Annotated in this window: 55 protein-coding genes and 4 tRNA genes; 47 read left to right on the forward strand and 12 right to left on the reverse strand. The window is 56.4% G+C overall.

From position 1 onward, the window contains the following. The first annotated feature begins 480 nt into the window (after positions 1-480). The 5 genes from FLZ89_RS07640 to FLZ89_RS07660 all read left to right on the forward strand — a co-directional run bounded on the left by FLZ89_RS07640 (position 481) and on the right by FLZ89_RS07660 (position 7,317). On the forward strand, positions 481-2,256 hold the full coding sequence (locus FLZ89_RS07640; protein ID WP_141263203.1) for an L-lactate permease: 1,776 nt from the start codon (positions 481-483) through the stop codon (positions 2,254-2,256). 213 nt (positions 2,257-2,469) lie between these two features. Further along, positions 2,470-3,825: a (Fe-S)-binding protein gene (locus FLZ89_RS07645; RefSeq protein ID WP_253256432.1), complete on the forward strand. Its 1,356-nt coding sequence runs from the start codon at positions 2,470-2,472 to the stop codon at positions 3,823-3,825. Between the two features lie 30 nt (positions 3,826-3,855). Beyond that, positions 3,856-4,419, forward strand: a complete 564-nt coding sequence (locus FLZ89_RS07650; protein WP_141304738.1) for a LutC/YkgG family protein — start codon at positions 3,856-3,858, stop codon at positions 4,417-4,419. Next, on the forward strand, positions 4,409-6,574 hold the full coding sequence (gene ldhH, locus FLZ89_RS07655; RefSeq protein WP_141304739.1) for an L-lactate dehydrogenase (quinone) large subunit LdhH: 2,166 nt from the start codon (positions 4,409-4,411) through the stop codon (positions 6,572-6,574). The genes FLZ89_RS07650 and ldhH overlap by 11 nt, the downstream gene beginning before the upstream one ends. Before the next feature lie 41 nt (positions 6,575-6,615). Beyond that, positions 6,616-7,317, forward strand: a complete 702-nt coding sequence (locus FLZ89_RS07660; protein ID WP_141263197.1) for a FadR/GntR family transcriptional regulator — start codon at positions 6,616-6,618, stop codon at positions 7,315-7,317. 70 nt (positions 7,318-7,387) lie between these two features. On the opposite strand, the gene FLZ89_RS07665 is transcribed toward FLZ89_RS07660, so the two are convergent. From FLZ89_RS07665 to FLZ89_RS07685, 5 genes are all read right to left on the reverse strand, one after another. Then, on the reverse strand, positions 7,388-7,672 hold the full coding sequence (locus tag FLZ89_RS07665; RefSeq protein ID WP_141263195.1) for a DUF2442 domain-containing protein: 285 nt from the start codon (positions 7,670-7,672) through the stop codon (positions 7,388-7,390). Positions 7,673-7,685: 13 nt separating this feature from the next. Next, positions 7,686-7,946: a DUF4160 domain-containing protein gene (locus FLZ89_RS07670; protein WP_141263193.1), complete on the reverse strand. Its 261-nt coding sequence runs from the start codon at positions 7,944-7,946 to the stop codon at positions 7,686-7,688. A 155-nt stretch (positions 7,947-8,101) separates the two neighbouring features. Then, positions 8,102-8,178 (reverse strand) — tRNA-Asp (locus tag FLZ89_RS07675). Positions 8,179-8,183: 5 nt separating this feature from the next. Beyond that, positions 8,184-8,258: transfer RNA gene (locus FLZ89_RS07680), tRNA-Glu, on the reverse strand. Between the two features lie 7 nt (positions 8,259-8,265). Next, positions 8,266-8,341 (reverse strand) — tRNA-Lys (locus FLZ89_RS07685). Positions 8,342-8,609: 268 nt separating this feature from the next. Here FLZ89_RS07685 and FLZ89_RS07690 point away from each other — a divergent pair. The 28 genes from FLZ89_RS07690 to FLZ89_RS07825 all read left to right on the forward strand — a co-directional run bounded on the left by FLZ89_RS07690 (position 8,610) and on the right by FLZ89_RS07825 (position 34,784). Further along, positions 8,610-9,425, forward strand: a complete 816-nt coding sequence (locus FLZ89_RS07690) for a DeoR/GlpR family DNA-binding transcription regulator (RefSeq protein ID WP_172613500.1) — start codon at positions 8,610-8,612, stop codon at positions 9,423-9,425. A gap of 57 nt (positions 9,426-9,482) precedes the next feature. Beyond that, on the forward strand, positions 9,483-10,997 hold the full coding sequence (locus FLZ89_RS07695) for a sugar ABC transporter ATP-binding protein (protein ID WP_141263189.1): 1,515 nt from the start codon (positions 9,483-9,485) through the stop codon (positions 10,995-10,997). Positions 10,998-11,032: 35 nt separating this feature from the next. Further along, positions 11,033-12,031, forward strand: coding sequence for an ABC transporter permease (locus FLZ89_RS07700; RefSeq protein ID WP_141263187.1), 999 nt, complete (start codon positions 11,033-11,035; stop codon positions 12,029-12,031). Between the two features lie 125 nt (positions 12,032-12,156). Beyond that, complete coding sequence (locus tag FLZ89_RS07705) at positions 12,157-13,056, forward strand: ABC transporter permease (RefSeq protein ID WP_256369503.1); 900 nt, start codon at positions 12,157-12,159, stop codon at positions 13,054-13,056. 122 nt (positions 13,057-13,178) lie between these two features. Beyond that, complete coding sequence (locus FLZ89_RS07710; RefSeq protein WP_141304740.1) at positions 13,179-14,216, forward strand: autoinducer 2 ABC transporter substrate-binding protein; 1,038 nt, start codon at positions 13,179-13,181, stop codon at positions 14,214-14,216. 76 nt (positions 14,217-14,292) lie between these two features. After that, positions 14,293-15,267, forward strand: a complete 975-nt coding sequence (locus FLZ89_RS07715; protein ID WP_141263185.1) for a sugar phosphate isomerase/epimerase family protein — start codon at positions 14,293-14,295, stop codon at positions 15,265-15,267. A 35-nt stretch (positions 15,268-15,302) separates the two neighbouring features. Further along, the gene (locus FLZ89_RS07720; RefSeq protein ID WP_141263184.1) at positions 15,303-16,097 is read left to right on the forward strand and encodes a class II aldolase/adducin family protein; all 795 of its coding nucleotides are present in this window, start codon (positions 15,303-15,305) and stop codon (positions 16,095-16,097) included. Between the two features lie 77 nt (positions 16,098-16,174). Continuing rightward, a complete protein-coding gene (locus FLZ89_RS07725) occupies positions 16,175-16,447 on the forward strand; it encodes a BMC domain-containing protein (protein WP_141263183.1) in 273 nt (90 codons plus the stop codon). A gap of 60 nt (positions 16,448-16,507) precedes the next feature. Then, a complete protein-coding gene (locus tag FLZ89_RS07730) occupies positions 16,508-16,804 on the forward strand; it encodes a BMC domain-containing protein (protein ID WP_141263182.1) in 297 nt (98 codons plus the stop codon). Position 16,805: 1 nt separating this feature from the next. Further along, positions 16,806-17,078 carry a BMC domain-containing protein gene (locus FLZ89_RS07735; protein ID WP_141263181.1) on the forward strand — a complete coding sequence of 91 codons (273 nt, stop codon included), beginning with the start codon at positions 16,806-16,808 and terminating at the stop codon, positions 17,076-17,078. Positions 17,079-17,091: 13 nt separating this feature from the next. After that, positions 17,092-18,564, forward strand: coding sequence for an aldehyde dehydrogenase family protein (locus FLZ89_RS07740; protein WP_141263180.1), 1,473 nt, complete (start codon positions 17,092-17,094; stop codon positions 18,562-18,564). Positions 18,565-18,607: 43 nt separating this feature from the next. Further along, positions 18,608-19,972, forward strand: coding sequence for a 4Fe-4S dicluster domain-containing protein (locus tag FLZ89_RS07745; protein ID WP_216363860.1), 1,365 nt, complete (start codon positions 18,608-18,610; stop codon positions 19,970-19,972). A 28-nt stretch (positions 19,973-20,000) separates the two neighbouring features. Continuing rightward, complete coding sequence (locus tag FLZ89_RS07750) at positions 20,001-20,546, forward strand: BMC domain-containing protein (RefSeq protein ID WP_141263177.1); 546 nt, start codon at positions 20,001-20,003, stop codon at positions 20,544-20,546. A gap of 27 nt (positions 20,547-20,573) precedes the next feature. Next, the gene (gene pduL, locus FLZ89_RS07755; protein WP_141263176.1) at positions 20,574-21,257 is read left to right on the forward strand and encodes a phosphate propanoyltransferase; all 684 of its coding nucleotides are present in this window, start codon (positions 20,574-20,576) and stop codon (positions 21,255-21,257) included. Positions 21,258-21,261: 4 nt separating this feature from the next. Beyond that, positions 21,262-21,540, forward strand: a complete 279-nt coding sequence (locus FLZ89_RS07760) for a EutN/CcmL family microcompartment protein (RefSeq protein ID WP_141263175.1) — start codon at positions 21,262-21,264, stop codon at positions 21,538-21,540. A gap of 97 nt (positions 21,541-21,637) precedes the next feature. Continuing rightward, the gene (locus FLZ89_RS07765) at positions 21,638-22,843 is read left to right on the forward strand and encodes an acetate/propionate family kinase (protein ID WP_141263174.1); all 1,206 of its coding nucleotides are present in this window, start codon (positions 21,638-21,640) and stop codon (positions 22,841-22,843) included. A gap of 42 nt (positions 22,844-22,885) precedes the next feature. Further along, complete coding sequence (locus tag FLZ89_RS07770) at positions 22,886-24,352, forward strand: rhamnulokinase (RefSeq protein WP_141263173.1); 1,467 nt, start codon at positions 22,886-22,888, stop codon at positions 24,350-24,352. Positions 24,353-24,464: 112 nt separating this feature from the next. Further along, positions 24,465-24,539, forward strand: a tRNA-Gly gene (locus tag FLZ89_RS07775). A 71-nt stretch (positions 24,540-24,610) separates the two neighbouring features. Continuing rightward, complete coding sequence (locus tag FLZ89_RS07780; protein ID WP_141263172.1) at positions 24,611-25,075, forward strand: hypothetical protein; 465 nt, start codon at positions 24,611-24,613, stop codon at positions 25,073-25,075. A gap of 327 nt (positions 25,076-25,402) precedes the next feature. Beyond that, the gene (locus FLZ89_RS07785) at positions 25,403-25,591 is read left to right on the forward strand and encodes a type II toxin-antitoxin system HicB family antitoxin (RefSeq protein WP_253256433.1); all 189 of its coding nucleotides are present in this window, start codon (positions 25,403-25,405) and stop codon (positions 25,589-25,591) included. A gap of 40 nt (positions 25,592-25,631) precedes the next feature. Next, entirely contained in the window at positions 25,632-25,862 is a 231-nt protein-coding gene (locus FLZ89_RS07790; protein ID WP_141263171.1) for a type II toxin-antitoxin system HicB family antitoxin, read from the forward strand. After that, positions 25,859-26,089, forward strand: coding sequence for a type II toxin-antitoxin system HicA family toxin (locus tag FLZ89_RS07795; protein WP_141263170.1), 231 nt, complete (start codon positions 25,859-25,861; stop codon positions 26,087-26,089). The genes FLZ89_RS07790 and FLZ89_RS07795 overlap by 4 nt, the downstream gene beginning before the upstream one ends. A gap of 542 nt (positions 26,090-26,631) precedes the next feature. Further along, positions 26,632-27,879 (forward strand): multidrug effflux MFS transporter, encoded by a 1,248-nt coding sequence (locus FLZ89_RS07800; protein ID WP_141264073.1) that lies wholly within the window; start codon positions 26,632-26,634, stop codon positions 27,877-27,879. A 67-nt stretch (positions 27,880-27,946) separates the two neighbouring features. After that, on the forward strand, positions 27,947-29,461 hold the full coding sequence (gene zwf, locus FLZ89_RS07805; RefSeq protein WP_141263169.1) for a glucose-6-phosphate dehydrogenase: 1,515 nt from the start codon (positions 27,947-27,949) through the stop codon (positions 29,459-29,461). A gap of 30 nt (positions 29,462-29,491) precedes the next feature. Continuing rightward, entirely contained in the window at positions 29,492-30,109 is a 618-nt protein-coding gene (locus tag FLZ89_RS07810; RefSeq protein ID WP_172613501.1) for a cyclase family protein, read from the forward strand. A gap of 200 nt (positions 30,110-30,309) precedes the next feature. Beyond that, on the forward strand, positions 30,310-32,406 hold the full coding sequence (locus FLZ89_RS07815) for a sigma-54-dependent Fis family transcriptional regulator (protein ID WP_141263168.1): 2,097 nt from the start codon (positions 30,310-30,312) through the stop codon (positions 32,404-32,406). 236 nt (positions 32,407-32,642) lie between these two features. Then, the gene (locus FLZ89_RS07820; RefSeq protein ID WP_141263166.1) at positions 32,643-33,101 is read left to right on the forward strand and encodes an OsmC family protein; all 459 of its coding nucleotides are present in this window, start codon (positions 32,643-32,645) and stop codon (positions 33,099-33,101) included. A gap of 39 nt (positions 33,102-33,140) precedes the next feature. Then, complete coding sequence (locus tag FLZ89_RS07825) at positions 33,141-34,784, forward strand: sodium:solute symporter family protein (protein WP_141263164.1); 1,644 nt, start codon at positions 33,141-33,143, stop codon at positions 34,782-34,784. Positions 34,785-34,884: 100 nt separating this feature from the next. On the opposite strand, the gene FLZ89_RS07830 is transcribed toward FLZ89_RS07825, so the two are convergent. Both FLZ89_RS07830 and FLZ89_RS07835 read right to left on the reverse strand, forming a co-directional pair. Further along, the gene (locus FLZ89_RS07830) at positions 34,885-35,679 is read right to left on the reverse strand and encodes an ABC transporter permease (RefSeq protein WP_141263162.1); all 795 of its coding nucleotides are present in this window, start codon (positions 35,677-35,679) and stop codon (positions 34,885-34,887) included. Between the two features lie 13 nt (positions 35,680-35,692). Beyond that, positions 35,693-36,670: an ATP-binding cassette domain-containing protein gene (locus FLZ89_RS07835; protein ID WP_141263160.1), complete on the reverse strand. Its 978-nt coding sequence runs from the start codon at positions 36,668-36,670 to the stop codon at positions 35,693-35,695. Positions 36,671-36,877: 207 nt separating this feature from the next. Between FLZ89_RS07835 and FLZ89_RS07840 the strand changes: the two genes are divergently transcribed. Beyond that, a complete protein-coding gene (locus tag FLZ89_RS07840; protein WP_141263158.1) occupies positions 36,878-37,624 on the forward strand; it encodes an N-acetylmuramoyl-L-alanine amidase in 747 nt (248 codons plus the stop codon). Positions 37,625-37,675: 51 nt separating this feature from the next. On the opposite strand, the gene FLZ89_RS07845 is transcribed toward FLZ89_RS07840, so the two are convergent. The 3 genes from FLZ89_RS07845 to FLZ89_RS07855 all read right to left on the reverse strand — a co-directional run bounded on the left by FLZ89_RS07845 (position 37,676) and on the right by FLZ89_RS07855 (position 41,688). Further along, on the reverse strand, positions 37,676-39,118 hold the full coding sequence (locus FLZ89_RS07845; protein WP_141263156.1) for a carbon starvation CstA family protein: 1,443 nt from the start codon (positions 39,116-39,118) through the stop codon (positions 37,676-37,678). Between the two features lie 117 nt (positions 39,119-39,235). Next, entirely contained in the window at positions 39,236-39,985 is a 750-nt protein-coding gene (locus FLZ89_RS07850; RefSeq protein WP_141263154.1) for a LytR/AlgR family response regulator transcription factor, read from the reverse strand. Then, positions 39,982-41,688 (reverse strand): sensor histidine kinase, encoded by a 1,707-nt coding sequence (locus FLZ89_RS07855; protein WP_141304741.1) that lies wholly within the window; start codon positions 41,686-41,688, stop codon positions 39,982-39,984. Before FLZ89_RS07855 ends, FLZ89_RS07850 begins: the two co-directional genes overlap by 4 nt. Before the next feature lie 257 nt (positions 41,689-41,945). On the opposite strand from FLZ89_RS07855, the gene amrA reads away from it, so the two are divergent. From amrA to FLZ89_RS07870, 3 genes are all read left to right on the forward strand, one after another. Further along, positions 41,946-43,322, forward strand: a complete 1,377-nt coding sequence (amrA, locus tag FLZ89_RS07860; protein ID WP_141263150.1) for an AmmeMemoRadiSam system protein A — start codon at positions 41,946-41,948, stop codon at positions 43,320-43,322. 61 nt (positions 43,323-43,383) lie between these two features. After that, positions 43,384-44,382 (forward strand): AmmeMemoRadiSam system radical SAM enzyme, encoded by a 999-nt coding sequence (gene amrS, locus FLZ89_RS07865; RefSeq protein WP_141304742.1) that lies wholly within the window; start codon positions 43,384-43,386, stop codon positions 44,380-44,382. A 14-nt stretch (positions 44,383-44,396) separates the two neighbouring features. Next, a complete protein-coding gene (locus FLZ89_RS07870) occupies positions 44,397-45,329 on the forward strand; it encodes an aminopeptidase (RefSeq protein WP_141263146.1) in 933 nt (310 codons plus the stop codon). Here the strand turns inward: FLZ89_RS07870 and FLZ89_RS07875 are convergent. Continuing rightward, the gene (locus FLZ89_RS07875) at positions 45,326-45,598 is read right to left on the reverse strand and encodes a hypothetical protein (RefSeq protein ID WP_141263144.1); all 273 of its coding nucleotides are present in this window, start codon (positions 45,596-45,598) and stop codon (positions 45,326-45,328) included. The two genes, FLZ89_RS07870 and FLZ89_RS07875, sit on opposite strands and share 4 nt — an antisense overlap. Before the next feature lie 121 nt (positions 45,599-45,719). Between FLZ89_RS07875 and FLZ89_RS07880 the strand changes: the two genes are divergently transcribed. The 10 genes from FLZ89_RS07880 (at position 45,720) to FLZ89_RS07925 (ending at position 56,586) form a co-directional block, all read left to right on the forward strand. After that, entirely contained in the window at positions 45,720-46,907 is a 1,188-nt protein-coding gene (locus tag FLZ89_RS07880) for a M20 family metallopeptidase (RefSeq protein WP_141263142.1), read from the forward strand. 27 nt (positions 46,908-46,934) lie between these two features. Then, complete coding sequence (locus FLZ89_RS07885) at positions 46,935-47,900, forward strand: hypothetical protein (protein ID WP_141304743.1); 966 nt, start codon at positions 46,935-46,937, stop codon at positions 47,898-47,900. 106 nt (positions 47,901-48,006) lie between these two features. Then, a complete protein-coding gene (gene argC / locus FLZ89_RS07890) occupies positions 48,007-49,047 on the forward strand; it encodes an N-acetyl-gamma-glutamyl-phosphate reductase (protein WP_141304744.1) in 1,041 nt (346 codons plus the stop codon). 60 nt (positions 49,048-49,107) lie between these two features. Continuing rightward, entirely contained in the window at positions 49,108-50,325 is a 1,218-nt protein-coding gene (argJ, locus tag FLZ89_RS07895) for a bifunctional ornithine acetyltransferase/N-acetylglutamate synthase (RefSeq protein ID WP_141304745.1), read from the forward strand. 68 nt (positions 50,326-50,393) lie between these two features. Further along, a complete protein-coding gene (gene argB / locus FLZ89_RS07900) occupies positions 50,394-51,284 on the forward strand; it encodes an acetylglutamate kinase (protein WP_141263134.1) in 891 nt (296 codons plus the stop codon). Between the two features lie 18 nt (positions 51,285-51,302). Continuing rightward, the gene (locus FLZ89_RS07905; protein ID WP_141304746.1) at positions 51,303-52,508 is read left to right on the forward strand and encodes an acetylornithine transaminase; all 1,206 of its coding nucleotides are present in this window, start codon (positions 51,303-51,305) and stop codon (positions 52,506-52,508) included. A 44-nt stretch (positions 52,509-52,552) separates the two neighbouring features. Next, positions 52,553-53,497: an ornithine carbamoyltransferase gene (argF, locus tag FLZ89_RS07910; protein WP_141304747.1), complete on the forward strand. Its 945-nt coding sequence runs from the start codon at positions 52,553-52,555 to the stop codon at positions 53,495-53,497. 136 nt (positions 53,498-53,633) lie between these two features. After that, positions 53,634-54,842: an argininosuccinate synthase gene (locus tag FLZ89_RS07915; protein WP_141263129.1), complete on the forward strand. Its 1,209-nt coding sequence runs from the start codon at positions 53,634-53,636 to the stop codon at positions 54,840-54,842. Positions 54,843-54,921: 79 nt separating this feature from the next. Continuing rightward, positions 54,922-56,298 carry an argininosuccinate lyase gene (gene argH / locus FLZ89_RS07920; protein ID WP_141263127.1) on the forward strand — a complete coding sequence of 459 codons (1,377 nt, stop codon included), beginning with the start codon at positions 54,922-54,924 and terminating at the stop codon, positions 56,296-56,298. A 93-nt stretch (positions 56,299-56,391) separates the two neighbouring features. Next, positions 56,392-56,586: a hypothetical protein gene (locus tag FLZ89_RS07925; RefSeq protein ID WP_141304748.1), complete on the forward strand. Its 195-nt coding sequence runs from the start codon at positions 56,392-56,394 to the stop codon at positions 56,584-56,586. An 8-nt stretch (positions 56,587-56,594) separates the two neighbouring features. Here FLZ89_RS07925 and FLZ89_RS15935 read toward each other — a convergent pair. Next, on the reverse strand, positions 56,595-56,969 hold a 375-nt coding region (locus FLZ89_RS15935), incomplete at its 5' end, for a zinc ribbon domain-containing protein (RefSeq protein WP_216363848.1).

Genomic DNA, 56,969 nt, shown 5'->3' on the forward strand with positions numbered 1-56,969 from the left:
CCAGGGCCTCATGAGCTTAACCGAACGCTATCTCAGTCTTCGTCAAGCTTGGTGAACCGCCGGATGCGGACCCGCATGTCCGGTGGTGTGAGGGGACGGGGGCTAGCCGCCCCCTCCTACTCGATTTTGCTTTAGGCAACCCGGAGAAGGTTTTTACATGGCGAAACCAGATTGAATGAAAAAATTAACGGATCTTTTTTAATTAAGGGTAATAGATGTTTGTGAAAAGGATGGCATGCATTAAATATATCAGGTATTGAAATTGCCGCAAAAATGGTTTAACATAAAAATTGCCTGACAGCCATGCCGGAGAGGGGAACGCCGCCGCGATGAAGCAGGACAGGCAGCGTGAGCCTTGCTCTGGCCTGGGATTTTAATTAGGGAAGGGGGGTATTCGCGCTTAGCAAGTAACTGGTCTGATCGCCTGAATGTCATAACAGTATATTCGGAATTTAATGATGGCAAGGAGGCGCTGAAATAATGCCCTGGACCCAAGTCTATGATCCGGCCAACAATCTTGCTGTATCAGCCTTGCTGGCTGCTATCCCCATTATTTTCCTTTTTTATGCCCTGGCCGTTCGAAAAATGAAAGGACATATTGCCGCTTTTCTGACGGTGGTGGCGGCTATTGCTGTCGCTGTTTTCGGCTACCGCATGCCGGCCGACCTGGCCATTCTTTCTTTTGTTAACGGTGGACTGTACGGTCTGTTTCCCATTGGCTGGATTGTAGTGGCCGCCGTCTTTTTGTACCAGATAACTGTAAAAACGGGGCAGTTTGAAATTATCAAGGATTCTATTGCCGGTATTACTGAAGACCGGCGCCTGCAGGCATTGCTGATTGCTTTTTCCTTTGGTGCTTTCCTTGAAGGTTCGGCTGGTTTTGGCGCTCCGGTGGCCATTACCGCTGCTATGCTGGCAGGCCTGGGCTTCAACCCCGTTTATGCCGCCAGTATTTGCCTGCTGGCCAACACGGCGCCGGTGGCCTTCGGTGCTATTGGCGTTCCTGTGCTCACCCTCGGCCAGGTGGCAGGGATTGATTCCATGCTCCTTAGCAAAATGATCGGCCGCCAGTTGCCTTTCCTCTCTGTCCTGTTGCCTTTCTGGCTGGTGGCAATCATGTCGGGCTGGAAAGGTGTCAAAGAGACGTGGCCGGCTTGTCTTGTAAGCGGCGGTTCTTTTGCCGTCAGTCAGTGGTTTTCCTCCAACTATTTAAGTCCCATGCTGCCCGATATTATCTCCGCTCTCTTTTCTCTAATCTGCCTGATATTGTTTCTGCGCGTCTGGCAACCCGGACATATCTGGCGTTTCCCCAACGAGACTGCCTCAAAGGGGCCCCGATCCCACCATGCGCCCGGCACTATTCTGAAGGCGTGGACGCCTTTTATCATCCTCACGTTGATGGTAGCTGACTGGGGTATCGGTCCGGTAAAGGCTGTACTAGATCTGGTTACTATCAAATTCGCCATACCTGGCCTGCATCAGGCCATTATCAAGGTCGGTACTTCCGAACCCATGAACGCTATCTTTACCTTTAACTGGCTTGCTGCCCCGGGTACAGGGATCCTGATTGCTGCTTTCATATCGATGCTGATTCTAGATATGCGCTTTAGCGACTGGCTGCGCCTCTTCGGCGAGACTTTACATGATCTGCGCTATGCTGTCCTTACGATATTTTTAGTTCTGGGCTTTGCTTATACAGCAAACTATTCCGGGATGAGTACCACTCTGGGACAGGCCCTGACAGTTACCGGCAAGGCTTTTCCTTTTGTAGCACCCTTTCTGGGTTGGCTGGGTGTCTTCATTACGGGTAGCGATACGTCCGCCAATGCCCTTTTCGGTAAATTGCAGTATATTACCGCCCAAAATATCGGCGTCGATCCGGTGCTGACGGTAGCTGCCAACTCCTCCGGCGGTGTCACTGGAAAAATGATCTCCCCTCAGAGCATCGCTGTTGCCACGGCGGCTACCGGTCAGGTGGGTCAGGAGGGTGAGCTCTTCCGTTTCGCTATCGTACCCAGCATCTTGATGACAGTTTTTATCAGCGTCATAACAACCCTTCAGGCCTATTTCTTTACATGGATGATCCCGGCCCACGGCGACCTGGCTCAGCCGGTTGTTAACACCGCCATGGTCAGCCTGTCCGACGGGTTATGGATCCTTGCCGGAACACTGATCGTTATTGCCATCTTAGCGGTTATTGTTACTGCCAGCAACCGCCGTGCCGGTCGGCGGGAAGTTTATACGCCGGGCAAATAGGCTGTAGGAGATGATAAAAGCCCCGCCGGCCGGGGCTTTTTTAATGAGCGCTGCAGTCCATTAAGTCCTCGTGAAATAGCGGGGGCTATTCTGCGAAATAATTATTGAATTGCCGTAAAAAAATGTTATAATAGAACCACCAGGTGGTCAGGCCGGACAAAATTGTCTGATCATTGAAGCGGTTATCCGGCGGCGCAAGCAGGCCGTGCCTCTGTGGAGGCGTTAATTCAGAGAAAGCTGGTAGGCCCCTTGCCGGCAAAGGAGCGAACTGCCGTGAGTCTTTTCGATGATTTAGCTCTGGTAGAAGAGGAAATGGCTAGATGCATGAAGTGCGGCAACTGCCAGGCGGTCTGCCCGCTATATAAAGAAACCCTGGAGGAAACGGCGGTAGCCCGGGGTAAGATCCAGCTGGCCTATGCCTACCTGAAGGGCGAGATCCCGGCCACCAACATCCTGGCGGAAAAGCTGCTTTTTTGTCTCACCTGCATGGCCTGCGTCGCCAATTGCCCCAGCGGTGTCCGGGTCGATAAGGTAGTCCTGGCTGCCCGGGCGGCCATGGTGCGGGAAAAAGGCCTGCCCTGGGTAAAAAAAATAATCTTCCAGGGCTTGAAGCGTCCTTGGCTCTTTGACACGGCCCTCAAAACCGGCCGCAGTCTCCAGCCCCTGGCCCTGCGTTACCGGCCGGAAATCCAGCGCTGTCACCCCCGCTTCCCCATCGGGCTGGAACTGCGGCGGGTACTGCCGCCCCTGGCTAAAAGGACTCTGAAAGAAGAGTTCCCCGAGGTAATCCGCCCGGTAAAACCCCGGGCCCGGGCGGCCTTTTTCACCGGTTGCCTGGAAAATTATATCTATACCGACATCGGCCGGGCGGTGGTCAACGTCCTGCTGGTCAATGATATCGAGGTTATAATCCCCCGGGACCAGCACTGCTGTGGTATCCCGGTCCTGGTACACGGCGACGTCCCGACGGTCAGGGAAATGGCCGCTTCCAACCTGCAGATTTTCCAGCGTTACAACTTTGACTACCTGGTGGTGGCCTGCGCCACCTGCGGCGAGGCCTGGAAGCATTTTTACCCGCAGCTTCTTGCGAACAGCTTCCAGGGAGCGGCGGCCCGGGTCACGGCCGCCAGGGCCCGGGATATCAACGAACTGCTGCTGGAGATTGATTACCGCCGGCCGGCCGCCGGCCTGCCCCTCAAGGTGACCTACCATGATCCCTGTCACCTGGTGCGCGGCCAGGGTATTAGCAATGAACCGCGGCAGGTTTTGCGCTCCATTCCCGGCCTGGAGTTCCAGGAAATGAAAAATGCCGGCCGCTGCTGCGGCGGCGCCGGTTCCTTCAGCCTGACCAACTACAACATATCCATGCAGGTCCAGGCCCACAAGGTGGCGGCCATTAAGGCCACCGGGGCTGATACGGTGGTTACCGGCTGCCCGGCCTGCCGTATGCAGCTGGAAGACGGCCTGGCCCAGGCGGGGTTTTCGCCGCGGGTCCTCCACGTCGTCCAGCTCCTGGAGCAGGCCTATGCCAGGAGTGAAGTGAGAAGTGAGAGGCGAGAGGTGGGATAAAGAATATCTAATCACGGGGAGGGTTTATTCTTGAACCAAGATGATTTAATTGCTTTCTTTACCCGCCAGGCTGAGGTCATGGGGGCGCAGGTCATACCCGTGGAAGGCGAGGGGGGGATCGGGCCGAAATTGGTCGAGGCTTTACAGCCCTTTGGGAACAGGGTAGCCCTGGTAGAGTCTTCTATGTGCAGGGAAGCGGGGCTGGAGGCGGCCCTGGCAGCAGCCGGCTTCGGCATTGAGAAGGAAGGCGCCGATTTTGCCCGCCAGGCCGATACTGGTATTGTTGAGTTTGATTATGGCATTGCCGAGACGGGAACCCTGGCCATGGACGCCACTGACCTGAAAACACGCCTGGCGACCATGCTGCCCCTGACCTGCGTGGCTTTGCTGCGGGCGGAGCGAATCCGGGCCGGTTTGACCGAGGTAATCGACGCCTATTTGGAGCGGGGGAACTGGCCGGGGTATTTCACCCTGGTCACGGGTCCCAGCCGTACGGCCGACATTGAACGCAGCCTGACCATTGGCGTTCACGGCCCGGAAAGGCTGCTGATTATCCTGGTGAGGAATAACGGAGGTGGCCGCCATGGCCGGTAAAGAATTCAGGGAGCGTATACGTCAGGCATTGAACAATGCCAGCCTGCGCGGGGCGCTGGGGCGTTTTGCCGACTCTTACATCGTTTCCCGGGAACAGGTCTATGCCGGCCGGGATTTTGAATCCTTAAGGCAGAGGATTGCCGCTATCAAGGCCGATGCCGCCGGACGTTACGAGGAACTGGCCGACCGGTTCACCCGGGCGGTGGAGGCCCGTGGCGGCAAGGTATTCCGCGCTAAGGACGCCGCGGCCGCCAGGGAATATATCTACCAGGTGGCTAGAGAACACGGCGTTACCGATATCGTCAAATCCAAGTCCTTTGCTTCGGAAGAGATCCACCTGAACGAATTCCTTCAGGAGCGGGGCATCAACCCCCATGAGACCGACCTGGCCGAGTGGATACTGCAGCTCATGCCGGGAGAAAGGCCTTCCCACATGGTCATGCCGGCCATTCACCTGCCCAAAGAAGAGGTGGCCCGGGTCTTCAGCCGTTACCTGGGTGAACCGGTGGAACCGGATATTAAAAACCTGGTCCGCATCGCCCGCCGGGAGCTGAGGAAAAAGTTTCTTACCGCCGGCATGGGCATCAGCGGCGCCAACATTGCTGTGGCTGAAACGGGGACCATTGTCATCTGCACCAATGAGGGCAACGCCCGCCTGGCTACGACTGTACCGCCGGTCCACGTGGCCATTGTCGGCTACGAGAAGCTGGTGCCGGAGCTCAAAGATATCGTTCCTATCCTTGAGGCCCTGCCCCGCAGCGGTACGGCCCAGCCCATTACCAGCTATGTGACCATGATTACCGGTCCGGTCCCGGCCTGGCAGGGCGAAGGTGAGGGGATTAAGGAGCTGCACGTCGTTCTCCTGGACAACGGCCGTACCCGGATGGCCGCCGACCCGGTCTTCAAGGAAGCCCTGCAGTGCATCCGCTGTGCCTCCTGCACCAACGTCTGCCCTGTCTTCCAGCTGGTCAGCGGCCAGGTCTACGGCTATATTTACAGCGGTGGCATCGGCAGCATCCTGACGGCCTTCTTTAACTCCCTGGAAGACGCCGCCGACCCCCAGAGCCTGTGCATCGGCTGCCGGCGTTGCGCCGAGGTCTGCCCGGCAAAGATTAATATCCCCGATCTGGTGTTGAAGCTGCGGGAGCGGGTCGTCACGAAGCAGGGCCTCTCCAGCGGGTACCGCATTGCCCTCCACGGGGTGGTGGCTAGGCCGAAGCTCATGCACACCCTGCTGCGGACCGCTGCTCGTCTTCAGGGCCCGGTGACCCATGGCCGGCCCCTCATCCGGCACCTGCCCCTCTTCTTCAGCAGTCTCACGGAAGGGCGCAGCCTGCCGGCCATTGCCCGGGTGCCCCTGCGTGACCGGGTGAAGGTTCTGGAACGGCCCTTGAGCCGGCCCCGCCTGCGAGCTGCCTTTTACAGCGGCTGCGTCATTGACTTCGTCTACCCGGAGATCGGTGAGGCCGTTTATAAGGTGCTGGGGCGGGAAGGGGTGCAGGTAGTGTTCCCCCAGGAGCAGGCCTGCTGCGGCGCCCCAGCAGCTTACGCCGGCGACCGGGAGACGGCAGTTAAACTGGCTAAACAGAATATCGCCGCCCTGGAAGGCGCCAGTGCCGGGGTTATCGTTACCGCCTGTCCCACCTGCGCCGTGGCCCTGAAAAAGGACTTCCCCGAGCTCCTGGCCGGAGACCCGGCCTGGGAAGCGCGGGCCCGGATTCTAGCTGCAAAGGTCAAGGATTTTACCGAACTCGTCCATGAACTGACACGGGATCGCCAGGGACCTTCCGGCCAGCCGCTTAAAGAAAGCGGGCGGGCCCTTAAAGTCACCTACCACGATTCCTGCCACTTCAAGCGGCACCTGGGCCTGGACCGGGTGGCGCGGGAGGTGTTAAAAGGCCGGCCAGAGGTAGAACTGGTTGAGATGCAGGAAAGCGACCGCTGCTGCGGCTTTGGCGGCTCCTACAGCATCAAATACCCGGAAATCAGCAGGCCAATCCTGGCGCGCAAGCTAAAAAATATTGCGGCGAGCGGGGCGGAATTGGTGGCGGTGGACTGCCCGGGATGCGTCCTCCAGCTCCGCGGCGGCCTGGACCAGATGGGTAGCGCTGTTCAAGTAAAGCATACGGCCGAGATACTTGCGAAAGAAGATTGAAAAACCGTAAAAAGGGCTGTGGTGATATTGTGAGGACAGAGGTGGACCTGAGGCCTATCCGCCCTAAAAAAATATATGAAGAAATTGTTCGGCAGATCAAGGACCTTATTGGTGAGGGCAACCTGAAACCCGGGGACCGCCTGCCTCCGGAGCGGGAACTGTCCGAGCGCCTGGGTGTCAGCCGCGCCTCCGTGCGGGAAGCCCTGAGCGCCCTGGCGGCCATGGGGGTTATCGACATCCGGCCGGGGGAGGGCACCTTTGTCCAGAATATCCGTCACGGGGCCATTGTAGAACCCCTGGCAATGGCCCTGCTTCTGGACCGCCAGGTAGCCATGGAACTTCTGGAGGCGCGCCAGGCCCTGGAAGGCGAGGCCGCGTATCTCGCGGCCCGCCGCGCCGGGCCGCAAGATTTAGAAAAAATGGCCGAGATTTTAAAGGAGATGGAGCGCGACCTGCAGAAGGGCACCCTGGGGGAAGAAGCCGACCTGCGCTTTCACCTGGCCATAGCCGAAGCGGCCCGCAATTCCGTCCTGGCCAGGCTCATGCATACGGTTTCCGACACCATGCGCCAGGCCCTGCGTACCAGCCGCCAGCGCCTCTATAACACCCCTGGCAACCAGGAACTTCTCTTTGAGCAGCACAAAGGCATTTACGAAGCCATCAAAGCCCACAACCCCCGTGCCGCCCGGAGGGCCATATGCCAGCACCTGCGTTTTGTCGAGCGAGAACTGCAAAAGGAATAGGAGAACTGCCGCCCGGACCTTCTTTAGCGGGATAATATGCATTAGACCCACCAGGGACATCCAGGTGGGTCTAATGAATCATATCGCCGGTTATATCTTCGGCATTATATAATGTCCAGGGATCAATGGTCAGGCAGTTTGTTTCATCCCTTTTTCCTGCTAAATCCCATGCCGCCGTATTATCCAGGATCGTTAAAGTGTTTTTAAAAACCTCTTTATCTCTTAAGGGTTCAAAAACTCCGTATAAAAGTTTTTTCATATCGTAACGGGTCACTTTGCCGTCCACGAACTGGCAGATAATGGCGTAATCCCTTTCTTTATCTGCATATACCTGGATCAACGCCGGTGGTATCATATTTATCACGCTCCTATCTGAGGGGATCGATTTTAAAGAGCTCTTTTTTATGATAAGCGTTATGCCAGTTATCCATTAACTCATCCTGGTGCAGTAGGGTCCAGGCTATGACCAAACTCGCCTGTTTTTTGGGCAGATGGCCTTTAATAATAACCGCCTTTTGAATATCGACAATAGCATGGTAATCCCCATATTCCACATGAAAATGAGGCGGTAAATGTTCGTCATAAAACATTGAAATCTTGATGCCATAGAACCAGCTAATTTGTACCATAGAAAACACCTTCCCGCATTGCCTGCAAACCCCGTCGGTGCATTCTCGAAAATTATTACAGTCTCATCATACCCTAAAAACTGCTTATACCTCTACATTTATTATACCATGCTATACGTAGCAAAAAAGCCCCTTCCCGGGGCTTCATTCTTTCCTGGCGGAGCCGACGGGAATTGAACCCGCGATCTCCGGCGTGACAGGCCGGCATGTTAGACCGCTACACTACGGCTCCTGGTTTGGTGACCCGTGGGGGAATCGAACCCCCGTTACGAGCGTGAAAGGCTCGTGTCTTAACCTCTTGACCAACGGGCCATATATCTGGTGAGCCATGGTGGACTCGAACCACCGACACCCTGATTAAAAGTCAGGTGCTCTACCGTCTGAGCTAATGGCCCACAGGTCAGTATATTACATGCTTATTTCAGTCCTGTCAAGAGGGAAATATTTGCTTGATTATTATTAATAGCCATGATTTTCACCTTAGTATTGTGAAGCAAGTATGGCGATAGAATTATTTTTTGGGAAAACACAGGATACAAATTTGTAAACCCAAATTTTAAACAAAAAAATTTGCGCAACCAGAAGGAATTTCTGGGTATATGGCGAATTAATTAAGCAAATCAAAGATAACGATATTTGTTTTCGGAAGGGAGGGTTGAGGGCTTGCGGGCTGAAGACCGGCGGCGAGAAATTATCAGGCATTTGGATGACCAGGGTATCGTCAAAGTTACCGAACTCAGCAGTATTTTTCAAGTCACGGAAGAAACCATCCGCCGCGATTTGGAACGCCTGGAAAACGAAGGCTATTTGAAGCGTACCCACGGGGGCGCCGTAAAAATAGCCTCTAACCAGGAAGAAACCGCCTTCCATATCCGCAATATGCGCAATCGCTACGAAAAGCAGCTGATAGGCAGGAGGGCGGCTGAACTGGTCCAGCCCGGTGATGTTATCGCCGTTGACGCCAGCACCACCGCTCTGCAGTTTGTTCATTATCTTAAAGATAAAAAGGACCTGGTGATAATTACCCATGCCCTGAAAGTTGTTATGGCCCTCATGGGCAATCCCGATATAACGGTCATCTGCACCGGCGGCACCTTGCATTCGCGGACGTTGTCCTTTGTCGGACCTCTGGTTGAAAGCGCCTTGGCCAATTACAATATTAAGAAGGCGTTCATTTCTTGCAAGGGGGTAACCCTGGAGGAAGGCATTACTGAATCCACGGAGGTGCAGGCCAGGGTGAAAGCGGAGTTGCTGCGGGGAGCCAAGGAGATAATTCTTCTGGCAGATCATGATAAATTTGGCACGGCGGCCCTGGCCACGGTGGCGCCAGTAACGGCTGTACACAAATTGATTACTGATATGAGAACTCCTGAGGAGGAATTAGAAAAATTTCGCCAGGCCGGGGTGGAAGTGATTGTGGCCGGAGGGGCGAGCGACTCATCAGGAGAGCGATTAGCAGACAAGTTGTTAACCACATAAAGGGCTATAAAAAATAACCAGAGTATCCTGGCCGATCGGGGAAGGACGGAATTTTATATGAGTCGAAAGCCTTTTCTGCAAATGAGAAATATAAGCAAAACTTTTCCGGGTGTTCGAGCCCTGAACTCAGTTCAATTGGAAATATTGCCGGGTGAAGTTCATGCCCTGGTGGGTGAAAATGGTGCCGGCAAATCAACCCTGATAAAGATATTGGCTGGTGTGGAGCAACCCGATCCGGGAGCGGAAATTTTAATCGACGGGCATCCGGCGAACATCCGGCAGCCCATTGATGCCAATCAGCAAGGTATAGCTGTTATTTACCAGGATTTCAGTCTTTTTCCCAACCTTACGGTGGCGGAAAATATAAGTTTTGGCAAGGAAATCGGCCAGGGCAAGCGCTTTGTTAACTGGTCCGAGATTAAAGAAACAGCTACAAATGCCCTGGCTGAGCTAGGGGTTGAATTGGACCTTAATCTACAATTAGAAAGATTACCTGTAGCCAAACAGCAACTTGTAGCTATAGCCCGTGCCCTTGCCTTTAAAGCGAGATTTATTATTATGGATGAGCCCACCTCTTCCCTATCTCGCGGTGAGGTTGAGAACTTATTTAAAATCATCGGTACTTTAAAAGAGAAGGGAATCGCCATTCTTTTCGTTAGCCATAGATTACAGGAATTATTTACTATTGCCGAACGCTTTACTGTTTTGCGTGATGGTAAATATATTGGTACTTATCTTAAAGAAGAACTGGATGAAGAAAAACTCATTTCATTAATGGTGGGACGAAAGATAGAATTTATCAAGCAATCCAGAAACGAAACGGGATCGGTCCTGTTAGAAGTAAGGTCGTTAACCAAGAAGGGTAATTTTAAAGACATTTCTTTTACCTTGCACAAAGGAGAAATATTGGGACTTACCGGGCTGGTAGGCGCGGGGCGGACCGAAGTCGCCCAGGCCTTATTTGGACTTAATATTCCCGATAGCGGCGAAATTTTCTTAGAAGGCATTAAGGTTAATATACGCTCTCCGGAAGAAGCCATGCGTCTGGGTATTGCTTATATTCCTGAAGGCAGGCAGCGTGAAGGACTGGTATTAAGGCAATCAGTAGCCAATAATATTTCCCTGGCCATGCTCAAAAAAATGCGGGGCAAATTTGGCCTTTTGAATACCGGCCAAGAGAGAGAACTTGTAGGAGAGTATATGGAGGCTCTGGACGTAAGGCCCCGGCTACCCAATATGCTGGCGATGCAGCTTTCAGGTGGCAATCAACAAAAGGTAGTACTGGCCAAATGGCTGGCAACACGTCCTAAAATCTTAATTATTGACGAACCAACAAATGGTATAGATGTTGGTGCTAAAGCAGAAATTCATAAACTCCTGCGCCAGCTGGCATCACAGGGGATGGGTATCCTTATGATTTCTTCGGAACTACCTGAAATTTTAGCAGTAAGTGATCGTATTCTGGTAATGCGCCGCGGCCGGCTGGTGGGTGAGTTTGATATCGAGGAAGCCACCCAGGAAAAAATTATGAACAGGGCTTTTATGGGAATGCCGGGTCGGGTAACGGCTTAAACCTGTCTTTGGCGATCAAGGAGAAGGTGTAAAAAATGAAACAACGTACCAAATCAAAGGAACTATGGATTTTTATAATGCTGGTAGTTTTATCAGTTTTGATAAGTGCTCGCAGCAATGTTTTCCTGCGTCCGGATAACTTAATTGATTTGTTAAAAAACAATGCTGTCCTGGGCATTATGGCTTTGGGAATGACGCTGGTCATTATTACAGGGGGCATTGATTTATCCGTCGGCGCGGTGGTGGCTGTGCTAACGGTTTTGATCGGCAAATTTATGGTGACTTTTGGCGGCAACCTGCTGCTGACTTTTTTAGTTGCTGTTGCAGGCGGGGTTATCATTGGAATAATAAATGGTACTTTAATTGCCCGGGCTAATATTCCCGCCATTGTAGTTACCCTGGGCTCAATGAGCATTATAAATGGTCTTATGCTTTATTACACCAACGGTACCTGGATTAATGATATTCCCTCTTGGTTTATAGATTTCGGTAAAATCACCTTTTTTAAGTTTCCTGATGCCAGCGGCAATATGGTGGGAATCCCTATTCAGATAATAATTTTCCTGATAATGGTTTTGCTGACCTGGGCGTTATTAAAATATACCCTGATTGGCAGGGCGGTATATGCCGTGGGGGGTAATCCTGTCTCGGCCAAACGAGTGGGTATTAATATAGAACGCACTTTGATATTTGTATATGCCTATATGGGCTTCCTGGCCGGCGTGGCGGCAGTTGTCCATACATCTATTATGCGTCAGGTCGATCCCAATGCCTTTTTAGGATTTGAATTACAGGTAGTCGCGGCAGTGGTGGTCGGAGGGGCCAGCCTTGCGGGTGGCAACGGTTCTATCATTGGCACAGTCCTTGGCGTCTTATTTATGGCCGTTCTTAATAACGGCCTTATCCTGACCCATATCCCTACCTTCTGGCAAAAGATTATCGTTGGCCTGATCATCATCTTGGCCGTCAGCTTTGATGTAATCCAGAGGAAACGGATGGAAAAGAGCCTGCCTAGAGTGGATGTAGAATATTAAAGAGGGTGGAAACTTTGTCGAAAACTAGCAAAGAAATGATACTCCTGTATGTTTTTGCGGGCCTCTTTCTGTTAATGTCAGTAATCTCTCCCTCAAAGTTTTTGAGCCTGGGAAACCTCCAGTCCATGGCGACCCAGATGCCCGAATTAGGCCTGATAGCCCTGGGCATGATGGTGGTTATTATTACGGGCGGAATAGATCTTTCGATTACCTTTACTGCCGCCCTATCGGGAATAGTTGGAGCCCTGGTCCTGTCTTCCGGCTATAGTGCCGGGGTTGAGGGAACAGCAGTTCTATTTTTAATCGTGAGGGCCCTGCTGGCAACCCTGATCACCGCCTTAATCTGCGGCTTTGTAAACGGCTTCCTCGTATCATATGTTGGTGTTTCGCCTATCCTTGTCACCCTTGGAACTATGACGCTTTTTGAAGGGCTGAGTGTCTGGCTGACCAAAGGCGGCGCCATATCAGGGTTCCCGGAACAGTACCAGTGGATTGGCAATGGCTATTTGGGATTTATTCCCGTTCCAATTTTAATATTTATCGTCTTTGCTGTCTTGACCGGGATTCTACTGGAGCGGACGGCCTGGGGGAGAAGCGTTTATATGTTTGGCTGTAACTCAGTGGCTACCTATTTTTCAGGCATTAATACCAAAAAGGTGGTAATGCTTGTTTATCTCTATGCAGCAGTGATGGCTGCCATGGCCGCCATCATTATGACCTCCCGCTATAATTCCGCCAAGGTGGATTATGGTTCATCATATTTATTACAGAGCGTGGCCATTGTGGTCCTGGGTGGGACCGATATCGCTGGGGGCTATGGCAAGGTCGTGGGAACGGTTGTGGCAGCAGGTATAGTCCAGGTGCTCTCCAGCGGGTTGAATTTAATTGGTATTAATAGGTTTATAGTCGACGTTACTATGGGGGTTCTGCTAATTGCTGTATTGTTATTAAACTACTTTATTAGTAAAAGAAGACAGGGGAAGGAGGTAAAAATAGAGCAAAAAAAGACGAGTATTGCCACGTGAGAAGACAGGTAGGGGGATAAATACGATACTAAGGAGGTGAGATGGAAAAGAAAAGATATTAAGAAAGAATTTAACCATATCTCCCAAATTCATACTTTAGCAAAGGAGGTTGTCAGTTTTAAATGAAAAAGCTCATAGCGCTTCTATTATCAATGCTGTTAATAATTTCTTTAGCCGGTTGCGGAAGTAAACCATCCGAGACCCAGCAGCAACAAGGACAGCAGCAGACCACTCCAGCCAAAGATAAAAAATATAAAATTGTTGTCATGCCCAAACTGGTAGGCATACCCTATTTTAACGCTTCTGAGCAGGGCGCCAAGAAGGCCGGCCAGGATCTGGGCGTAGAGGTGATTTATACCGGCCCCACCAAGGCCGACGCCGCTGAACAGGTAAAAATGATTGAAGACCTTATCACCCAGGGTGTTGATGCCATTGCCGTGGCTCCCAACGACCCGGCTGCTTTAACCCCTGTGCTCAAGAAAGCAAAGGATAAAGGCATCCTGGTTGTCGACTGGGATACGCCGGCTGATAAGTCGGTGGTCGACCTATCCGTGCACCAGATTGATGACAAACAGTATGGTGAACATATCTGGGACCTGCTGGTCAAAAGCATGGGTACTGATAGCGCCGAATACGCCATTATCACCGGCGGTCTCTCCGCGGCTAATCTAAATAGCTGGATTAACTATGGCCTCGAGTATGCCAAAACCAAATATCCCAACCTGAAACTGGTTACCGATAAGATCCCGTCCGATGAAAAGCAGCAAGTGGCTTACCAGAAGGCTCTGGAGCTGATCAAGGCTTATCCCAACCTGAAAGGCATCATTGGTATCAGCACACCGGCTCCCATCGGTGCTGCCCAGGCGGTTCAGGAAAAAGGCTTGCAGGAAAAAGTCAGTGTTGTCGGGACCGCCCTGCCCAATGACTCCAAGACCTATTTGAAGGACGGGTCCCTGGATGTTGCGACTTTATGGGAACCGGCCAAACTGGGTTATCTTACGGTAGCATTAATTAAAGACATGCTGGATGGCAAGAAGCCTACCGACGGGCAGGAAGTGCCCAATGTAGGCAAGATTCAGGTCAAATCAGACGGCAAGACGGTCATTATGGGACCGCCTACCGATTTTACCAAAGACAACGTCGATCAATTCAACTTCTAAACGTTTAATTGGGGAGGGACAGGGGCCTGCCCCTCCCCTTTTAACTTGAACTAACGTGCAGGCAGGTGGGATAAGCATGGAAACTAAATTTTCCGCCGGCGTCTGGGCCTTTGACGGCTGCGGTGACCGCTTCCTGTTAAGCGGCTATCGCGACGGCAAACCCGTGGTGGAGCGCATCAAAGAGGCTGCCAGCATTCCCGGTTTGAGTGGCGTAGAGTTAAACTACCCGGCCGACGTAACCGATGCCAATCTGGATGAAGTCGAAGAGGCCCTGAAAGCTAACAACCTGCAGGCTTCTATTATTGGCGTGGATCACAGCGGGCAGCGCAAGTGGCAGTTTGGCAGCCTGGCAGCGGCCGATGCCAGTATCCGCGGGGAAGCCGTAACCCTGGCCCAACGCGGTATGGATGTGGCCGCCCGGCTGGGGGCGAATCAGGTCAATATCTGGCTGGGACAGGATGGTTTTGATTATTGTTTCCAGGTGGATTATTTAAAGGCCTGGCGCTGGCTGGTGGAGAGTTTAAAGGAGATAGCCGGTTATCGTAGCGATGTCCGGGTTTGCGTTGAGTACAAGCCTAAGGAGCCGCGGACTCATGCTTTCATTAATAACGCCGCCAAGGCCCTCCTGCTGGTCCAGGAGGTAGGGCTGGACAATATCGGGGTTACCATTGATGTCGGCCATTCCCTCAATGCCGGGGAAAATGTGGCTGAAGCCCTGGCGTTACTGGCCGGCCACGGCAAGATGTTCCACTTCCACTTCAATGACAACTACCGCAGCTGGGACGACGACCTGCTGGTGGGCTCGGTCCACCTGGTCGAATACATTGAACTCCTGTACTGGCTGCAAAAGGTGGGCTATGACGGCTGGTACTCCCTGGACGTCTTCCCCTACCGGGAGGACCCGGTCCAGGTATGCCGGGAGAGCATTGCTACGTTGAAAGGTATCTTAAACCTTATAGAGCGGCTGGGAATCAACAAACTGGATGAGCTAATCGCTAAAGGTGATGCCATAGCTACCTTGAGCTTTATCCGGCAGCACATTCTGCCCTGAAGGCATAGGTAGCTGGTAAGAGAGGAGATTTCATAGTGGCTTCCGAGTATCAAATCAGGCAGGACATTTGTGAAGTAGGCCGGCGTATTTATGCCAAAGGATTTGTTGCCTCCAATGACGGTAATATTAGCGTCCGCATCGGGGAAAATGAGGTTTTAACCACCCCTACCGGCGTGAGCAAGGGCTTTATGACGCCCGACATGATCATCAAGGTGGACCTGGAAGGGCGAAAAATAGCCGGCAATCTTAAACCTTCTTCAGAAATTAAAATGCACCTGGATGTTTACCGGCACCGGCCCGATGTGCGGGCGGTAGTTCACGCCCATCCGCCTGTGGCCACCGCCTTTGCCGTGGCCGGTATCCCCCTGGACAAGCCGGTACTGCCGGAAATCATCATCACCCTGGGGGCTGTCCCCATCGCCAAATACGGCACCCCGTCTACCGAAGAGATACCCCTGGCGGTCAGGGAGTACCTGGATAAATACGACGCCGTCCTGTTGGAAAACCACGGCGCCCTTACCATGGGGACGGACGTCTACAACGCCTTTTACAAGATGGAATCCATCGAACACTTTGCCAAGATCAGCCTGGCGGCCCGGCAGCTGGGCGGGGAACGCGTACTGCCCTGTGAGGAAGTAGAGAAGCTGCTGCAGATCCGGGAAAAGCTCGGCGTCAGCGGCCGTCACCCGGGATGCACGGGGTGCGGTGCCTGCAGCATATCCGGCCAGGTGGATAATGGGACGAGCGGCATCCCGGCAGAAGAGCTCCAGGAAATCATCAGCGCCGTAACCCGGCGCGTCCTGGCCTCCCTTAGGGATAGGAAACAGTAAAGGAGGGGCAGGGTAGCTCCGTCTTCCCTTAAGTCAAGTTAATTACAACCATTGCAACTCAATTTCGGAGGCACACCATGAACAATCAAGCCCTGGGTATAATCGAAGTGCGCGGCCTGGCCGCCGCCGTCGCCGCCGCGGACACGGCCGCCAAAACGGCGGCAGTCACCATCCTCGGCTACGAACCGACCAAAGGCAGCGGCCTGGTAGTATTAAAAATCAGCGGTGAAGTCAGTGCCGTCACGGCAGCCATCGAAGCCGCCAGGGAACAGGTTGCGGCCATAAGTACTGTTTTTGCCAGCCGGATTATTGCCCGGCCCCATGAAGAACTGGCGCGGTATTTAAGCTAAGAAACCCTCCAGGTAAAAACCCAGGAGAACCTTAGAAATTAAAGGAGGAAGAGTGAACCCATGAGCGCTTTAGGCCTCATCGAAACCAAAGGACTGGTCGCGGCCATTGAAGCGGCAGATGCCATGCTCAAAGCCGCCAGCGTCGAGCTGGTGGGAATGGAGAAGATCGGCTCGGGTCTTGTCACCGTCATGGTCAGCGGCGAAGTAGGTGCCGTCAAGGCCGCCACCGAAGCCGGCGGTGCTGCTGCTACCAGGCTCGGGGAAGTCATCGCCGTCCACGTCATCCCGCGGCCCCATAGCGACGTCGCCCGCATCCTGCCCGCTAAAAAAGACGCCTCTGCCAAGGGGGTAGATTAACATGAAAGACGGCGCCCTGGGGCTCATCGAAACCAAAGGACTGGTCGCGGCCATTGAAGCGGCAGATGCCATGCTCAAAGCCGCCGGCGTCGAGCTGGCCGGTATGGAGAAGATCGGCTCGGGTCTCGTCACCGTCATGGTCAAAGGTGATGTCGGAGCCGTCAAGGCCGCCACCGAAGCCGGAGCCGCTGCCGCCGGGAGACTCGGCGAGATTGTCGCCGTCCACGTCATCCCGCGGCCCCACACTGACCTCAGCACGATATTACCAGCCTGAGCGGTGAGCAGAAATGATCGACGAAACCACTATCGCCAGCATTGTCGCCGAAGTATTAAAAAACATCCAGCAGCAGTCCCGCAATGGGACAACAGCTACTACGGCAACAACGTGTAGCGGTGCCTGCCAGGCGCGGGCCGGCCAGGCCGCGGCCACTACCTCCCGCGGTGACAAAGGCGTATACAGCGACTTGAAGGCAGCTATCCGCGTTGCCAAAAGAGCGCAGCAAGAACTGGTAAAGTTAAGCCTCAAAACCAGGGGCGAGATCGTCGCCGCCATCCGCCGGGCGGCTATTGAAAACGTAGAAACAATTGCCCGGCTGGCCCACGAAGAAACCGGCTACGGCCGGGTAGAAGACAAGATCCAGAAAAAGCTCTATGCCGCCCGTCTAACCCCGGGCCTCGAGGATATAAAGACGGAAGCCATCAGCGGCGACAACGGCCTCATCCTGATTGAGCGGGCGCCCTTCGGCCTCATCGCCTCCATCGAGCCGGCCACCCATCCAGGCTCCTGCGTCATCAACCACGCCATCAGCATGGTCGCCGCCGGCAACAGCATAATCTTCCTGCCCCATCCCAAAGGGCTCAAGACCACCCAGTACCTGGTGCGCCTTTTCAACGCCGCCATCCAGGAAGCCGGCGGGCCGGAGGATTTATTAGTCGTTGGCGATAAAGTCAGCCTGGAAAACCTGGACCTGGTCCTAAGCCATCCCGATGTAGATCTGGTCGTCGCCACCGGCGGGCCGGAAGTAGTCAACCGCGCCTTAAGAAGCGGCAAAAAAGCCATTGCCGCCGGGCCAGGCAATCCCCCCGTAGTCGTCGACGAAACCGTCAAGGACCTGGACTATGCCGCCAGATGTATTGTCGACGGCGCCGCCTTTGACAACACCGTCCTCTGCATAGCCGAAAAGGTCATCATCGCCGTGGAAGCAATAGCCGATGAGCTCCTCTTCCACCTCCAGAGCCACGGCGCCTATCTCGTGCGGGATGAAGGGGATAAAGAAAAACTCATGCGCACCATCCTGCCCGACGGCAAGCGCTTCCACCCCGACCTTATCGGCCGGGACGCCACTGTTATTCTAAAGCAAGCCGGCATCGACGCACCGGAAAACACCAGGATCGCCCTCATGGAATGTCCCCCGGAGCATCCCCTGGTACAGGAAGAACAGCTGCTGCCGGTCCTGCCCCTGGTACGAGTGCCGGACTTCGACGCCGCCCTGGAACTGGCCGTGCAGGTGGAGCACGGCTTCAAACATACAGCCATCATCCACAGCCAGGACGTTAGCCGCATCACCGCTTACGCCCGCAAGCTCCGCACCGACATCCTGGTGGCCAACGCTTCCTCGGCTGCCGGTTTAAACATCGGCGGCGAAGGGCACTTCAGCCACACCATCGCCAGCCCCACAGGCGAGGGCATCTGCACACCCCGGACCTACACCCGGGAACAGCGGACGGTCATTGTCGGGGCGCTGCGGACGGTAGATTAGTAATTAAATGCAGTTATATTGTGAAATAAGGAACGAGAGCGGAGTGGATACCGCGTTGAAGGAAATGCCTGGCAGCGAACTAAACGCCATCATAAGTAAAATAGCATCTGCCGGCGTGGTCGGCGCTGGCGGGGGCGGTTTCCCCACCGCCTTTAAACTGAAGACCGGAACACCTATCCAGACCATTATCATTAACGGGGCCGAGTGCGAACCCTTACTTAAAGTCGACCAGGAACTCATGGCCCGCTACCCGGCGGAACTCCTGGCCACTTTAGCCACCCTTGTTCAGGCCACCGGCGCCCGAACAGGGGTTATAGCCCTCAAAGAAAAATACCGGGAGGCCCATGCTGCCCTGGCAGGAGAAATAAGCAATTACCCGGGGCTAAAGCTCCACCTCCTGCCGGACGTCTACCCCATGGGGGACGAGCACTTATTGACCTATAGCGTCACCGGCAAAATAATTCCGCCGGGAGGGTTACCATTACAGGCGGGAGCGGTAGTTTTAAACGTCGAGACTTTATATAATATCCACCAGGCTCTGAAAGGAAACCCTGTAACCCATAAGTACATCACCGTCACCGGCGCCGTCCGGAAGCCCATCACTGCCAGGGTACCGGTCGGCACCCCGGTGCGGGAACTCCTGGCCCTGGCCGGCGGCCCGGCTGTAGACCAATACCTGCTTATCGCCGGCGGCCCCTGCATGGGTAAGGTTACAAGCATTAATGCGCCGGTTACCAAAACTACCAAGGGCATAATTGTCCTGCCCCTGGACCACCCATTGGCTTTCGGTTACCAGCGGGATCTGAACCGGGAGCTAAGACTCGCCCTCAAGGTCTGCTGCCAGTGCCAGCAGTGCACGGACTTCTGCCCGCGGCACCTTTTAGGACATCCCCTGGAACCCCACCGGGTCATGCGCGCCGTTACCTATGGCCTGGCTGATATAACCCTGCCCCAGGCCCTGCTTTGCAGCGAATGCGGCCTCTGCGACCTTTACGCCTGCCCCTTCAACCTCTCCCCGCGGCAGGTCAACAGGAAAATAAAGGCCGAACTGCAGCAGAAGGGTTTCCGGCCCGGCCCCTATCCAACGGGTATTCCTTCCCCTTTCCGGGAAGGACGGCAGGTACCAACTCAACGCCTTATCACCCGTCTGGGCTTAAGAGAGTATTACGAACGCCCGGTAACTTTTCGGGAAGGAAACCTCACGGTTAACCAGGTCCACCTGCCCTTAAAGCAGAGCGCCGGGATCGCACCGGAGCCGGTAGTAAAGATAGGTGACCGGGTTTCAGCGGGGGACCTTTTAGCACGTATCAAGGACGATACCCCGGGCGCTAACCTCCATGCCAGCATCAATGGTACCATTACCGCTATCAATAGCAACATTGTCATCCAGGGAGGCGCCAACCCATAATGGGGCTCAATAATGGAGGTGGTGACTGATGGGTATCGCCGTCGGACTTATCGAACTTAAGAGCCTGGCGCGGGGGTTAATGGTTGCCGACAGCTGTCTTAAGGCCGCGCCGGTAGACCTGAAAATACGCACCATCTGCCCTGGTAAAAGCTTGATTATCTTAAACGGCGAGATCAGCGCCGTAACGAGCGCCGTAGAACATGGCGTCGCTACCGGCGGGGTAACGGTCGTCAATAGTTTAATCCTGGGTAACCTCCATCCCGGGGTCCTGCCGGCCCTGAGCGGGGTGGCCGCAGCAACCCCTAAAGGTGCCCTGGGAGTCCTCGAGACTTTCAGCGTCACGGCCGCCATCAAAGCCGCCGACACCGCCGCCAAGGCGGCCGTTGTCGAACTCCTGGACATCCGTCCGGCCTACGGGCTGGGGGGTAAAGGGGTGGTCATCCTGACCGGCAGCGTCGGCGCTGTCCAGGCCGCCGTAAACGCCGCTACACTTCCCCTCAAAGAAGAAGGGGAACTAGTGGATGCTGTTGTTATTCCGTCGCCCCACCCTAAAGTCTGGGAGCAACTGGAGTAAAATCCCACAGAACAAGGTGAGCGCTAAATGTCCAATGCTGCCTTTATCGAATTAATTACCAGGGAAGTCCTGGCCGAGCTAAAGGAACGCCGGGATAAAACTGCCGGGACCAGTACTGCAGCCCCTGCCACCCCGGCAGCCAAACGTGTTCCCGTGGCCGTATCAAATCGCCATGTTCACCTGGCCCAAAAGGAGATCGATATTCTTTTCGGCCCCGGCTATCAGCTCACCAAAAGGAACGACCTCTACCAGCCGGGAGAATTTGCCGCCAACGAAGTCGTCACCCTGGTAGGCCCGAAACTGCGCCCCCTGACCAACGTCCGCGTCCTGGGGCCGGTGCGTGACCGCACCCAGGTAGAGATCTCCCGCACCGATGCCATAACCTTAGGCATTCCGGCGCCGGTGCGCCGTTCCGGGGACCTGGCCGGCTCCGCCCCCATTACCCTGGTAGGACCGAAGGGGTCAGTTACTTTGCCCGAAGGGGCCATTATCGCCAACCGTCACATCCACATGAGTCCGGTCGAAGCGGAAAAGTGGGGGCTAAAAGACAACGACGAAGTCACAGTGCGTACCATTAAATCCGACCGGCCCACCATCTTCGGCGGCGTCCAGGTGCGGGTCAGCCCCAAATTCAAGCTCGTCATGCACATCGACACCGACGACGCCAATGCCGCCGGGCTCCAGTGCAACGACGAAGTGGAAATAAGGTGAGAAGATGCTCATTGCCGAAGTTACCGGGACGGTGGTCGCTACCCGGAAAAATGAAAGCCTTACCGGCAGCAAGCTCCTTCTCGTCCGGCCCCTTTATGGTGGCCGCCGGGGAGAAACCCTGGTGGCCGTGGATACCGTGGGTGCCGGCAGGGGGGAACTGGTGCTGGTAGCCACCGGTAGTGCCGCCCGCCTGGGCCTGGGTGTCCCCCAGGCCCCGGTGGACCTGGCTATCGTGGGCATTATCGATCAGGCAGAGGGGGACATCAAGGGGCTGCCGCGCTAGGTTGGCGCCGCCCTTATAATCTCCTCATCCGGTTACCGGTTTGAGCATCCCCCGAGAATGCTGGCAGGAGAAGATATAGAGGTGGGAGGGAGAACCGGTGCAAATTCTGGCCCTAAACTGCGGGGGGTCTTCGATTAAATATAAAGTTTTTTCCATGCCTGAAGAAAAACTATTGGTCCAGGGCGGCGTTGAACGCATCGGCAGTCAGGGAACTACTCTACGGCATCAAGATTTAACAGGCGAGGCGGCTGAGTGCCGGAAGCATTTACCCCGGGGTGACTATGGCGAAGCCCTGGAAGAAATCCTCAAGTTATTGCAGCCTTACCGGATTGATGCCGTCGGTCACCGGGTGGTTCACGGCGGTGCGAGCCTCAGGAGGCCGGCCCGGATTGATGCCGCTGTCCTGGCCACTTTAAAGGCCTGCTGCCAGCTGGCCCCCCTGCACAACCCGGCCAACGTTGCCGGTATCGAGGCCGTGGCGCGAATCCTGCCGGAAATACCCCAGGTGGCCGTCTGCGACAATACCTTTCACCTGACCCTGCCGCCCCGGGCCTATCTCTACGGCCTGCCCTATGAATATTACGAGCGTTACGGCCTGCGCCGTTACGGTTTCCACGGTATAACTTTCACCTATATGGTCCACCGCGCCGCGGCAATGCTGGGACGGCGTCTGCAGGAGCTAAAAATTGTGTCCCTCATGCTCGGCAGCGGCACTACGGCCAACGCCTGCTGCGGTGGGGAATCTATCGATGTCTCTACCGGCTTTACGCCCACCGAGGGGTTACTCCAGTCAACCCGCTGCGGCGATGTCGACCCTGGCGTCCTTGTTTATCTCCTGCGGCAGGAAGGCCTTGGCCCCGATGCCCTGGAGGAAGTAATCAACAAAAAAGGCGGCTGGCTGGGTATCTCCGGCATCAGCAACGATTACCGGGCGGTGGAAGAAGCCGCCCGTCAGGGGCATGAACGGGCCCGCCTGGCCCTGGAGGTCCTGGCCTACCGGGCGAAAAAATATGTTGGCGCCTATGCGGCGGCCATGGGCGGGATTGACGTCCTGATTTTTTCCGGTGGCATCGGCGAAAAGAGCAGCAGCCTGCGCCGGGAAATCTGCCGCGGCCTGGAGTTCCTGGGTATCAAGCTGGATGCTGAACGCAATGAAAATGAGAGCGGTGACCGCTTAATCTCCAGCCCGGAGGCCAAAGTCCAGGTCCTGGTGGTGCATACCGATGAAGAAGTAATGATCGCCCGGGAAACTGTAAAGGTATTGACCGGGAAAGAGCCCTCCGGGGCGTTTTGCCAGGGGTAATCCCCCGTTTAGCGCAATTATTTTCAAAGGAGCTGGGCAAGCATGCGCTATCTTGCCTTTGACCTGGGGGCCGAGAGCGGCCGGGCCATAATCGGTACCCTGATCGATGCCCGCCTCGCCCTGGAAGAAATCTATCGTTTTCCCAACGAACCGGTACGGATTCCGGATGGCCTGCACTGGGATGTTTTACGCCTCTTTCACGAAATGAAAGAAGGCCTGCGCCGGGCTGCAGCCCGCTACGGGACGGGCCTTAAAAGCCTGGCCGTCGACACCTGGGGCGTAGATTTCGGCCTCCTGGGAGAAAAGGATGTCCTCCTGGGTAATCCGTACCACTACCGGGATGACCGCACCCGGGGCGTGATGGAAGAAGCTTTCAAGGTAGTACCCCGGGAAGAGATTTTTTCCCAGACGGGCATCCAGTTTATGCCTTTCAACTCCCTTTACCAGCTTCTGGCCTGGCGGCAGCAGCAGCCCGCCCTGTTAAGCCAGGCGCAGACCCTGTTGATGATGCCCGACCTCTTCAACTTCTTTTTTACCGGCATAAAAGCCGGGGAATTCACCAACGCCAGTACCACCCAGATGTACAACCCTCGTACCGGCACCTGGGCCATTGACATGCTGGAAAAATTGGGGTTACCGGTTACCCTCCTCCCGGCCATCAACCCGCCGGGGACGATTGTGGGCCAGATTTTACCCCGGGTGGCCCGGGAAACGGGAGCCGAGGAGATACCTGTCATTGCCCCCGGCAGCCACGATACGGCCAGCGCCGTAGCCGCCGTGCCGGCAGCAGGGCCGGACTACATGTACATTAGCTGCGGTACCTGGTCTTTGGTAGGGGTGGAGGTCAGGGAACCGGTAATCAACGAGCAAACCTTGAGCCTCAACTTTACCAACGAAGGCGGGGTTGGTGGTACCTTCCGGCTTCTTAAGAATGTCACCGGTCTGTGGCTGGTCCAGGAGTGCCGCCGCACCTGGGAGCGACAGGGGGAAGCTTTGAGCTATGGCGAACTTACGACTTTGGCCCGGGAGGCCAGTCCTTTGACTGCCGTTATCGACCCGGACCACCCGGCCTTCCTGAACCCGGAAGACATGCCGGCGGCCATCCAGGCCTACTGCCGGGAAACGGGCCAGCCGGTACCTCGGACTAAAGGCGAAATCGTCAGGTGCGCCCTGGAAAGCCTGGCCTTGAAATACCGCTGGGTGCTGGAAAAGCTGGAAGGTATACTGGGGAAGGAACTTCCGGTCATTCACATGGTTGGCGGCGGCACGCGGAACGAGCTTCTCTGCCGGTTTACCGCCAGCGCCACCGGGCGCCCGGTAGTGGCTGGCCCAGTGGAAGCCACGGCCGCCGGTAACCTCCTGGTCCAGGCCATGGCCATGGGAGAAGTGGGAAGCCTGAATGAAGCCCGGAAAATCGTTCGCCGTTCTTTTGCCCTGAAAACTTATGAAGCAGAAAAGACAGATGTGTGGGAGGAAAAGTATGAGGCATTTATTAGGCTGCTGGCGTAGTATTGTCCAGCCAGCATGGTAAAAAGTGGCCAGCCTGATAACTGGGCTGGCCATACTAGTGGTTTTAAACTTGACAGACAAACAGGAAGAGGGTAAAATAAAAAGTGCATAGGCGGAAGTAGCTCAGTGGTAGAGCATCGGCTTCCCAAGCCGAGGGTCGCGGGTTCGAATCCCGTTTTCCGCTCCAGTCTTGAAAAATCTAACCACCAACGGGCTGACCCTCCCAAAAAAGTCCGAGGTTCCAGGGAGGGTCTTATTATGCCTAAGTTAGCCAAACTCAACCCGAAGGTATGCGATTTAGCCCTGGCCCTGGAGGAGTTCCTTCTTGCCAGGCAAGCGGACGTTTTAGCCCAACGCACCCTAGACGACTACCGCTGGCATGTGGGAAAGTTCCTGGAGACCTGCCAAAACACCACCACCTATGAGGCCGTCCGGAAGGCCACCATACGCTACTTCAGCCAGCCAGCCTCGCCCGGCTACCGGAATATCAAACTGAAGTACCTCAAAGCCTTCTTCAACTGGTGTGTAGCCCAAGGGTATCTCCCGGCCAATCCAGCCCAAGGCATAAGGAAGGCCAAAGAAGACCTTCAAAGCCCGCCAATGCCGAAATCAAAGCTTCCTCACAGAAACCCGCCACACTCTTTCAAGCACAGAATCCTCAGAAGCCTTGATTTTCTTGGCTTTGAAACCAACTGGCCCTTTGGCTTTACAACCGACTGTTGAATATATATCCACCAGTCGGTTGACTAAACCGCTAGGAGTTCATTTTGACGCCGATGGGTATATACCCAGTTGGGAAAGCCTTGCGGACTTCTGGCGGGGAGTCGAAACTTTGGCGGATTTATGGGATAAGTTTCGGCAGGTCACACAGCGGGATTTGAACGGCATGAGAGAGTGGATAAGGTTTGTAAGTTTGAGTAAGGGAATTAAATATCTGCTTGGAGAAGTGGAACACTCCATTTGAGCAGGATTTTGCCCATAGAAAAGCTAAAACTTACTTAACCAAAGCATACTATGTAAGGGCTGGAATGCGTCTTAGGAGGGTAGAACATGGCCCGCTTTATTGTCTACCTCGAACCCGCCGAAGAAGGAGGCTACATTGCTTCTGCACCGGCACTACCGGGCTGCGTCACCCAGGGGGAAACTAAGGAAGAAGCCTTGGCAATGGCTGAGGACGCCATAAGAGGGTACATCGAGAGCCTGAAAAAACATGGAGAGCCGCTTACCCTTTGGCTTTGAGAAGAGTAGAAAGAACGTCTAGTCTAGGGGGTTCAAGGAAATGCTTTACCGCTACAAAGTTATCCTCGAATGGGATGAGGAAGGTAAGGGCTATGTCGTTTCGGTTCCTGCCTTACCGGGGTGTTTCACCCAGGGAGATACCGTTGAAGAAGCATTGGAGAGGGCCAAAGAGGCCATAGCAGGCCACCTTGCGGCTTTAGCCCAGGAAGGTCTGCCCCTGCCGTCTCGTGACGTTGAAATAGCCGAAGTGCAGGTAGAGATAGCCTCATGAGCAGGCTACCCAGGGTCACAGGTAAAGAAGTGGTTAGTGCGTTGAAGAGGGCTGGCTTTGTGGTGGTAAGAATACAGGGCAGCCACCACCACTTGCGAAAGCCGGGTGCTAAAAGCTTGGTGACTGTTCCCGTACATGCCGGTGAAATCCTGAAGCCAAAGCTTTTGAAAAGCATACTGGAGCAGGCCGGACTAACCGTTGACGAGTTCAAAAACCTTCTCGCTTGAGCAGGATTTTGCGAAAATGTGGCGAATACTATATCCCTGAAAGGGTCAGTCCGTTGTCGCTGGTGGAAACGCTAAAACCGTGTGCCGGGAGGCTTGCAAATCAAGGCTTCCGGCGGTCACGTCTCAGCACCCAGTCCATCGGCTTCCCAAGCCGATGGTCGCGGGTTCGAATCCCGTTTTCCGCTCCAGCTAGAAATATTAAGGGTTTGCGGGTTCGGCCTACTAGGTTTCTCTGGCAAGAAATGGGGTAGGCCGGTGCTGTTAAGATCCACCGTGAGGAGCAGTAGCCTGCTCCTTATTTTTTTAGTTACGCTGATATGCTTTTCCCAGTACTTTTATAAGCCTGTCCACCTTCCCGGCGGCTTTTTTGTCAGGAGCCGGTTGAGCGGGCTGGCCTGGGAGTGGGCCTCCTTCATCAAGGATACTTCCAGGAAGGCTGTTTTGATATAATACACAATTATAGTTACATCTGAACCAGACCAGCAATATCAGGTTTTGCGGTGGAGTGGAATGGTGAAATGAGGAAGGAGATTGTCGTTCGCATGATTTCACGGGAGATGGCTGGGACATATGCGGCGAGGCGCCCCCGCCGCCTTGTCCTGGCATTGATATTGGGTAGCTTAACGGGGCTAGGGCCGTTTTCGATAGATACGTATCTTCCTTCGTTGCCTTTACTGGCAAATAGTCTTCACCTCACCACGTCGACGGCACAGTTGAGCTTGACCGCTTGCCTGCTGGGTTTGGCGCTGGGCCAGCTGATAGCGGGCCCGATCAGCGATGCCCTCGGGAGACGCCGGCCGCTGCAGGTGGGATTATTGATCTATGCGGCTGCTTCCGCCATGTGCGTGTGGACCTCGTCGATTGGCCTGTTTATCGCCCTCCGGTTCTTCCAGGGATTGGCCGGTTCGGCCGGTATTGTCATCGCCCGCGCTGTTGCCCGCGATCACTTTGAGGGCAAGGAATTGACGCGTTTTTTTGCTCTCTTAATGCTGGTCAACGGGGTAGCACCGGTACTGGCACCAGTAATAGGCGCGCAACTTTTGCGCTTCACTTCATGGCGCGGTATATTTGCCGTGCTGGCACTACTAAGTATTGCCATGTGGATAGCAGTTTGGGTTGCCTTGCCGGAAAGCCTGCCGCCGCAACGGCGGGTACAAGGAGGGTTGCTGGCGACGGCGGGCGGCCTTGGCAGCCTGCTCAAAAACACCGAATTTATGGGCTACGTGCTGGCCCAGGGCTTTGCCTTTGCTGCGATGTTCGGCTACATATCCGGCTCTTCGTTTGTCCTGCAGGAGGAGTACAGGGTATCGCCACAAGTGTTTAGCCTCATTTTTGCCGTCAACGGGGCCGGGATCATTCTCGCCGGCCAGGTCGGTGCCCGGGCCTCATTGCGCTGGGACGAACGGCGGGCACTTGCCGCCTCGCTGGCCGTAGCAGCGGCGGGCAGCTTGGCGCTACTCGCTGCCGTGCTCGGCCGTGCGGGCCTGGCGGCGGTGCTGGTACCGTTGTTTGTAGTCGTCGCGATCGCCGGTGCAATCGGCACAACGTGCAACTCGTTGGCCTTGCAAAACCAGGGGCGCGCCGCTGGCAGCGCGTCGGCGTGGCTCGGTGTGGCAGGAATGTTGTTTGGGGCACTGGTCTCGCCCCTGGTGGGGCTCGGCTACCGCATTGCCGTGTCGATGGCCGTAGTGATTGTCGTTTGCCACCTCTCGGCCACACTCGCGTACTGGTTGTTGGCCGCGCGGAGGCGCGGTGCGGGGGCGGGGGAGACGATGTCGCAACGCGTGTGAGGCTCTATAAAAACCAGGTCCATGGAGCAAAATAGGGAAGAAGTTTAATTTAGGAAGGCGGTTAGTCATGGGCCTGGAAAAGCCGGATAATAGTTTGCTGGTGATTTTCGGTGGTACGGGGGACCTGGCTCGCCGTAAACTTTACCCAGCTTTATATAACCTCTTTGTCGATGGTTTTCTCCCGGCTGCCCTGCAGATAGTGGCCGTGGGGCGGCGCCTATTTACCCCGGAGAGTTTTCGTAACGGGATACTATTACCTTCCCTGCAGGCCTTTTCCCGCCGCGCCTCTAACCTGGACGCCTATTTTGAGCCCTTTGCTAGCCGCCTGCACTATTTCCCAACCGATATTTATGACCCGGAGGGCTATAAACGCCTCAGGCAGTTTCTGGCGGAGCTGGAGGAGGCGGCCGGCTGCCGGGGCAACCGCATTTTTTACCTGGCCGTGGCCCCGGAACATTTTGGCCCCGTGGTCCGGAGCTTAAAGGAAGCAGGCCTGGCGCCAGCCCGGGGCTGGCAGCGGGTTGTTATTGAGAAACCCTTCGGCCATGACCTGCCTTCGGCGGCAGAATTAAACCGCCAGCTCCGGGCAGCTTTCAGCGAGGAAGAGATTTACCGCATCGACCATTACCTGGGCAAAGAAATGATCCAGAACATCATGGTCATCCGCTTTGCCAATACCTTTTTTGAGCCGGTATGGAATAATAAATATATCGACCACGTTCAGATTACTTCGGCGGAAACGGTGGGCGTGGAGGACCGGGGCGGCTATTACGACAAAGCGGGGGCCCTGCGGGACATGGTCCAGAACCACCTCCTGCAGCTGGTGACCCTGGTGGCCATGGAACCGCCGGCCAGCCTGGCCACTGAAGCTATCCGCGACGAAAAGGTAAAGGTGCTGCGCTCATTACGCCCCCTGGACGCGGCGGCAGTCAGCAGGAACGTCATCCGCGGCCAGTACGGTGCCGGGGAGATAGATGGACAAACGGTACCGCCGTATCGCCGGGAAAAGGAAGTGGCCCCTGATTCCACGACGGAAACTTTTGTCGCTTTAAAGCTTTTCATCGAAAACTTCCGCTGGGCCGGCGTGCCCTTTTACCTGCGTACGGGCAAGCGCCTGCCGGTTAAAGTGACGGAAATTATCCTCCAGTTCAAATCCCTGCCGGATATCCTGTATTTCAAGGAATACGGCGAATTACGCCCCAATCTCCTGGTCATCCGCGTCCAGCCCCTGGAGGGTGTCTACGTCCAGCTCAATGCCAAACGACCGGGGAATAATAATTACATCGTACCCATCCGCCTGGACTTTTGCCAGAACTGCGAGGTGGGCGTCAACTCCCCCGAGGCCTACGAACGTCTGCTTTATGATGTAATGCGGGGGGACCCCACCCTTTTCACCCGCTGGGATGAGGTGGAGGCGGCCTGGCGGTTTGTGGACCCCATTGCCGCTACCTGGACGGCGAGGCCGCCCCTTTTTCCCAATTACGCCGCCGGCCAGTGGGGACCACCGGCGGCACAGGAGCTTTTAATCCGGGACGGCCGCCACTGGTGGCAGGAAGATGAATTGCTGCCGGAACGTGGGTAGCTAGGAATAAATGAATGGACTGATGAAAGCTTGCGTATCTATGACATATCCATGCCCATATACCACGGGATGCCGGTCTACAAAAACAGGGCGGAGAAGCAGCCGCAAACGGAAATCACCCGCGACTATGAAAACGGCGTGCGGGAAACGCGCTGGCTTCTGAACAGCCACACCGGGACCCATATCGACGCCCCCGCCCATGTGATCCCCGGCGGGGCCACCACCGCCGACCTGGACCTGTCGGTTTTAATCGGCTCCTGCCGGGTGCTGGACCTGACGGCAGTCAACGACCGCATTACGGCCGGGGACCTGGCGGGCCAGCCCGTCCGGCCCGACGACTTTATCCTGTTGAAAACTAAAAACTCCTGGGCTGCCGGAAATGAAGCCGATTTTATCTACCTGGATGCCGGGGCCGCCTCCTATCTGGTTCAAAAAGGGGTGCGCGGCGTCGGCCTGGATGCCCTGGGGGTGGAGCGGGACCAGCCCGGTTATCCGACCCACCGGACTTTGCTGGAAAACGGGGTTGTTATCATTGAAGGCTTACGGCTAAAGGGGGTTCCCCCGGGGGTTTACCACATACTGGCTCTTCCCCTCCCCCTCCTGGGGGCTGAAGCGGCACCGGCCCGGGTAGTGCTGCTGGAAAGGTAGTATGCCATTAAGAGTACCTACTCTTAATGGATTATGGCGGGAAATGGTGATATGATGTTCACCGTTAAACATAGTGGTGAGACGTCCGGCTGCTTTTATATCTGGTGCAAAAGTGCACCAGTTGTTATAATAGGGATAGTCCCTTGACGTAGAAGGTAGTCCGGGGCCTACCCCTAAATTTTTACGGGCGGGTGTATCCTATGCAGGTCAAAGAGGTCATGCTCAACAACCCGGAGACGTTATACTACTGGCAGACCCTGGCCGATGCCGTGGCCGTCTACCAGCGGCAGCAGGTCAACTGCGCCCCGGTACTGGATGCCGACGGCGAAGTGGTAGGCATTATTACCGTCTTTCGCCTCCTGGAAGCCCTGCAGCAGGGGGCTACTATGGCTACGCCTATTGAAGAGGTCATGGATAGAAAACTGGTCTGCATCGATGAGGATACAGGTTTTGAGCAGGTGGCCAATTTACCTATTGACCGCTTGATTGTTTTAAACAAAGAGCGGCGCTTGAGCGGCGTCCTGACCAGGATTGGCTTGATCAATAAGGTGCACCGGGCCCTGGAGAAGGCGGAACGCGAGCTGGCGGCAGTCCTGGAGGCGGTACCAAACGGTATCATTGCCGTTGACCGGGAAGGGAAAATATGCCACATCAACCCGGCGGCAGCCCGGCTCCTCGACCTGCCGGCGGCAGCAGCCCTGGAGCAGCCGGCGGCCACCGTCCTGGCGGCGTCTGGTTTAAGCCAGTTTCTTACCAAAGCAGCCGGTGACCAGTTTCATAAGGCGCGTGCAGGAGATAGAACCCTGGCCATCCGGCGCAGCCCTATTACCAGGGATGGCCGGGAACAGGGGGTTGTCCTGGTCCTGCAGGATATTTCCGAACTGGAGGCCATCTCCAGTGAATTAAAGGCGGTCAAGTCTTTGAACCGGCAGCTTAAGAGTGTTATCGAGGCCTGCTATGACGGTATGGTTATTGTTGACAGCCAGGGCATTGTCCTGGGGGTTAATGAGGCTTTTGGACGTATTATGGCGCCGGAGGAAGGGCGGCTTGTTGTTGGTGAAAAGTTGCAGCCCGGTGCCGGCCAGGCAGAAGAGCAGCTATACCAGCTCTGGCACCTTGTCCGTGAGAGCCGCAAGGCTGTAACTGTCATGTACCAGACTCCGGCCGACCGGGAGGCCATTCTTACCGGCAGCCCTGTTTTCAGTGAGGAGGGGGCTGTCTCACAAGTCGTTATCAACATCCGCGATATGACGGAACTGCGCCATCTCAAAGAAGAGGCCCAGCGAGCGGCAGCGGAAATCCAGGCCCTGCGGGCCCGGCACCTGGCGGCTCCCGAGGTGATCCGCCAGAGCCCGGCCATGCAACGGGTGGTGGACCAGGCCTTAAGGGTGGCTGCCGTCGATTCTACCGTCCTTATAACGGGGGAATCCGGTGTTGGTAAGGAAATCATTGCCAGGGTGATTCACCAGCATAGCCCGCGCTGCAAGGGGCCTTTTATAGAAATTAACTGTGGTGCCATCCCGGAAAACTTGCTGGAATCAGAGCTCTTCGGTTATGAGAAGGGAGCCTTTACCGGGGCCAGTAAAGAGGGAAAAATAGGTCTCCTCGAGGTAGCCAATAACGGCACCCTCTTCCTTGATGAAATAGGTGACCTCCCCCTGGGGTTACAGGTCAAACTGTTGCGTTTTCTCCAGGAGCAGGAGATTTATCGCCTCGGCGGTCGCCATGCCATTAAGCTCAATGTTCGCGTCCTGGCTGCGACCAATAAGGACCTGGCCCGGATGGTCCGGGAAAAGACTTTCCGTGAAGACCTCTATTACCGTTTAAATGTAGTGCCTATAAGGATCCCGCCTTTGCGGGAGCGGCGGGAAGATATCCTGCCCCTGGCCAGGCATTTTTTGGAAAGATTTAACCATAAATACGGTACGGCCAAACGCCTGTCCTTCGCGGCCTGTAAGGTGCTGGAGGCTTATTCCTGGCCTGGGAATGTTAGGGAACTTCAGAATGCCATGGAGCGGGTAGTCATTATGGGCGAAGGAGATTTAATCCAGCCGGAACACCTGCCCCTTGAATTTCAGGAAGAGCCCGGGGATACCGGTAAAGCGCTGCATCTGAGGCGGCTTTTACCCCTTCATGAAGCAAGGGAACAGGTTGAGCGGCAATTAATAACCCTGGCCCTCGAGCAGCACGGCAGCCTGCGTCGGGCCGCCCGGGCCTTGGGTATATCCCATTCAACGTTGCTCCGCAAGGCCCAAGCGTATGGCCTGATGGTGCAAAATCGAACCGATATGGTTTAATACTGTACCACCATGAATTATTTTACGTCAGCTATAATGCGGCTGAAGAAAGAGATAAATTAAATGAATATCTGGTGCGTATATAGACCGGGTAAAGAAATTTATTTATCCTTTCCCCTTAGATTCCTCCCCCTCGGAGCCAGAGGAGGCACGGCGGGATTTTTTATATCCTGGCATGAGTTTTGCAAATAAGAAGTGATTGTGGTAACAAGAATAACTGCAAGGAGGAAAAACGTATGGGAAAAGTGACTGTCAGCTGGGTGGGAAAGATGCAGTTTGTGGGGGACGACGGTGCCGGCCACCGGGTGGCCATGGACGCCAGCCCTGTTTATGGTGGCGAAAACCAGGGGACCCGGCCTATGGACCTGATGCTTATGGCCCTGGGCGGTTGCACCGGTATCGAGGTAACCCACATCCTGCGAAAAATGCGGGTCAGCTTTGATAACCTGACTATTGCGGTAGAAGGTGAGAGGGCCGCCGACCACCCCAAGATTTTTACCCGGATGCGGGTAGTTTACGATTTCCAGGGTGCCAATATCCCGCCGGAAAAGGTGGCCCAGGCCATCAAGCTGGCCGACGAGGTGTACTGCTCGGCAGCCAACATGATGAAGGCGGCCGGTTCCATCGAGTATGCCTTTAAAATTAACGGAGAAGAGTATCCTTACCCTTTCCTGAAAGAGGCCAGTGGTAATTAAAGTGTAAATTTTTAACAGGGCTACAGGGGGGAACTGTGAATGAATACCTACGCTTTATGGATTTTATTTATGGCTGTTATCTATACAGTCGTTCTTATTATTGCCGGCAACATTGCCAGGAGCCGTGCCGCCCGTGGTGAGGACTTCTGGGTGGGCGGCCGTAAGTTTAAGCCCTGGATGGTAGCCGTCTGTATCACCGGGCTTTTTTCCGGTTCCTCGTATATCGCTATCCTGGAGCTGGCGTACACGACGGGTATTTCTGCCGGCTGGTACGGCGTGGCGGAATTAATCCACGTGATAATTATCGCCTTGTTTTTTGTGATACCCTTTCGCAAGCGTCTGGTAGTGACCGTATCGGGTTTAATAGGTGATCGCTATGGCCGGACGGCCAAGGCCATCGCCGGCGCTGTCACGGCCTTTACCTTTCCTATGTACGCCACCGCCAATGCCCTGGCCTTTGCCGCCGCCATGAGCGCCTTTACAGGAATGTCCTTGTCCACCTGGGTAATTTTCAGCGCTTTACTCCTTCTTATCTACCTGCAGGCGGGCGGCATGTGGTCGGTGGTCTTTACGCAAACAGCCAATAGTATTGCTTTTACTATGATGTTTATTATCGGCCTTATCGCCTTCTTTATTAAACCTGGTTTTACCGGCCTGGCCCAGCTGGCAGCGGCCAAACCGGCCATGTTCGGCCTGACTACCGTTGGCCTGCAGACAATACTAGCCTGGTTCGGCACCTTCCTGGTCAACGTTTTCCTGGCTCAGGCGGCCTTCCAGATGGCCCTCTCCTGCCGTACGCCGGAAGAGGGGCAAAAGGGTCTCCTCTGGGCGGCAGGTTTTAATATCGTCTTTATTGTCATGGGCGTTCTCTTTGGCATGGCCGCAGCAGTAGTGGCCCCTGGCGTCGGCCGCGGCCTGGTGGCAGTACCCAAATACCTGGCCCAGGTTTTACCGCCACCCCTGGTGGGCATCTTCTTCATGGGTATCTGGGCCTGCGCCCTGGGGTGGGGAGCTCCCTGCCAGTTCTCCGGGGCTACCAGCCTGGGCCGGGATGTGGTTTCGTCCTTGAATCCTAAAGTTAGCGACAAGCAGATGGTTCTCTACACCAAGTGGTCACTGGTGGTATTGACCGTATTGATGATTATCTTTGGTTTCCTGCGGACAGAACAGGCCGCGTGGTGGAATGTCCTGGCCTGGACGGCCCGCAACGGGGCTACCTTTGCTCCCATTATTGGCGTACTCTTCTGGCCTCTGGCCAGCCGCAAGGCGGCTGTCAGCGCCCTGGTCGCGGGCTTTGTTTCAGGTATAACCTGGTATCACCTGGGTGGCTGGCACCCCGCCAAATTTTACTTAAATATTCACCCGGTGTGGATCGGGATGATTTTTAACGTTTCTGCTTTAACCCTGGTTACCTTGATTGAAAGGACTGGCAGCTATCGCTGGGCGATACCCGGGAAAGGAGCAGCCAGGAGTGTTGGTTTCGGGGCCATGATTGCCGGGCTGGCTTTAATCATCCTGGCTGTTAACCAGTTTACCTGGCTTTATGCTAAAGGCGTTTTTGGCATGGTCCTTTTCCTGATCTTTATTGCTGCCTTCTGCATGGTAATTACCTTTACTAAAGAAAAGGAAGAAAGTGCAGTTGTGCCGGAGGTCAGCCCCCAGGCAGGACCGGCGGGCAAGTAGTTTACCCGGAATTGCTGACGGGGGATAAAAAGTATTGGAGCAGTAAGTTTATTGTAAGGCGGCTGGAGAAGAGGCTTGTTTCCAGACGCCTTTTTGTTATTTACTCCTGCCGGCTGAAGGACAAGGAGCCTAAGAATCCCAGGAACAGGGCCACGCCGGTAACTACGACCAGGTCAAACTCCAGGCTGTAATGAACAAGATATTGCAACGCCCGGGGGTCGGTGCCACTGTACACCAGTCGCCTGAGGGCATCAACACCGTAGGTGAGGGGGTCTATTTTCATCAAAACACTCATCCATCCTGGCAGGTTGGTCATGGGGAACATGGCGCCGCTCAGGAAAAAGAGGGGCATGACCAGGAAATTCATGAACATCTGGAAGCCTTCCATGGTTTGCATACGGCTGGCCACAGCGATGCCCAGAAAGGTCAGGCCCAGGGAAATAAGGAACAAGATGCCCAGGAGCTGGAGGATTAGGAGCGGGGTTAGGGATATCTTGATTAAGGGCGCCAGGAGGAGCATGATGGCGGCCTGGATGAGGGCTACCGTGCTGCCTCCCAGGGCTTTACCCAGGGCGGTGGCCCAGCGGGGCACCGGCGCCACCAGGACCTCTTTCAAAAAGCCGAACTCCCGGTCCCAGATGATGGAGACACCGGAAAAAATGGAGGTGAAAAGAACGGACATCCCCAGGATGCCGGGGTACATGAACTGGACGTAGTTAACGGGTACACCGGCTGGTACGCCGCGAAAGCCCATGGCGGCCGCAATGCCCTGGCCGACGATGAGGAGGTAGAGCAGCGGCTGGCCGATCATACCTATGATGCGGCTGCGTTCCCGGATGAAGCGGATAAATTCCCGGTACCAGATGGTGTAGATAGCCCGCAGGGCAGGTTGCATGGGATGTTCCTCCTTAGTGCCGCCGGCGGCCGTGGCGGCGGTTCAGGCGCATGAGCTCGGCGGAAGAGACTTTATCTTCCCTTATGGCCCGGCCGGTGAGGCTTAAGAAAACGTCATCCAGGGTAGGGCGCCGTAAATGTATGCTGTTAATCTGCCCCCGGAAATCGGCGGCCACCCGGGGTATGAAGGCAGCCCCGTCATCCACCTGCAGGCGCAGGCCCTCTTCGTCTTTAATGACCTTCACGCCGTAGCGGGCGGCAATCTCCTGCTGCAGGCGGGCGTCATCAACAGTCATCATGGTGACCACATCGCCTCCCAGCCGGCGTTTCAGGTTGTCCGGTGTATCCAGGGCCTGGATGCGGCCGTGGTCAATGATGGCGATACGGTCGCAGTTTTCCGCTTCGTCCATGTAATGGGTGGTCATAAAGATGGTGATGTTTTTCTCCCGGCGCAGGCGGTGAATGTGCTGCCAGATGGCGCTGCGGGTCTGGGGGTCCAGGCCGACCGTCGGTTCATCCAGGAAAAGGACTTTGGGGTGGTGCAGGAAGCCGCGGGCGATTTCCAGCCGTCGCCGCATGCCGCCGGAAAAGGTGCGGACGATATCCCGCCGGCGCCCGGCCAGATCCACCATGGCCAGTACTTCGTCCATGCGCTCTTTGATGGTAGCCCGGGAGAGCCCGTAGAGGAGGCCGTGGAAACGCAGGTTTTCTTCGGCTGTCAGGCGGTCGTCCAGGGAGTTGTCCTGGAAAACCAGGCCGATGGCGCGGCGCACAGCATCCGGCTGGCGGGCAACATCAAAGCCGGCCAGGGTGACCCGGCCGCTGGTGGGCTTGAGCAGGGTACAGAGCATTTTGATGGTGGTCGATTTACCGGCTCCATTTGGCCCCAGGAAGCCGAAGATCTCCCCCTCTTCGACGTTAAAGGTCACCCCGGCGACGGCGGTGAGGTCATTAAAGCGCTTGACCAGGTCCTGGACTACGATTACGGACACAGGTTTTCTTCCCTTCTTATTCCCATAGTTTTCACTTCTTAGGTGGCTTATGTAACTTTTTGAAAGCCCCTTTGCTTTTGCTTGAAATTTAATTTTAACAATATAAGGAAGGAGGATCAAGGATTATTTTTTTGCCCGGGCAGGAAATAGTTCCCTGGTTTAACGAACTAATTTAGGGCATATTTTTTACCGGGGGAGGCGGGGTTCATGGCGCGGGTGGTATTTGTTCCCCGGCGGCGCAGCCTTAAGTTTATGGCAGCCGTACTGGTAGTTACGGCTGTACTTTTGGCCTGGAGTCGCTACCAGGGCCTGAAAGAGGAGCAGGCCATCCAGGCCCTTTCCTGGGCGGTGGCCAACCAGGTGGTGGTGGTCGACCCCGGCCACGGCGGGATTGATTCCGGAGCCACAGGCCCGGCTGGAACCCCGGAAGACCGGATTAACCTGGCTATCAGCCAGCGCCTGGCAGAATTTTTAAGCCAGGGCGGCGCTCACGTTTTCCTCACCCGCCAGGATGAAAACGTCCAGGAAGGAGAATCCGGCGATGATCTGGTGGAACGGGTTAAGCTCGCCCGGAAGGTCAAGGCTGACCTCTTTATCTCCGTCCACTGCAACGCCTTTGACGGCCGGGAAAGGGGCGCCCAGCTCTTTTACGACCCCAAATCGCCGGAAGGGAAAAAACTGGCTGAGGCCATCCAGGCGGAAATCAGGCGCCGCCTGGCCAATACCGACCGGGTGCCTTTAAGTATTGATGCCTTTGTCCTGCGTACCCAGAAGATCCCGGCAGTCATTGTGGAAGTCGGCTTTATCTCCAACCCCCGGGAAGAAAAGCTCCTGGCGGATCCCCACTACCAGCGCCAGATGGCCTTTGCCATCTATGCCGGCGTTGTTAATTACCTGGCGGGAAAAGGCCCCGGGGCTGGGGAGTACGGCCAGGCAAAAAGAAAAGCCCCCTGATGCAGATATAAAAATCCCCGGGTTAGGAGTTTAACCCGGGGATTAATTTCTTTACCTGGTCTCCGGTTTGGGTTTGGCGCCGCTTAAGACAGCTTCCCGGCTGTAAACCTGCCACAGGAAGGCCAGCAGAGCCAGGGCGGCTGCGGCTATACCTACCGGGTAGGAAATGCTGGTGGCCAGGTGCAGGCCTTCCGGCGCCTGGAGGATATAGGTGATGCTGACGGCCGTCATGAAGGTAGCCGGAAGTGTAGCCACCCAGTGGAAGCTGCGCTGCCGGGCCAGGTAGACGGCGGCGGCCCAGAGGGCAATCATGGCCAGGGTCTGGTTGGACCAGGCGAAGTAACGCCACACGATGGTGAAGTCAATCTGGCTCAAAATAAAACCTATGGCAAAGATGGGAATGGCAATTTTATAGCGGTTAATTATGGGCCCCTGCTTTAACCCCAGGAATTCGGCAATGGTGAGCCTTGCTGCCCGGAAGGCGGTATCACCGGAGGTGACGGGCAGGACGATAACCCCCAGGACGGCCAGGACGCCGCCAATGGTACCCAGGAGGGTAAAGGAGGCCTGGTTGACGATGCCGGCCGGACCGCCCAGGCTCTTTAAACCGTTAGCCAGGCCGTTGGTGCCGCCAAAGAAAGTCATGGCAGCAGCGGCCCAGATAAGGGCGATAATCGATTCAACAATCATGGCCCCATAAAAGACCCGGCGGCCATAACGCTCATTTTCCAGGCAGCGAGCGATTATAGGCGACTGGGTGGCGTGGAAACCGCTGATGGCGCCGCAGGCAATGGTGATAAAGAGAAGGGGCCACAGGGGCGCTCCCTGGGGATGCAGGTTGGCCAGGGTTAATTCAGGAATATGATACCCTTTAACCATAATCCCGCCGATAATCCCTATGGCCATAATAATTAGCACGGCGCCGAAGAGGGGATAAACCCTACCAATAATTTTATCAACAGGCAAAATTGTCGCCAGGAAGTAATAGGCTAAAATGACGGCCAGCCAGAAAGTATAGGTTAAGTGCGCAGGAGTTAGCTTGGCCAGGAGCTGGGCCGGGCCGGTCATGAAGACGGTACCTACCAGGATGAGGACGACGACGGTAAAAATATTAACGAATTGTTTCATCTTGGAACCAAGGTAATTGCCGACAATGGCCGGCAGGTTGGCGCCGTCGTGGCGCACGGAGAGCATGCCGACGAGGTAATCATGGACGGCGCCGGCAAAGATACCGCCCAGGACGATCCAGATAAAGGCCACCGGCCCCCACAGGGCCCCCTGGATGGCGCCGAAAATGGGCCCCAGGCCGGCAATGTTTAAGAGCTGGATCAGGAAGTCCCGTTTCCAGTTCATGGGCACATAGTCAACGCCGTCGTTGAGCCTCAGTGCCGGGGTGGAGCGCTGTTCCTGGGGGGCAAAGACCCTCTCGACAAAAGTTCCGTAAAGGAAATAGCCCACCAGGAGGATTATGATGGATACCCAGAAAGTTACCATAAGTGCTGCGACCTCCTCTGCCTGATTATCTATTTAAAATTTTAAGGCCAGAGGGAGGGAGCGACCATTTATATTGCCCCAACGACGCTATTGATGCCTGAACGGCGCCGGGAGAACTTAAAAGCCGAGGACTGCCCGCACGTCCTTGAGATAGGTGCGGCCGACGGGTATTTCGGTCTTTTCCTGGTCCTTGAGCATCAGGCGGTAGGTGCCGTGGAAATAGGGGACTACTTCCCGTACCAGGTCAAGGTTGACAATAAAGCTGCGGTGGACCCTTAAGAAACCACTGTCCAGCTTGTCTTCCAGTTCCTGCAGGGTGCCGGGAAATCGCAAAGTGCCCTGGTTAGTTTTCAGGAGCACCTGGTGGCCCTGGGCTTCGGCATAAATAATATCCCCCGGGTCGATAACCAGCAGCCGGTCTTCCTTCCAGGCGGCCACCTTGGTAGTCTTGCGAGTAGTCGCCAGCTGGCGCAGGAGGTTGGCCAGCGGTGGGGTTTCATGTTGCTGGAGCAACTGGCGCACCCGGGCCAGGGTGGTGGCCACCCTTTCGGCCGTGAAGGGCTTTAACAGGTAATCGACGGCATTGAGTTCAAAGGCCTCGATGGCGTAGTCGTCATAGGCAGTGGCAAAGATGATTAAGGGGGTACGGGGCTGCTTTAAAAGCAGCCGCGCCACTTCTACCCCGTCCAGGTCCCAGAGTTCAATATCCAGAAAAACAACCTCCGGCTGCAGGGAAGAGGCCAGTTCCAGGGCCTCGCTGCCCCCGGAAGCCTCACCGCAGACCGTAAAGTTGGCATCCTGTTCAATATAATAACGTAGTTCTTGGCGGGCCGGTTCTTCGTCGTCGACGATAAGGGCCTTGATCAACTGGCAACCCCTTCCTTCAGTACCGCCTGCCCCTGCCGGGGCAGGGAGAATTCCACTCGCGTACCGCCTTCCGGATTCAGGCTAAAGCGGAGGCCGTATTCCGGGCCGTAGAGCAGGCGCAGGCGCTCATGGACGTTAAGTAGGCCGACATTGTTACTATTGCCCGGTTTACCCGTTAATAACCCGTTTACTTTGTTTAAATCTATACCTATACCATTGTCACTAACTGTTATCAGGGCCTCGCCGTTTACCTCCCGGGCGGTGATGGTTACCTGTCCTCCCTCCCGGCGGGGTAAAAGGCCGTGCTTGACGGCGTTTTCCACCAGGGGCTGGAGGGTCAGGGCCGGCAAAAGGTAATGGGCCACTCCGGGCTCGACATCAATGGTTACCTCCAGGCGGGAGCCGAAGCGGGCCTTCTCAATGGCCAGGTAAGAACGTACATGCTCAATTTCCGTAGCCAGGGTGACCGGCCGCTCCGGGTGCTGCAGGTTGCGGCGGAAAAAGTCCCCCAGGTAGCCCAGGAGCTGCCGCGCCTTTTCCGGGTCCAGGCGGCAGACGGACATGATGGTATTCAGGGCATTAAACAAAAAGTGGGGGTTGATCTGGGACTGCAGGGCCCGGATTTCGGCTTTGGCAACCAGTTGTTCCTGCCGGTCAATTTCCGCCAGTTCCAGCTGGGTGGAGAAGAGGTGGCCCAGGCCGGCGGCCAGCTCCAGGTCCAGGGGGCCAACGGCATTGGCCCGGGTATGGTAGAGCTTTAAGGTGCCGATTACCTTGCCCCGCGAGTGCAAAGGGACGACTACGGCTGCCTTTAAGGGACAACCATGGTGGTGGCAGCCGATTTCTGCTGCTACCTGGGCCACCTGAATTTTGCCGGTGTCGAGGGCCTGGCGGGTGGCGTTGGTCAGGACCTTCTGGCCCTGGCGGTGATGGTCGCTCCCGGCACCGACGTGGGCCAGGATCTCATCGCCGCTGGTAATGGCTACAGCCTCCAGGCCCGTAATCTCCATAATAATAGCGGCTGCCTGGCGGGCGGAATCCGCATTGAGGCCCTGGCGTAAGTACGGCAGGGTCTTGTTGGCAATCTTTAAGGCCTTCTGGGCCTGGACGGCACCGGCCAGCTCCTGCTCCCGAAGCACACTCTGGATAATGATTACGGCCAGGGCAATGCCGCTGGCATTAACCAGCATCATGGGCCAGGCGATGATCTTGACCAGGCTCCAGGCGGCGGCAAAAGGCCGCGCCAGGGCCAGGATAATCAGCATCTGCAATGCTTCAGCAACAAAACCGGCGGCAAAGGCCACCGGCCAGGGCAAAGGGCGCCGGCGGTAGGCCCGCGCCACCAGGCCCCCCAGCAGGCCTTCGACAGTGGTGGAAACGCCACAGGCCAGGGCGGTAAAGCCCCCCATAAAAAACCGGTGGCCGCCGGCAATAAGCCCGGCGAGGAAACCAACCAGGGGACCACCAAACAGCCCGCCGACCATGGGGGCAATGACCCGGGAGTTGGCCAGGGCATCCTGGATGGGGATGCCGGTGTAGCTGCCGAAGATCCCAAGCAGGCCAAAAAGCAGGATTAGTAGGAGTTTTTGGTAGGAACTGGCCTGCTCTTGGAGCAGTTTCCGGAATATCCGGGAACGGCTCAGGATAAAGGCCAGGGTTATAACTACACTCATCCGTTCAACCAGGGATATGAAAAGGGGCATTTCCTGTCACCTCCGGGTAGGTAAATTGGCATTAAACCTGCCACCGGATAGCCGGAAACAGCAGCGTGCGCATAGCCAGCTTATTCCCTTTTATTGTAACGTAATTACCACCGCCGGCACAATAGCAAATGGCACCAGGATCTTACCCCCTGTCAAAGTGGTGGTAGATGTGGTAAAGTAAACCTGAAGGGAAACCCTGGGCTGGAAGCAGTTACATGAAAAGATGGGCGCCGAGACATATTAAAAGGGGTGATTATATGGGACGCATACTGGATGTGGCCTTTATGCCCCACCCGCCGCTTATGGTCCCGGAGGTCGGGCGCGGCGAGGTGGCAAGGATTAAGGCTACGGTGGCAGCGGCCAGGAAACTGGCAGCCAGGGTGGCTGCCCACCAGCCGGAGGTAATAATTATCATTTCCCCCCACGGCCCGGTTTTCCGCGACGCCGTGGGAATCTGGGCCACCGGGGAGCTAAAGGGTGATCTGGCGGCCTTTAGAGCCGGGGAAGTCAAGTTTACTTATCCTTTGGACCTGAAGCTCAGCCGGGCCATAGCTGAGGCGGCCCGGGAAAGCGGGCTGCCGGTGGCCTGGCTGGACGATGCCGCCTGCCGCCGTTACGGGTTAACCCCGGAACTGGACCACGGTATGATGGTGCCCCTCTATTACCTGCGCCAGGCAGGTATTGCTACCCCCCTGGTAGCCATGGGCATGGCCTTCCTGGAAAGGCAACAGCTCTATGCCTTTGGCGCTGCCCTGGCCCGGGCCATTGAAACCGGCCCCCATCGTGTTCTGCTGGTGGCTAGCGGCGATCTTTCCCACCGGCTCCTGCCCGGGGCACCGGCCGGGTACGACCCGCGGGGCAGGGAGTTTGATGCCAGGGTAAAGGAGCTTTTGGCTCGCCTGGACGTGGAGGGCATCCTGGCCATACCGGAAGATCTGGCGGAAAAAGCCGGCGAGTGCGGCCTGCGTTCCTTTATAATGGGTCTGGGGGCCCTGGACGGCTATGAAGTGCGGGGTGAGGTTTTGTCCTACGAAGGCCCCTTTGGCGTCGGTTACCTGGTCGCCCACCTGGAGCCTGCAGGGAAAGATCCGGGGCGGAGCCTGCTGGCTGAAGCAAAAGAACCGGAAGCAGAGTCGCTGCCGGTGCGCCTGGCCCGCCAGAGCCTGGAGCATTACCTGCGCACCGGCAAGGTGCTACCCGTTCCCGAACCCCTGCCCCAGGAACTGGCCGGCCGGGCCGGTGTCTTTGTATCTATCAAGAAACACGGCAGTTTAAGGGGATGTATCGGTACCATCGGCCCAACCAGGGCCAACCTGGCCGAGGAGATTATTTACAACGCCCTGGCAGCCGGTCTGGAAGATCCCCGTTTTCCCCCGGTAACAGTAGAAGAACTGCCGGAACTCCAGTATTCGGTAGACGTCTTGAGCGAACCCGAACCGGCTACCCTGGCTGACCTGGACCCCAAGGTATACGGCGTCATCGTCAGCTGCGGCCGGCGGCGGGGACTGCTCCTCCCGGATCTGGAGGGCATTGATACCGTTGAAGAACAGGTGGCTATTGCCCGCCAGAAGGGCGGCATCGGTCCCGATGAACCATACCAGCTGGAAAGGTTTAAGGTTACACGCTACCATTAATTAATTAAACCAGTGTTGGGAAAACATCCGACAAGCCAGGCAAATGACGGAGGATTAACCAATGGCCGGAAGGGAAGCTATGTATTATGTAAAGTTATCCGGAGAGAAGGTGGAATGCCGTCTCTGCCCCCATACCTGTGTTATTGCCCCCGGTGGCCGGGGCATCTGCCGGGTACGGGAAAACCGGGAGGGGTGTCTATATACCCGCAACTACGGCCGCTGTTCCTCCCTCGCCCTGGATCCCATTGAAAAAAAGCCCCTCTATCATTTTTATCCCGGGAGCCTCATACTCTCGGCCGGTACAGTGGGCTGCAATTTTCGCTGTGAGTTCTGCCAGAATTGGGAGATAGCCCAGGAAGAGCCGGAGACGGTAGCCATCACCCCGGAGGACCTGGTCCGGAAGGCCCGGGAAGCAGGCAGCCTGGGGATAGCATATACCTATTCCGAGCCCCTGGTGTGGTTTGAGTTTGTCCTAGCTACAGCCCGGCTGGCCCGGGAAGCGGGACTGAAGAATGTTATGGTGACCAACGGCTTTATCCGGCCGGACCCCCTGGCCGAGCTCCTGCCCTGGATTGATGCCTGGAATATTGATGTCAAGGGTTTTAACCTGGAATTTTACCGTAAAGTCGTCCATGGCGACTACCGGCCCGTCCTTGAGACGGCGGCGGCAGCATTAAAAGCTGGCAGCCACGTAGAGATCACGACGCTCTTAGTGACCGGCTTAAACGACGACCCGGAGGAACTGGCCGGGCTGGTAAAATGGGTGGCGGATAATTTAAGCGTAGATACACCCCTGCACTTTTCCCGCTACTTTCCCCGGTACCGCCTGAAGGCGCCGCCGACGCCCCTGGCGACCATGCGCCGCGCCCGGGAAGTGGCCCGGCAGTACTTACATTATGTTTACCTGGGTAATGTGGCCGACCCGGAGGCGAACAACACCTACTGCCCGGTTTGCGGCGAACTGGTCATCCGGCGGACAGGTTATCATGTTTCCCTGCCGGGCCTGGCAGGGCGTACCTGCCGCGCCTGCGGAAGCGAGCTGGCCATTGTAAGGGATTGAAAGGAGTTGTTAACATGCCTGATCTGGCTTCAGCCTGCCGCCTGGCCCTTATGGAATGCCTGGCGGTCAGGGCCGGAGAAACAGTTCTCGTCGTTACCGATACTGAACTGCAGCCTATCGGCGAGGCTTTTTTTGAGGCCGCCAGGGAGCTAAAAGCCGAGGCGGCCATCATCGCTATGCTGCCCCGGGACAACCACGGCCAGGAACCCCCGGCTGTGGTAGCGGCAGCCATGCGGCAAAGCCGGGTCGCCGTCCTGGCTACCTCCAGATCCCTATCCCACACCCGTGCCCGCCGGGAGGCTAACGCAGCCGGCGCCCGTATCGCCTCCTTGCCCGGCGCCACAGCCGATATGTTGGAACGCACCCTGGCCGTCGACTATAAGGCCCTGGCTGCCGATTGTGAGCATTATGCAGCCGTTTTGACCCGGGGGCAGGAGGTCCACCTGACGACCCCGGCGGGAACGGAACTTACCTTTAGTATTGCCGGCCGCCAGGGGCACCCCGATACCGGCCTTTACACCCGGCCGGGCAGCTTTGGTAACCTGCCGGCGGGGGAGGCTTATATTGCCCCGGTGGAAGGAACGGCGAAGGGGCTCCTGGTTATTGACGGGGCCCTGGCCGGCATCGGCGTTTTAGAAAAACCCTTGCGGATTAAAGTTGAAGCAGGGCAGGCCGTTGCGGTCAGTGGTGGCCGGGAAGCCCGCCTGTTAGAGGATATTTTCACCCGTTACGGACCGGCCAGCCGCAACATTGCTGAACTGGGTATAGGGCTAAATCCCCTGGCCAGGCTGACAGGCAACGTCCTGGAGGATGAGAAGGTACGGGGTACAGTTCATATTGCCCTGGGGGACAATAGAAATTTTGGCGGCCAGGTGGAAGCTCCCAGCCACCTGGACGGCATTCTCCTCCAGCCCCGGCTCAGGGTTGACGGGCAGCAGGTCCTTTAGCTCACACCCGGCCCCGGCGGGGCGCTGATCGCCTGGGCAGAGGGGTTGCCGCTGCGTACTGGATTAGTTCCGGGGTAGCGGTAGTGAGGGGGAGTTGCCAAGTTGCGGGGCAGCCCGGCTGGCGGGAAGTATACTTTGCCGGTAAGGGTGTCCATTTTCTGGTGCCGGTAAGGGCAAAGGATGGGCTGGCCCTGTTCCAGGATCCCGGCCAATTCGCAGGCACCGTCGTTTAAATAGGAGCAATGCCGGTTGCAGGTAGCCAGGGTCATGGGAGTACCTCCTTTTACGTAATTGAAGTTCGCCGGTGGCGGAGGTAACCCATTGAGGGCTCCTCAAGGGTATTATTTCCCCTGGTGGGTAATCTAATCTATCGGCTGCAAGGAGGCGCATATGCTTGCCGTCAAAGAAAGAATTGCCCGGGACATTGATACCTTAAAAGAACAAATTATCAATGTGGCCGAGGCTATTTATGATCACCCGGAACTGGGCAACCAGGAGTATTTTGCCGTAGATCTACTGACAGGCATCCTGGCGGAGCGGGGTTTTAAGATTACCCGGCCCCTGTGCCAGCTGCCGACAGCCTTTAAGGCCGAGCTTGTCGGCGGTCCCGGTCCGCGGGTGGCCCTGCTGGCCGAATACGACGCCCTGCCAGGGCTGGGGCATGCCTGCGGTCACAACCTGATAGCTGCTGCCAGCCTCGGGGCGGCATTGGCGTTAGCAACTATAATTAATGAACTTCGGGGGACCATTGTCGTTTTAGGTACGCCGGCCGAAGAGACCCGAGGGGCCAAGGTTGTGCTGGTTCGCCATGGCGTCCTGGACGACCTGGACGCGGTGATGATGTTTCACCCTGGCGATACCACTACAGTAGAAGTAAATTCCCTCGCCTTGGAAGCCCTGGAATTCGTTTTTGAGGGGCGGGCAGCCCATGCCGCCTCCAGCCCGGAGGAAGGTATTAATGCCCTGGAAGCAGTCATCCAGTTATTCAACAATATCAACAGCCTGCGTCCCTACCTGAAAGACGGGACCAGCATCCAGGGTATTATTACCGAAGGGGGTACTTCGCCCAACGTCATTCCCGAACGTGCCGTGGCCCGCTTTTACGTACGGGCCCGTACCCGGGGTGCTTTAAATAAAGTGGTCAAACGGGTGGAGAATTGCGCTACGGCGGCAGCCCTGGCAACGGGTTGCCGTTACTGGTACCACAACTACGAACCTTCCTATGAACCCATGCTGACTAATCGCGCCCTGGCCGCAGCCTGGCGCGACAACTTGAAAAAGCTGGGAGTAATGGATTCGGGTTCCCCCAGCTACAGCCGCGGTTCCCTGGATATGGGTAATGTCAGCCAGGTGGTGCCAGCTATCCACCCCTACTTATCCCTGAACGCCGGCAAAATGGTGCCCCACAGCTACCAGTTTGCCCGGGCAGTACGAGGCGAGGCCGGGCGGCGGGTTGTAATCCTGGCTGCCAAAGCCCTGGCCTGGACGGCGGCGGATGTCATGCTTGACAGGGAGCTGTTGCAGCGAATTAAAAAGGAATTTGCCAGCACTATTCATACCCGCCATCCTGATGCATAATAATTTAAAAGGATGGAGGGAGGGGACATGGGTAATCGCTGGCGCTGGTTACAGTCATTAATAATTATCGCTGTGGCAGCCGTTGTCTTCTGGCAGCGGGCGACAACAGGGGAAGTCAACGTTTATGAAGCCCGGGCCCTGGCCGTAATGGGCCAGGACAGCAAGGAAGGCAGGGAAATATTACAGGAACTGGCCGAAGGACGTAAAATTGGGGTTTATCACCTGCAGGCTGAAGGGGATATTGCCCCAGCGGAAGGGACGGAAAAGATTATCGGCGTTACAGTATCTAAAGACCGGGGCCTGCTAGGTATCTTCAGCACCCCGGGGAGCCAGCCAGTAATGCTGGCCTGCTTGAATACCCTGCCCCTGCAGGAAGTAAAGGTGGTCCAGCTGGAGGCCGGGCGCAATGCCATATTAATCCGGGAACTCCTGGATGAGCGCTTCGGCGGCTATTTTTTGAGCAGCTTTTATGCCCTGTATAGCTGGCAGGGGGAAGGTTTGCAGGAAATTTGGCGTAAAGTTGCCGGGAACGAAGAACGCTGGCATAATAAATGGTTGGACCAGGGCGAGGGCTGGCAGGGGGTAAGTGAACAGGTGATGATAGATTTTACCCGGGTAGAGGGGCGGCTGGTAATTAAAACCATCAGCAGCCAGACCATCTGGTCGGCCCCGGAAGCAACCGGTCCCCGGACGAAAATCCAGAGCCGGACCGTAACCCACACCTACCGCTGGGAGCCGGCCTGGGGAGCCATGGTCATGGCCGTGGGCAGGGTAAATAAAACCACCAGCCTTAAAGAGCGCCAGGGGAACAAGTATGTTGACCGGCTTAAACTTGCCGCCGGGGAGGAGGTAGCTGTCCTGGAAGATGAGGACCTGCTGTCCTGGTTAAAACCGGGGGAACCTTCTTACTGGCGGGTAAAGACCGGAACCGGAGGCGGCCAGGTGGGTTATGTTTTGAAGTCCCATCTGGACCTGTTGCCGGGCAAGGCCTAGCAGCTAATATAAGAATAAGGAACTGTTATTTTTTTTTGCCGGTCTATTGCATTAATATGCAGGTTAGTTGTATAATTATAACACCAGATCAAGGAGGTTCCCGCCATTGGTCAAAGCAGGCATTATCGGCGCCACGGGCTATACCGGTGCCGAACTGGTGCGTATCTTAAGCAGGCACCCGGAAGTGGAGCTGGTGGCCCTTACCTCCCGGCATTATGCCGGCGAGGAGATGGCTGGCGTTTACCCGGCCCTTACCGGTTATACCAGCCTCCCATGTGAAGCTTTAACCCCGGAAGAAGTCCTGGAGCGGGCCGAAGTGGTCTTTATCGCCCTGCCCCACGGCCACGCTGTAAAGGTAACCACCCGGGCCCTGGGGAAAGGTGTCAGGGTCATCGACCTGGGCGCCGACCTGCGCTTCCGGGAGGCAAAAACTTACGAGGAATGGTACAAAATCCCCCACGGTAATCCTGAACTGGCAGCTCACGCCGTCTACGGATTGCCCGAAATCCATAGAAAAGCCATACGCCAGGCCCGGGTGGTCGCCAACCCTGGCTGTTATCCCACCAGCGTCATTCTAGGCCTGGCGCCCCTGCTCAAGGCCGGTTATATCGACCCGGCAACCATCATTATCGATGCCAAATCGGGTGTGTCCGGGGCCGGCCGGGAGGCCAAAGTAACCAGCCTTTTTGTCGAGTGCCATGAAAACATCAATCCTTACGGCGTCGCCGGTCACCGCCATACCCCGGAGATCGAACAGGAACTGAGCGCTCTTGCGGGGACGGAGGTGAAGGTATCCTTTACCCCCCACCTCCTGCCTATCAGCCGGGGAATCTTAAGCACCATGTATGCCACCCTGGCCCGCCCGGCGACGGAAGCAGAACTCCGGCAGGTTTATCAGGACTTTTACGCCGGAGAGCCTTTTATCCATCTCCTGCCGCCGGGCAGGTGGCCCCATACCCGCTGGGTCTACGGCAGCAACAACTGCCATATCAACTTGACTGTGGATGGCCGTACCGGACGGGTCGTGGTGGCCAGCGCCATCGACAACCTGACCAAAGGCGCTTCCGGCCAGGCGGTGCAAAACTTCAATCTCATGTGCGGCTTCCCGGAAACTATGGCCCTGGCTGCACCGGGAATATGCCCTTAAGTAAGGAGCGGGCGAGACAATGCCAGCCTGCTAGAGAGTTGTTTTTGGAGGAAGGAAGAAATGATTGAAGACATCCAGCTGGTTTCCGGCGGCATTACCGCCCCGCAGGGTTTTGTGGCTGCCGGCATCCATGCCGGTTTGAAAAAGGAAAAGAAGGACCTGGCCCTGATTGTCAGTGAAGTACCGGCAGCGGCAGCAGCCGTTTATACCAGAAATCGCGTCAAGGCAGCACCCCTGATAGTTACCAGAGAGCATCTTAAAAGCGGGATAGCCCGGGCCATTGTTTGTAATAGCGGCAATGCCAATGCCTGTACGGGGGAGCGGGGTTACCGGGACGCCCGGGAAATGGCAGCTATTACGGCTGCAGCCATAGGCTGCGAACCCTGGCAGGTGGTGGTGGCTTCCACCGGTGTGATTGGCGTGCCCCTGCCCATGGATAAGATCAGCGCCGGCATCCGGGCGGCCGCAGAAAAGCTGGCAATGGACGGCAGCAGTGCTGCGGCGGTGGCCATTATGACTACCGATACTATGAAAAAGGAAATTGCCGTCCGGTTGTCCCTGGGAGGGGCCACGGTAACCATTGGCGGCATAGCCAAGGGTTCCGGCATGATCCACCCCAATATGGGGACCATGCTCTGCTTTTTGACCACCGATGTCGCCATGGAGCAGGATGACCTGGACCAGGCCTTGCGGGCGGTGGTGGACCGGACCTTCAATATGGTAACGGTGGACGGCGACACCAGCACCAACGATATGGTCGTCATCCTGGCCAACGGCTGCGCCGGCAACGCCCCCCTGACCATTGAAGATCACGCCGCCTTCCGCGCCGGCCTGGAGTACGTCTGCCGTGAGTTGGCCCGCCTGATTGCCCGGGATGGCGAGGGCGCGACCAAACTGCTCACTGTAGAAGTGCGGCGGGCGGCCAGCGAGGCGGAAGCCCGTATGGTTGCCCGGGCCGTGGCCGGTTCTAACCTCGTAAAGAGCGCTATCTTTGGCGCCGATGCCAACTGGGGCCGCATTATCTGCGCCGCCGGTTACTCCGGGGCAGAGATCGACCCGGATAGAGTTGACATTTACCTGGAAAGCCGGGCCGGCTGCGAGCAGATGGCCCGGGATGGCAAGCCCCTGCCCTTTAGCGAAGAAAAGGCGGCGGCTATCTTGCGGGAAGAGGAAATCACCATTACCCTGGATTTAAAGCAGGGAACGGCCGCAGCCACCGCCTGGGGCTGCGACCTGACCTACGACTATGTAAAGATCAATGCTTCCTACCGGACTTAAAATAGAAGGTCCACTGCTGACCCGTAGAAAAGCCCCGGTATGGGGGTGCGTACTGGAGGGAACGCAAGATGCCCCTTTCACCCCTGGAAAAAACAGAAATCCTTATCGAGGCCCTGCCCTATATCCGCCAGTTCTACGGCAAAACGGTAGTGATCAAGTACGGCGGCCATGCCATGACCAATTGCGACCTGAAAAAGGCCGTCATGCAGGACGCCGTTCTCATGCACCTGGTGGGCATGCGACCGGTCATTGTCCATGGCGGCGGGCCGGAAATTACCGGTATGCTCAAGCGCCTGGGCAAGCAGTCGCAGTTTATCCAGGGCCAGCGGGTGACTGACGCCGAGACAATGGAGATTGTGGAAATGGTCCTGGTGGGGAAGATTAATAAAGAAATTGTCACCAATATCCACCGTTACGGCGGCAAGGCCATCGGCCTCTGCGGCAAGGACGGCAACCTCATTGAAGCCAGGAAACAAATAGCCCATATCCAGCAGGAAGATGGGGCGGAGGTTGACCTGGACCTGGGTTTTGTCGGCCGGGTGGAAAGGGTCAATCCCGGCATTATTGAAACCGTCATCGCCGAAGGTTACATCCCTGTGGTGGCCCCCATCGGTGTAGGACCTGATGGTGAAAGCTACAATATAAATGCCGACCTGGTGGCGGGGGAACTGGCCGTGGCTTTAAAGGCCGATAAGCTGGTCCTCCTGACGGATGTGGAGGGGATTCTAGCTGACCGCAATAATCCTGGCTCCTTAATCTCCGCCCTGGAGGTCGGTCGGGTACCGGAGCTCATCCGGCAGGGAGTCATTGACGGCGGCATGATCCCCAAGGTTAACTGCTGCATCCGCGCCCTGGAAGGCGGTGTGAAGAAAACCCATATTATTGACGGGCGCATACCCCACTCTATCTTGCTGGAGGTATTTACCGACACCGGGGTGGGGACCATGGTGGTGCCATAAATATGGAGGTGGCCGGAAATGGATAACGCGGCTATTATCGCTCTGGGGGAAAAATACGTGATGCGGACCTACGGGCGCTACCCCCTGGCCCTTGTGCGGGGCGAGGGGGCCCGGGTGTGGGATGCCGACGGCCGGGAGTACCTGGACTTTGTAGGCGGCCTGGCGGTCAACTCCCTGGGGCACTGCCATCCCCGGGTGGTGGCGGCCATCAGGGAGCAGGCCGGGAAGCTCCTCCACTGCTCCAACCTTTACTGGATTGAGCCCCAGGTGGAACTGGCCCGGTTGCTGGTGGAAAATTCAGCCCTGGATAAAGTCTTTTTCTGCAACAGCGGTGCGGAAGCCAATGAAGCGGCCATTAAACTCGCCCGCAAGTATGCCAAAGAACACCGGGGGCCGGAAAGCTACGAGATCATTACCATGCGCCGTTCCTTTCACGGCCGTACCCTGGCTACCCTGACGGCTACCGGCCAGGAGAAATTCCACCGTGGCTTTGCTCCCCTGCCGGCAGGCTTTAAATACGTCCCCTTCAATGACCTTGCCAGCCTGCGGGCGGCAGTAAGCCCCCGGACCTGCGCCGTCATGCTGGAACCGGTCCAGGGAGAAGGCGGCGTCTACGCGGCCAACAGAGATTACCTTCAGGCGGTGCGGGCCCTCTGCGACGATGAAGGACTTTTACTTATCTTTGACGAAGTACAGTGTGGCCTGGGCCGCACGGGCTATCTTTTCGCCTACCAGTATTATGGGGTGGAGCCCGATGTTATGACCCTGGCCAAGGCCCTGGCCGGGGGGGTGCCTATCGGCGCCATGCTGGCCAAAGAAAAGGCAGCCGCTGCCTTTGGCCCCGGGGACCATGCCTCTACCTTCGGCGGCAATCCCCTGGCTACGGCCGCCGGGGTGGCCGCCTTTAAGGCCCTGCTTGAAGAGGGCCTGGTGGAAAATGCCCGGGTCCTGGGAGAATATTTCTACCAGGAGCTGGAGAGGCTGGTCCGGGAATTTCCCCAGTTAACAGAAGTAAGGGGCCGCGGACTGCTGCTGGGACTAGAGATTGACGGCCCGGCCGACGCGGTGGTAGCCGCCTGCCAGGAACGGGGTTTGTTGATCAACTCCCTCCACGGCCACGTCCTACGTTTCTTGCCCCCCTTGACTATCAGTAAAGACGAAGTCGACCGGGCTGTAGCTATTTTAAAGGAAGCCTTGCAGGAAGTTCTGGGACAAGGAACGTAAGAGACAAGGTTTAATATATCAAAATGCGAAAGGAGATCTATTTAATGAACGACCTGGCAAAGGGTCTCAAAGGCCGCGACTTCATCTCCCTGAAGGATTTTACCACCGAGGAAATCTTTTACCTCCTGGACCTGGCCGACGAACTCAAGACCAAACTTAAAAGAGGGGAGCCCCACCCACTCCTTGCCGGCAAGACCCTGGGCATGATCTTTACCAAGCGTTCCACCCGCACCCGGGTAGCCTTTGAAGTAGGCATGTACCAGCTGGGCGGCTATGCCCTTTTCCTAACCAAAGACGACCTGCAGCTGGGCCGCGGTGAGACCATTGCCGATACGGCCCGGGTCCTGTCCCGCTACCTGGACGGCATAATGATCCGCACCTTTGCCCACCAGGAGGTGGAGGAACTGGCGGCCCACGCCACCGTCCCCGTCATCAACGGCCTGACGGATTTGCTACACCCCACCCAGGCCCTGGCGGATATCATGACCATCCGCGAGTGGAAGGGTACAGTTAAAGGTTTAAACCTTACCTTTATCGGCGATGGCAATAACGTCGCCCATTCCCTCATGTACGGCGGGGCTAAAGTGGGCCTCAACGTGACCATCGCCTGCCCTCCCGGTTATGAGCCCCTGCCCCAGGTGGTAGAAGAAGCCCGGCGCATAGCCGCCTACAACGGCTGCCAGATAGCTGTAACCAACAATATCCGCGAAGCTGTTGAGGATGCCGATATCCTTTACACCGACGTTTGGGCCAGTATGGGCCAGGAGGCCGAGGCGGAAAAGCGGCGCCAGGCTTTCCAGAAATACCAGCTTAACAGCGAGATATTGAAGCTGGCCAAACCTGACGCCATGGTCATGCACTGCCTGCCGGCCCACCGGGGCGAGGAGATTACCGACGAGGTGATGGACGGTCCCCAGTCAGCCGTTTTTGACGAAGCTGAAAACCGTCTCCACGCCCACAAGGCTATTTTGGCGGCACTGATGGGTTAGCCTATCTTGCCAGGTTTCTATTTCCCTCCCAGCGAACTATGAAAATGAAGGCTCAAGTAGAAGGCAGAGATATTTTACCATAAAAATCACTATTTCTGGCAGAATACTATTTTCGCAGGAGGAAGGAGTTTCTACTATGGCGGAAAAGGTAGTCCTCGCCTATTCCGGCGGGCTGGATACTTCCATTATTATCCCCTGGCTCAAAGAAACCTACGGCTACGAGGTTATCGCCGTGGCCGTTGATCTCGGCCAGGGAGAGGAACTGGCCCCCCTGGAGGAAAAAGCCCTCAAGAGCGGGGCGAGCAAAATTTACATCCTTGATAAAAAGCGGGAGTTCGTTGAAGATTATATCTGGCCGACTTTAAAGGCCGGGGCCGTCTATGAAGGCAAGTACCTCCTGGGCACCTCCTTTGCCCGGCCCCTCATTGCCAAATGCCTGGTAGAGGTGGCTGAGAAGGAAGGCGCCACCGCCGTGGCCCACGGCGCCACCGGCAAGGGTAATGACCAGGTGCGCTTTGAACTGGGAGTTAAAGCGTTAAACCCCGATCTGAAAGTCATCGCCCCCTGGCGCCTCTGGAACATTCGCTCCCGGGAAGAGGCCATTGACTATGCCACCGCCCGGGGCATCCCCGTACCGGTCACCAAAGATCGGCCCTACAGCATGGACCGCAACCTCTGGCACTTGAGCCACGAAGGCGCCGACCTGGAGAACCCCTGGAACGAACCCCAGGACGACCTTTATTTAATCATTACCCCGCCAGAACAGGCCCCGGATAAACCCACTTATGTGACCCTTGACTTTGAAAAGGGCATCCCGGTGGCCGTGGACGGGGAAAGGCTGGACGCCGTAACCCTGGTGGAAAAATTGAACGACCTGGCAGCGGCCAACGGCGTCGGCATTGCCGACATGGTGGAGAACCGCCTGGTGGGCTTGAAATCCAGGGGCGTTTATGAAACCCCCGGCGGCACCGTCCTTTACCTGGCCCACCGGGAGCTGGAAGCCCTCACCCTGGACCGCATGACCATGCACTTCAAGGAAATTGTGGCTGCTAAATACGCCGAGCTGGTCTATGACGGCAACTGGTTCTCGCCCCTGAAAAAGGCCCTGGATGCCTTTGTGGACAGCACCCAGGAAACGGTCACCGGCAGCGTGCGCATGAAGCTGTACAAGGGCAGCTGCACCCCGGCAGGGGTTAAATCGCCCTACTCCCTCTACAGCGAGGACCTGGCGACCTTCGGCGCCGGCGGCGATTACGACCACAAGGACGCTACCGGATTTATCAACCTCTTCGGCCTGCCTTTGACGGTTCGGGCCTTGATGGAAAAGCAGGCGGGTTTGAGGTAGTACTTCGAAGGCTGACATTTGTTGGGAGCGAACGAAAAACAAATGTCAGCTTTGAATTATGAACAAAGGGAGTATCTCTATGAAGCTCTGGGGCGGACGCTTTACCAGGACAACCGACCGGCTGGTGGAGGACTTCCATTCCTCCATCAGCTTCGACCAGCGCCTTTACCGGCAGGACATAGCCGGCTCCATAGCCCATGCCAGGATGCTGGCAGCGGTGGGGCTCATTACCCCGGCCGAGGGCGAGGCCATAATCAAAGGCCTGGAAGAAATCAGGGCCGATATCGAGGCCGGGCGGGTAACCTTTGACGTGGGTGCTGAAGACATCCATATGAACATCGAAAAGCTGCTCACGGAACGCATCGGCGCACCCGGCAAGAAGCTGCATACGGCGCGCAGCCGCAACGACCAGGTAGCCCTGGACCTGCGCCTTTATTTAAAAGAAGAAATTCCGCAAGTAAAAAGACTCCTCGCCGGCCTGCAAAAGGTCCTGGTGGACCTGGCGGCCGAGCACCTGCACACCATCATGCCCGGCTATACCCACCTGCAGAAGGCCCAGCCCGTCACCCTGGCCCACCACCTGCTGGCCTACTTTGAAATGTTCTACCGCGACCAGGAGCGTTTAGACGGGTGCCTGGCGCGGGTAGATGTCATGCCCCTGGGCGCCGGCGCCCTGGCCGGGACAACCCTCCCCATTGACCGGGAGAAGGTGGCCAGAGAACTGGGCTTTAAAGAGATCAGCGCCAACTCCCTGGATGCTGTGGCCGACCGCGATTTTGTGGTGGAATTCCTGGCGGCAGCTTCCCTAATCATGATGCATTTAAGCCGCCTGGCCGAAGAAATAATCCTCTGGGCCAGCGAGGAATTCGGCTTTATCGAGCTGGACGACGCCTACAGCACCGGCTCCAGCATGATGCCCCAGAAGAAAAACCCCGACGTGGCCGAGCTGGTGCGGGGGAAGACGGGCCGGGTGTACGGCCACCTCATGGGCATGCTGGCGGTCCTGAAAGGTTTACCCCTGGCCTACAACAAGGACCTGCAGGAGGATAAAGAAACCCTCTTTGACGCCCTGGATACGGTCAAAGGGTGCCTCATGGTCTTCACCCCCATGCTGGCCACGGCTAAATTCAGGGTTGAGCGCATGCGAGAGGATGCGGCCCGGGGCTTTGCCGCTGCCACCGACGTGGCCGAATACCTGGTGCGCAAAGGTTTGCCCTTCCGCGAAGCCCATGCCGTGGTGGGGGCATTGGTCCTCCACTGCCTGGAACAGGGCAAGTCCTTTGAGGACCTCACCCTGGCCGAGTGGCAATCCTTTTCACCTTATTTCTCGGAAGACATCCTTAACTGCATAACGGTGGAAGCCTGCGTGCAGGGCCGCGACCTCCTCGGCGGCCCCGCCCCGGCCGCTGTAGCTAAGGCCCTGGAGCGGGCCAGGAAAATTCTTGCGGGAATTTGAAGAATATGATAGTGCCCGGACTTTAGCAATAGGTCCGGGCATTTTTTATTCCGGCCGATATTATCAAGTTCTATTATCAGGCCAGGTAAAAATGTGAACCTCCGCCGGGACAAGCCCGGCGGCTTCTTTAAAGCAACCGGGGTATCCCGGACGGTCCTCAGCACCTCATCGGAAGACGCCTGCCGGAAAGAACAGGTCTTACTCCCCCTCCTTGCGCTACATCCAGACACCCAGGTTAGCCCCAAATGCCGGATGGCCCGGTCCATGGGCATCTACTACTCAGCGTAGATACATCTTTATGCGGCCTTTTTCTTTTTATGGCACGGCATCGGCGTTAACACTGCAGGCCGCGCATAAAACACCGTTTCCGGCAACTTGCGCCCAGGGGTGAACCGACCGTTTACGACTAAATCCAGTATGCCCGTAGCGCCTATTACATCGCGGTGAACCCCACCGAAGCCACAATCCCTGTCACCACACCGGTAAATGCGGCCGGTTTGCTTTGTATACTTGCTGCATGTTGGGCAGGTGCCGGAAGTGCCCCGTTCTTCGATTTTCTCCAGGGTGATGCCGTGCCGCTTGAGTTTATATTCCAGGAGATCCCGTAGCCGGCCGAAGGTCCACTGGCTCATCCGCTGGTTGTGATGCCGCCCGCAGTCCTGTTCCCTTAC

The organism is Moorella sp. E306M (assembly GCF_006538385.1).
GTDB lineage: Bacteria > Bacillota > DSM-521 > Neomoorellales > Neomoorellaceae > Neomoorella.

Coding starts and splice junctions, on each gene's coding strand:
- FLZ89_RS07780 (WP_141263172.1), top strand. CDS start 24,611: ATGCCTAAGTTAGCCAAACTCAACCCGAAGGTATGCGATTTAGCCCTG.
- FLZ89_RS07800 (WP_141264073.1), top strand. CDS start 26,632: ATGATTTCACGGGAGATGGCTGGGACATATGCGGCGAGGCGCCCCCGC.
- argJ (WP_141304745.1), top strand. CDS start 49,108: ATGATTGAAGACATCCAGCTGGTTTCCGGCGGCATTACCGCCCCGCAG.
- amrS (WP_141304742.1), top strand. CDS start 43,384: ATGGCCGGAAGGGAAGCTATGTATTATGTAAAGTTATCCGGAGAGAAG.
- argF (WP_141304747.1), top strand. CDS start 52,553: ATGAACGACCTGGCAAAGGGTCTCAAAGGCCGCGACTTCATCTCCCTG.
- argB (WP_141263134.1), top strand. CDS start 50,394: ATGCCCCTTTCACCCCTGGAAAAAACAGAAATCCTTATCGAGGCCCTG.
- FLZ89_RS07750 (WP_141263177.1), top strand. CDS start 20,001: ATGGGTATCGCCGTCGGACTTATCGAACTTAAGAGCCTGGCGCGGGGG.
- FLZ89_RS07725 (WP_141263183.1), top strand. CDS start 16,175: ATGAACAATCAAGCCCTGGGTATAATCGAAGTGCGCGGCCTGGCCGCC.
- FLZ89_RS07710 (WP_141304740.1), top strand. CDS start 13,179: ATGAAAAAGCTCATAGCGCTTCTATTATCAATGCTGTTAATAATTTCT.
- ldhH (WP_141304739.1), top strand. CDS start 4,409: ATGGCCGGTAAAGAATTCAGGGAGCGTATACGTCAGGCATTGAACAAT.
- FLZ89_RS07840 (WP_141263158.1), top strand. CDS start 36,878: ATGGCGCGGGTGGTATTTGTTCCCCGGCGGCGCAGCCTTAAGTTTATG.
- argH (WP_141263127.1), top strand. CDS start 54,922: ATGAAGCTCTGGGGCGGACGCTTTACCAGGACAACCGACCGGCTGGTG.
- FLZ89_RS07640 (WP_141263203.1), top strand. CDS start 481: ATGCCCTGGACCCAAGTCTATGATCCGGCCAACAATCTTGCTGTATCA.
- FLZ89_RS07815 (WP_141263168.1), top strand. CDS start 30,310: ATGCAGGTCAAAGAGGTCATGCTCAACAACCCGGAGACGTTATACTAC.
- FLZ89_RS07855 (WP_141304741.1), bottom strand. CDS start 41,688: ATGCCCCTTTTCATATCCCTGGTTGAACGGATGAGTGTAGTTATAACC.
- FLZ89_RS07705 (WP_256369503.1), top strand. CDS start 12,157: ATGGCGACCCAGATGCCCGAATTAGGCCTGATAGCCCTGGGCATGATG.
- FLZ89_RS07785 (WP_253256433.1), top strand. CDS start 25,403: ATGGCCCGCTTTATTGTCTACCTCGAACCCGCCGAAGAAGGAGGCTAC.
- FLZ89_RS07795 (WP_141263170.1), top strand. CDS start 25,859: ATGAGCAGGCTACCCAGGGTCACAGGTAAAGAAGTGGTTAGTGCGTTG.
- amrA (WP_141263150.1), top strand. CDS start 41,946: ATGGGACGCATACTGGATGTGGCCTTTATGCCCCACCCGCCGCTTATG.
- FLZ89_RS07825 (WP_141263164.1), top strand. CDS start 33,141: ATGAATACCTACGCTTTATGGATTTTATTTATGGCTGTTATCTATACA.
- FLZ89_RS07880 (WP_141263142.1), top strand. CDS start 45,720: ATGCTTGCCGTCAAAGAAAGAATTGCCCGGGACATTGATACCTTAAAA.
- zwf (WP_141263169.1), top strand. CDS start 27,947: ATGGGCCTGGAAAAGCCGGATAATAGTTTGCTGGTGATTTTCGGTGGT.
- FLZ89_RS07730 (WP_141263182.1), top strand. CDS start 16,508: ATGAGCGCTTTAGGCCTCATCGAAACCAAAGGACTGGTCGCGGCCATT.
- FLZ89_RS07770 (WP_141263173.1), top strand. CDS start 22,886: ATGCGCTATCTTGCCTTTGACCTGGGGGCCGAGAGCGGCCGGGCCATA.
- FLZ89_RS07665 (WP_141263195.1), bottom strand. CDS start 7,672: ATGATACCACCGGCGTTGATCCAGGTATATGCAGATAAAGAAAGGGAT.
- pduL (WP_141263176.1), top strand. CDS start 20,574: ATGTCCAATGCTGCCTTTATCGAATTAATTACCAGGGAAGTCCTGGCC.
- FLZ89_RS07820 (WP_141263166.1), top strand. CDS start 32,643: ATGGGAAAAGTGACTGTCAGCTGGGTGGGAAAGATGCAGTTTGTGGGG.
- FLZ89_RS07830 (WP_141263162.1), bottom strand. CDS start 35,679: ATGCAACCTGCCCTGCGGGCTATCTACACCATCTGGTACCGGGAATTT.
- FLZ89_RS07885 (WP_141304743.1), top strand. CDS start 46,935: ATGGGTAATCGCTGGCGCTGGTTACAGTCATTAATAATTATCGCTGTG.
- FLZ89_RS07845 (WP_141263156.1), bottom strand. CDS start 39,118: ATGGTAACTTTCTGGGTATCCATCATAATCCTCCTGGTGGGCTATTTC.
- FLZ89_RS07905 (WP_141304746.1), top strand. CDS start 51,303: ATGGATAACGCGGCTATTATCGCTCTGGGGGAAAAATACGTGATGCGG.
- FLZ89_RS07870 (WP_141263146.1), top strand. CDS start 44,397: ATGCCTGATCTGGCTTCAGCCTGCCGCCTGGCCCTTATGGAATGCCTG.
- FLZ89_RS07790 (WP_141263171.1), top strand. CDS start 25,632: ATGCTTTACCGCTACAAAGTTATCCTCGAATGGGATGAGGAAGGTAAG.
- FLZ89_RS07715 (WP_141263185.1), top strand. CDS start 14,293: ATGGAAACTAAATTTTCCGCCGGCGTCTGGGCCTTTGACGGCTGCGGT.
- FLZ89_RS07915 (WP_141263129.1), top strand. CDS start 53,634: ATGGCGGAAAAGGTAGTCCTCGCCTATTCCGGCGGGCTGGATACTTCC.
- FLZ89_RS07735 (WP_141263181.1), top strand. CDS start 16,806: ATGAAAGACGGCGCCCTGGGGCTCATCGAAACCAAAGGACTGGTCGCG.
- FLZ89_RS07700 (WP_141263187.1), top strand. CDS start 11,033: ATGAAACAACGTACCAAATCAAAGGAACTATGGATTTTTATAATGCTG.
- FLZ89_RS07695 (WP_141263189.1), top strand. CDS start 9,483: ATGAGTCGAAAGCCTTTTCTGCAAATGAGAAATATAAGCAAAACTTTT.
- FLZ89_RS07740 (WP_141263180.1), top strand. CDS start 17,092: ATGATCGACGAAACCACTATCGCCAGCATTGTCGCCGAAGTATTAAAA.
- FLZ89_RS07670 (WP_141263193.1), bottom strand. CDS start 7,946: ATGGTACAAATTAGCTGGTTCTATGGCATCAAGATTTCAATGTTTTAT.
- FLZ89_RS07760 (WP_141263175.1), top strand. CDS start 21,262: ATGCTCATTGCCGAAGTTACCGGGACGGTGGTCGCTACCCGGAAAAAT.
- FLZ89_RS07875 (WP_141263144.1), bottom strand. CDS start 45,598: ATGACCCTGGCTACCTGCAACCGGCATTGCTCCTATTTAAACGACGGT.